Source organism: Prosthecomicrobium sp. N25 (assembly GCF_037203705.1).
Taxonomy (GTDB): domain Bacteria; phylum Pseudomonadota; class Alphaproteobacteria; order Rhizobiales; family Ancalomicrobiaceae; genus Prosthecodimorpha.
Window position 1 is genome coordinate 2,375,391 of the sequence record NZ_JBBCAT010000001.1, and the last position, 54,260, is coordinate 2,429,650.

The 54,260-nt window shown below is 70.5% G+C and carries 55 protein-coding genes (2 of these 55 cut by a window edge); 29 read left to right on the forward strand and 26 right to left on the reverse strand.

Annotation, left to right across the window (positions count from 1 at the left end; genetic code table 11):
- Positions 1-320, reverse strand: the 5' portion of a protein-coding gene (panC, locus tag WBG79_RS10785) for a pantoate--beta-alanine ligase (protein ID WP_337357107.1). It extends 547 nt beyond the left edge of the window; 320 of the gene's 867 nt are visible here — the first part of the coding sequence; the start codon lies at positions 318-320; its stop codon lies beyond the left edge, outside the window.
- A gap of 162 nt (positions 321-482) precedes the next feature.
- Between panC and WBG79_RS10790 the strand changes: the two genes are divergently transcribed.
- Both WBG79_RS10790 and WBG79_RS10795 read left to right on the forward strand, forming a co-directional pair.
- Positions 483-1,241, forward strand: a complete 759-nt coding sequence (locus tag WBG79_RS10790; RefSeq protein ID WP_337357108.1) for a VWA domain-containing protein — start codon at positions 483-485, stop codon at positions 1,239-1,241.
- Positions 1,238-1,969, forward strand: coding sequence for a DnaJ domain-containing protein (locus WBG79_RS10795; protein ID WP_337357109.1), 732 nt, complete (start codon positions 1,238-1,240; stop codon positions 1,967-1,969). The genes WBG79_RS10790 and WBG79_RS10795 overlap by 4 nt, the downstream gene beginning before the upstream one ends.
- On the opposite strand, the gene WBG79_RS10800 is transcribed toward WBG79_RS10795, so the two are convergent.
- Positions 1,963-3,471, reverse strand: a complete 1,509-nt coding sequence (locus WBG79_RS10800; RefSeq protein WP_337357110.1) for an SPOR domain-containing protein — start codon at positions 3,469-3,471, stop codon at positions 1,963-1,965. The two genes, WBG79_RS10795 and WBG79_RS10800, sit on opposite strands and share 7 nt — an antisense overlap.
- 537 nt (positions 3,472-4,008) lie before the next feature.
- Between WBG79_RS10800 and WBG79_RS10805 the strand changes: the two genes are divergently transcribed.
- The 3 genes from WBG79_RS10805 to clpA all read left to right on the forward strand — a co-directional run bounded on the left by WBG79_RS10805 (position 4,009) and on the right by clpA (position 7,441).
- Positions 4,009-4,332, forward strand: a complete 324-nt coding sequence (locus WBG79_RS10805) for a phasin family protein (RefSeq protein WP_337357111.1) — start codon at positions 4,009-4,011, stop codon at positions 4,330-4,332.
- A 351-nt stretch (positions 4,333-4,683) separates the two neighbouring features.
- Positions 4,684-5,013: an ATP-dependent Clp protease adapter ClpS gene (gene clpS, locus WBG79_RS10810; RefSeq protein WP_337357112.1), complete on the forward strand. Its 330-nt coding sequence runs from the start codon at positions 4,684-4,686 to the stop codon at positions 5,011-5,013.
- 10 nt (positions 5,014-5,023) lie between these two features.
- The gene (gene clpA, locus WBG79_RS10815; RefSeq protein WP_337357113.1) at positions 5,024-7,441 is read left to right on the forward strand and encodes an ATP-dependent Clp protease ATP-binding subunit ClpA; all 2,418 of its coding nucleotides are present in this window, start codon (positions 5,024-5,026) and stop codon (positions 7,439-7,441) included.
- Positions 7,442-7,660: 219 nt separating this feature from the next.
- Here the strand turns inward: clpA and WBG79_RS10820 are convergent, their stop codons facing one another.
- The 3 genes from WBG79_RS10820 to WBG79_RS10830 form a co-directional block, all read right to left on the reverse strand.
- Positions 7,661-10,351 carry a hypothetical protein gene (locus tag WBG79_RS10820; RefSeq protein WP_337357114.1) on the reverse strand — a complete coding sequence of 897 codons (2,691 nt, stop codon included), beginning with the start codon at positions 10,349-10,351 and terminating at the stop codon, positions 7,661-7,663.
- Positions 10,352-10,426: 75 nt separating this feature from the next.
- A complete protein-coding gene (locus WBG79_RS10825) occupies positions 10,427-11,335 on the reverse strand; it encodes a hypothetical protein (protein WP_337357115.1) in 909 nt (302 codons plus the stop codon).
- Positions 11,336-11,421: 86 nt separating this feature from the next.
- Complete coding sequence (locus tag WBG79_RS10830) at positions 11,422-12,681, reverse strand: MFS transporter (RefSeq protein WP_337357116.1); 1,260 nt, start codon at positions 12,679-12,681, stop codon at positions 11,422-11,424.
- Positions 12,682-12,886: 205 nt separating this feature from the next.
- On the opposite strand from WBG79_RS10830, the gene WBG79_RS10835 reads away from it, so the two are divergent.
- Complete coding sequence (locus WBG79_RS10835; protein ID WP_337357117.1) at positions 12,887-13,297, forward strand: VOC family protein; 411 nt, start codon at positions 12,887-12,889, stop codon at positions 13,295-13,297.
- Here the strand turns inward: WBG79_RS10835 and WBG79_RS10840 are convergent.
- Positions 13,287-13,889, reverse strand: coding sequence for a hypothetical protein (locus tag WBG79_RS10840; RefSeq protein ID WP_337357118.1), 603 nt, complete (start codon positions 13,887-13,889; stop codon positions 13,287-13,289). The two genes, WBG79_RS10835 and WBG79_RS10840, sit on opposite strands and share 11 nt — an antisense overlap.
- Before the next feature lie 187 nt (positions 13,890-14,076).
- Between WBG79_RS10840 and WBG79_RS10845 the strand changes: the two genes are divergently transcribed.
- From WBG79_RS10845 to WBG79_RS10860, 4 genes are read left to right on the forward strand one after another with little or no spacing between them, the layout of a single operon-like run.
- Positions 14,077-14,841 (forward strand): AzlC family ABC transporter permease, encoded by a 765-nt coding sequence (locus WBG79_RS10845; protein WP_337357119.1) that lies wholly within the window; start codon positions 14,077-14,079, stop codon positions 14,839-14,841.
- Complete coding sequence (locus WBG79_RS10850; protein ID WP_337357120.1) at positions 14,838-15,236, forward strand: AzlD domain-containing protein; 399 nt, start codon at positions 14,838-14,840, stop codon at positions 15,234-15,236. The genes WBG79_RS10845 and WBG79_RS10850 overlap by 4 nt, the downstream gene beginning before the upstream one ends.
- Before the next feature lie 51 nt (positions 15,237-15,287).
- Complete coding sequence (locus WBG79_RS10855) at positions 15,288-16,091, forward strand: AzlC family ABC transporter permease (protein ID WP_337357121.1); 804 nt, start codon at positions 15,288-15,290, stop codon at positions 16,089-16,091.
- Complete coding sequence (locus tag WBG79_RS10860; protein ID WP_337357122.1) at positions 16,088-16,438, forward strand: AzlD domain-containing protein; 351 nt, start codon at positions 16,088-16,090, stop codon at positions 16,436-16,438. Before WBG79_RS10855 ends, WBG79_RS10860 begins: the two co-directional genes overlap by 4 nt.
- Positions 16,439-16,441: 3 nt before the next feature.
- Here the strand turns inward: WBG79_RS10860 and WBG79_RS10865 are convergent, their stop codons facing one another.
- From WBG79_RS10865 to WBG79_RS10885, 5 genes are all read right to left on the reverse strand, one after another.
- Positions 16,442-16,864, reverse strand: coding sequence for an HIT family protein (locus WBG79_RS10865; RefSeq protein ID WP_337357123.1), 423 nt, complete (start codon positions 16,862-16,864; stop codon positions 16,442-16,444).
- An 86-nt stretch (positions 16,865-16,950) separates the two neighbouring features.
- Positions 16,951-18,177: a GNAT family N-acetyltransferase gene (locus WBG79_RS10870; protein ID WP_337357124.1), complete on the reverse strand. Its 1,227-nt coding sequence runs from the start codon at positions 18,175-18,177 to the stop codon at positions 16,951-16,953.
- Between the two features lie 186 nt (positions 18,178-18,363).
- The gene (locus WBG79_RS10875; protein ID WP_337357125.1) at positions 18,364-18,678 is read right to left on the reverse strand and encodes a hypothetical protein; all 315 of its coding nucleotides are present in this window, start codon (positions 18,676-18,678) and stop codon (positions 18,364-18,366) included.
- Positions 18,679-18,858: 180 nt separating this feature from the next.
- Positions 18,859-19,623, reverse strand: coding sequence for a glycerophosphodiester phosphodiesterase family protein (locus WBG79_RS10880; protein WP_337357126.1), 765 nt, complete (start codon positions 19,621-19,623; stop codon positions 18,859-18,861).
- A gap of 12 nt (positions 19,624-19,635) precedes the next feature.
- Entirely contained in the window at positions 19,636-20,097 is a 462-nt protein-coding gene (locus WBG79_RS10885; RefSeq protein ID WP_337357127.1) for a RidA family protein, read from the reverse strand.
- A 223-nt stretch (positions 20,098-20,320) separates the two neighbouring features.
- Between WBG79_RS10885 and WBG79_RS10890 the strand changes: the two genes are divergently transcribed.
- Positions 20,321-21,175 carry a cell envelope integrity EipB family protein gene (locus WBG79_RS10890; protein WP_337357128.1) on the forward strand — a complete coding sequence of 285 codons (855 nt, stop codon included), beginning with the start codon at positions 20,321-20,323 and terminating at the stop codon, positions 21,173-21,175.
- A 15-nt stretch (positions 21,176-21,190) separates the two neighbouring features.
- On the opposite strand, the gene WBG79_RS10895 is transcribed toward WBG79_RS10890, so the two are convergent.
- The 3 genes from WBG79_RS10895 to WBG79_RS10905 all read right to left on the reverse strand — a co-directional run bounded on the left by WBG79_RS10895 (position 21,191) and on the right by WBG79_RS10905 (position 23,500).
- The gene (locus tag WBG79_RS10895) at positions 21,191-22,489 is read right to left on the reverse strand and encodes a DNA polymerase IV (RefSeq protein WP_337357129.1); all 1,299 of its coding nucleotides are present in this window, start codon (positions 22,487-22,489) and stop codon (positions 21,191-21,193) included.
- A 70-nt stretch (positions 22,490-22,559) separates the two neighbouring features.
- On the reverse strand, positions 22,560-23,219 hold the full coding sequence (locus WBG79_RS10900; protein ID WP_337357130.1) for a hypothetical protein: 660 nt from the start codon (positions 23,217-23,219) through the stop codon (positions 22,560-22,562).
- The gene (locus tag WBG79_RS10905) at positions 23,216-23,500 is read right to left on the reverse strand and encodes a DUF3572 domain-containing protein (protein WP_337357131.1); all 285 of its coding nucleotides are present in this window, start codon (positions 23,498-23,500) and stop codon (positions 23,216-23,218) included. The genes WBG79_RS10900 and WBG79_RS10905 overlap by 4 nt, the downstream gene beginning before the upstream one ends.
- A gap of 115 nt (positions 23,501-23,615) precedes the next feature.
- Here WBG79_RS10905 and WBG79_RS10910 point away from each other — a divergent pair, with 115 nt between their 5' ends.
- The 3 genes from WBG79_RS10910 (at position 23,616) to WBG79_RS10920 (ending at position 26,945) form a co-directional block, all read left to right on the forward strand.
- The gene (locus tag WBG79_RS10910) at positions 23,616-23,987 is read left to right on the forward strand and encodes a response regulator (RefSeq protein WP_337357132.1); all 372 of its coding nucleotides are present in this window, start codon (positions 23,616-23,618) and stop codon (positions 23,985-23,987) included.
- Between the two features lie 57 nt (positions 23,988-24,044).
- On the forward strand, positions 24,045-25,418 hold the full coding sequence (locus tag WBG79_RS10915) for a PleD family two-component system response regulator (RefSeq protein WP_337357133.1): 1,374 nt from the start codon (positions 24,045-24,047) through the stop codon (positions 25,416-25,418).
- Between the two features lie 444 nt (positions 25,419-25,862).
- Entirely contained in the window at positions 25,863-26,945 is a 1,083-nt protein-coding gene (locus WBG79_RS10920) for an alkene reductase (protein WP_337357134.1), read from the forward strand.
- A gap of 263 nt (positions 26,946-27,208) precedes the next feature.
- On the opposite strand, the gene WBG79_RS10925 is transcribed toward WBG79_RS10920, so the two are convergent.
- Both WBG79_RS10925 and WBG79_RS10930 read right to left on the reverse strand, forming a co-directional pair.
- A complete protein-coding gene (locus tag WBG79_RS10925; RefSeq protein WP_337357135.1) occupies positions 27,209-27,406 on the reverse strand; it encodes a hypothetical protein in 198 nt (65 codons plus the stop codon).
- Positions 27,407-27,653: 247 nt separating this feature from the next.
- On the reverse strand, positions 27,654-27,929 hold the full coding sequence (locus tag WBG79_RS10930) for a hypothetical protein (RefSeq protein WP_337357136.1): 276 nt from the start codon (positions 27,927-27,929) through the stop codon (positions 27,654-27,656).
- A gap of 185 nt (positions 27,930-28,114) precedes the next feature.
- Between WBG79_RS10930 and WBG79_RS10935 the strand changes: the two genes are divergently transcribed.
- Positions 28,115-28,813, forward strand: coding sequence for a hypothetical protein (locus tag WBG79_RS10935; protein ID WP_337357137.1), 699 nt, complete (start codon positions 28,115-28,117; stop codon positions 28,811-28,813).
- A gap of 142 nt (positions 28,814-28,955) precedes the next feature.
- Complete coding sequence (locus WBG79_RS10940) at positions 28,956-29,165, forward strand: hypothetical protein (RefSeq protein WP_337357138.1); 210 nt, start codon at positions 28,956-28,958, stop codon at positions 29,163-29,165.
- Between the two features lie 131 nt (positions 29,166-29,296).
- Here the strand turns inward: WBG79_RS10940 and rpmG are convergent, their stop codons facing one another.
- The 7 genes from rpmG to topA all read right to left on the reverse strand — a co-directional run bounded on the left by rpmG (position 29,297) and on the right by topA (position 38,464).
- Entirely contained in the window at positions 29,297-29,464 is a 168-nt protein-coding gene (gene rpmG / locus WBG79_RS10945; RefSeq protein ID WP_337357139.1) for a 50S ribosomal protein L33, read from the reverse strand.
- A gap of 121 nt (positions 29,465-29,585) precedes the next feature.
- Complete coding sequence (locus WBG79_RS10950) at positions 29,586-30,767, reverse strand: MFS transporter (RefSeq protein ID WP_337357140.1); 1,182 nt, start codon at positions 30,765-30,767, stop codon at positions 29,586-29,588.
- A gap of 73 nt (positions 30,768-30,840) precedes the next feature.
- Positions 30,841-31,614, reverse strand: coding sequence for an NUDIX hydrolase (locus WBG79_RS10955; RefSeq protein WP_337357141.1), 774 nt, complete (start codon positions 31,612-31,614; stop codon positions 30,841-30,843).
- Positions 31,611-32,081, reverse strand: coding sequence for a DUF983 domain-containing protein (locus WBG79_RS10960; RefSeq protein WP_337357142.1), 471 nt, complete (start codon positions 32,079-32,081; stop codon positions 31,611-31,613). The genes WBG79_RS10955 and WBG79_RS10960 overlap by 4 nt, the downstream gene beginning before the upstream one ends.
- A 74-nt stretch (positions 32,082-32,155) precedes the next feature.
- Positions 32,156-34,459 carry a ribonuclease R gene (rnr, locus tag WBG79_RS10965; RefSeq protein WP_337357143.1) on the reverse strand — a complete coding sequence of 768 codons (2,304 nt, stop codon included), beginning with the start codon at positions 34,457-34,459 and terminating at the stop codon, positions 32,156-32,158.
- A gap of 432 nt (positions 34,460-34,891) precedes the next feature.
- Entirely contained in the window at positions 34,892-35,494 is a 603-nt protein-coding gene (locus WBG79_RS10970; RefSeq protein ID WP_337357144.1) for a hypothetical protein, read from the reverse strand.
- 258 nt (positions 35,495-35,752) lie between these two features.
- A complete protein-coding gene (gene topA / locus WBG79_RS10975; RefSeq protein WP_337357145.1) occupies positions 35,753-38,464 on the reverse strand; it encodes a type I DNA topoisomerase in 2,712 nt (903 codons plus the stop codon).
- A 409-nt stretch (positions 38,465-38,873) separates the two neighbouring features.
- Between topA and WBG79_RS10980 the strand changes: the two genes are divergently transcribed.
- The 3 genes from WBG79_RS10980 to WBG79_RS10990 all read left to right on the forward strand — a co-directional run bounded on the left by WBG79_RS10980 (position 38,874) and on the right by WBG79_RS10990 (position 40,545).
- Complete coding sequence (locus WBG79_RS10980) at positions 38,874-39,047, forward strand: hypothetical protein (RefSeq protein WP_337357146.1); 174 nt, start codon at positions 38,874-38,876, stop codon at positions 39,045-39,047.
- Positions 39,048-39,199: 152 nt separating this feature from the next.
- Positions 39,200-39,529 carry a hypothetical protein gene (locus WBG79_RS10985; RefSeq protein WP_337357147.1) on the forward strand — a complete coding sequence of 110 codons (330 nt, stop codon included), beginning with the start codon at positions 39,200-39,202 and terminating at the stop codon, positions 39,527-39,529.
- Positions 39,530-39,588: 59 nt separating this feature from the next.
- Positions 39,589-40,545 carry an AEC family transporter gene (locus tag WBG79_RS10990; RefSeq protein ID WP_337357148.1) on the forward strand — a complete coding sequence of 319 codons (957 nt, stop codon included), beginning with the start codon at positions 39,589-39,591 and terminating at the stop codon, positions 40,543-40,545.
- Here WBG79_RS10990 and WBG79_RS10995 read toward each other — a convergent pair.
- Positions 40,530-42,179 carry an acyl-CoA dehydrogenase family protein gene (locus tag WBG79_RS10995; protein ID WP_337357149.1) on the reverse strand — a complete coding sequence of 550 codons (1,650 nt, stop codon included), beginning with the start codon at positions 42,177-42,179 and terminating at the stop codon, positions 40,530-40,532. The genes WBG79_RS10990 and WBG79_RS10995 overlap by 16 nt on opposite strands.
- Before the next feature lie 469 nt (positions 42,180-42,648).
- Between WBG79_RS10995 and WBG79_RS11000 the strand changes: the two genes are divergently transcribed.
- The 4 genes from WBG79_RS11000 (at position 42,649) to dprA (ending at position 46,867) form a co-directional block, all read left to right on the forward strand.
- On the forward strand, positions 42,649-43,599 hold the full coding sequence (locus WBG79_RS11000) for an aspartate carbamoyltransferase catalytic subunit (RefSeq protein ID WP_443147424.1): 951 nt from the start codon (positions 42,649-42,651) through the stop codon (positions 43,597-43,599).
- A 13-nt stretch (positions 43,600-43,612) separates the two neighbouring features.
- The gene (locus tag WBG79_RS11005; RefSeq protein WP_337357151.1) at positions 43,613-44,944 is read left to right on the forward strand and encodes a dihydroorotase; all 1,332 of its coding nucleotides are present in this window, start codon (positions 43,613-43,615) and stop codon (positions 44,942-44,944) included.
- A 54-nt stretch (positions 44,945-44,998) separates the two neighbouring features.
- On the forward strand, positions 44,999-45,595 hold the full coding sequence (plsY, locus tag WBG79_RS11010; protein WP_337357152.1) for a glycerol-3-phosphate 1-O-acyltransferase PlsY: 597 nt from the start codon (positions 44,999-45,001) through the stop codon (positions 45,593-45,595).
- A gap of 159 nt (positions 45,596-45,754) precedes the next feature.
- Positions 45,755-46,867, forward strand: a complete 1,113-nt coding sequence (gene dprA, locus WBG79_RS11015) for a DNA-processing protein DprA (protein ID WP_337357926.1) — start codon at positions 45,755-45,757, stop codon at positions 46,865-46,867.
- A gap of 16 nt (positions 46,868-46,883) precedes the next feature.
- On the opposite strand, the gene WBG79_RS11020 is transcribed toward dprA, so the two are convergent.
- Both WBG79_RS11020 and ruvX read right to left on the reverse strand, forming a co-directional pair.
- A complete protein-coding gene (locus WBG79_RS11020) occupies positions 46,884-47,486 on the reverse strand; it encodes a glutathione S-transferase family protein (RefSeq protein WP_337357153.1) in 603 nt (200 codons plus the stop codon).
- Positions 47,487-47,530: 44 nt separating this feature from the next.
- Positions 47,531-48,025: a Holliday junction resolvase RuvX gene (ruvX, locus tag WBG79_RS11025; protein ID WP_337357154.1), complete on the reverse strand. Its 495-nt coding sequence runs from the start codon at positions 48,023-48,025 to the stop codon at positions 47,531-47,533.
- Between the two features lie 150 nt (positions 48,026-48,175).
- On the opposite strand from ruvX, the gene WBG79_RS11030 reads away from it, so the two are divergent.
- The 6 genes from WBG79_RS11030 to gatB form a co-directional block, all read left to right on the forward strand.
- Entirely contained in the window at positions 48,176-48,895 is a 720-nt protein-coding gene (locus tag WBG79_RS11030) for a metal-dependent hydrolase (protein ID WP_337357155.1), read from the forward strand.
- A gap of 212 nt (positions 48,896-49,107) precedes the next feature.
- Positions 49,108-49,395, forward strand: a complete 288-nt coding sequence (gene gatC / locus WBG79_RS11035) for an Asp-tRNA(Asn)/Glu-tRNA(Gln) amidotransferase subunit GatC (RefSeq protein ID WP_337357156.1) — start codon at positions 49,108-49,110, stop codon at positions 49,393-49,395.
- Between the two features lie 46 nt (positions 49,396-49,441).
- Complete coding sequence (gene gatA, locus WBG79_RS11040) at positions 49,442-50,920, forward strand: Asp-tRNA(Asn)/Glu-tRNA(Gln) amidotransferase subunit GatA (RefSeq protein ID WP_337357157.1); 1,479 nt, start codon at positions 49,442-49,444, stop codon at positions 50,918-50,920.
- Positions 50,920-51,873, forward strand: a complete 954-nt coding sequence (locus tag WBG79_RS11045) for a hypothetical protein (protein WP_337357158.1) — start codon at positions 50,920-50,922, stop codon at positions 51,871-51,873. Before gatA ends, WBG79_RS11045 begins: the two co-directional genes overlap by 1 nt.
- A 160-nt stretch (positions 51,874-52,033) precedes the next feature.
- On the forward strand, positions 52,034-52,765 hold the full coding sequence (locus WBG79_RS11050; RefSeq protein WP_337357159.1) for a hypothetical protein: 732 nt from the start codon (positions 52,034-52,036) through the stop codon (positions 52,763-52,765).
- 145 nt (positions 52,766-52,910) lie between these two features.
- Positions 52,911-54,260, forward strand: partial view of an Asp-tRNA(Asn)/Glu-tRNA(Gln) amidotransferase subunit GatB gene (gatB, locus tag WBG79_RS11055; RefSeq protein WP_337357160.1) — the 5' portion only. 132 nt of this gene lie beyond the right edge of the window; the window shows 1,350 of its 1,482 coding nt (coding positions 1-1,350); its start codon is at positions 52,911-52,913; the stop codon falls past the right edge of the window.

Genomic DNA, 54,260 nt, shown 5'->3' on the forward strand with positions numbered 1-54,260 from the left:
ACGAGTGGTGCGAAGACGAGGTCCGTCCCGAGCAGTTCCAGGAGCTCCAGGTCGCGCGCCTCGGAGCGCGGGTAGGTCTTGAAGTCCTCGTTCGGCCCGAACTGGGTCGGGTTGACGAAGATCGAGACCACCACCCGGTCCGCGCGCTCGTAGCCGATCCGGACGAGCGAAAGGTGCCCGTCGTGCAGCGCGCCCATGGTCGGAACCATCGCGACCCGCTCACCCGACCGCCGCCAGTGCCCGACCCTCGCCCTGAGCTCGGCCACGGTGCGCACCACCTCGGGGCGCCCGTCCGCCGCCCCCGTTTCGATCGCAGACATTCCGCTTCCCCCCGGGCTTCGGTCCGCGGCGCGCGGCCAGCCTCCCCGGCGCGGCGCCCAACGTCGAGGGAAACGGGTGAGATCGGGCTTTTCCAAGGCGGGGCCCGGTGCCATGTATGGGGGCGGGTCCCGCGTCAGGCGGGGCAGGGAGAGGCCGCGAGGATGAAGGACGGATCCGCCCGGGGAGGCGAGGCAGGCGCGGTCACCGGGCGGGGCGACGCGGGCGTCGCGCCGCGCTCCGGGAATGGCGAGATCGAGGCCTTCCTGGACTCGGTCGCCCGGACGGTTCCCGCCGCCGGCGCCGGCCGCCTGATCTTCGCCCTCGATGCGACCATGAGCCGCCAGCCGACCTGGGACCTGGCCACCGAGCTCCAGGCCGAGATGTTCGACGAGGCCCTGAAGGCCGGCGGCCTCGCCGTCAGCCTCGTCTATTTCCGCGGTCTCGGCGAATGCCGGGCGAGCCGCTGGGTCTCCGATTCGGCTGCCCTCAAGTCCATGATGGCCCGGATCGACTGCCGCGCCGGCCACACCCAGATCGGCCGGGTGCTGACCCACGCGGTGGAGACCGCCCGCGAGAACCGGGTCGCAGCGCTCGTCTATGTCGGCGACGCCATGGAGGAGAACCCGGACGACCTCGCCGCGGCCGCCGGCGAACTGGCGCTCCTCGGCGTCCGCACCTTCCTGTTCCAGGAGGGGCACGATCCGGTCGCCGAGCGCACCTTCCGCGAGATCGCCCGGGTCACCGGCGGCGCGCATGTCCGCTTCGAGCCGGGGGCGGCGCGCAGGCTCGGCGAGCTGTTGCGCGCGGTCGCCGCCTACGCGGCCGGCGGCCTGAAGGCGCTGACGGCGCTCTCCGGCCGGGGCGGGGAGGGCGCGCGGCTGCTCATCGCCGCGATGCCGGGCGGGGGAGGGGCGCGGTGAACGCGGTCTTCCTCGGCGCCGCCGTGCTCATCGCGGTCCTCTTCGCCGCAAAGGGCTTCACGGCGGCCAACCCGGCCTCCCTGGCGAAGTCGCTGAGGACGGTCTTCGGCCTGTCCCTGATGATCTTCGCCGCCTTCATGGCGTTGACCGGGCGCTGGGCCGTCGCCATCCCGATCGCCATGTTCGCCCTGCCGATCTTGGCGCCGAACCTGTTGCGCGGCCGCGGCTTCCCGGGCCTCGGCACCGCCGGCCCGAACCGCGGGCGGAAGTCGACGGTGCGCTCCGCCGCCCTCGAGATGGAGCTCGACCACGACAGCGGGATCATGAGCGGACGCGTGCTGGCCGGCACCTTCGAGGGCCGCGACCTGGCGCGCATGTCGATCGCCGACCTGAAGCGGCTCTGGCGCGAGATCCGGGAGGATGCCGAGAGCCGCGCCCTGCTAGAGGCGTATATGGACCGCCGGGACGCCTTCTGGCGTGAAGACCTGGACGGCGACACGGCAGCGGGGCATGGCCGCCCGCCGGCTCCTGGCGCGATGACAGAGCAGGAGGCTTACCAGATTCTTGGCCTTCAGCCCGGGGCCGGGGAGGCGGAAATCCGGGACGCGCACCGGCGCCTCATGAAGGCGGTCCACCCCGACCGCGGGGGCTCCACCTTTCTTGCCGCGAAAATCAACGAAGCCAAGGACAGACTCATCGGGAAGCATAGAACGCGCTCCAATCACTGACGTACGGCAAGGCAGGAAAAGTCTTTGCGCTTCAGGGTCGCGCAGGCGGCGTTGGCGGTCGCCTGGTCGGAGAAGCCCGCAAACCGCGCGCGGTAGAGCGTCGTGCCGCCCTTCGAGACGGCCTCCGTCACCGGCTCCCGGCCGGACAGGACCCGACCGGCCTCGCCGCGAGCCTTGGAGAGGATCGCGCGAGCATCCGCCTCGCGGTCGACCGCCGCGATCTGGATCATCCAGCCCTTGTGGTCGTCCGTCCTGGCCGGCTCCGCCTCGCGCTCGACGGCTTTCTCGGTCTTGCGCTCGGCGGTCGACTGGGTGGTGACCGGATCCGCGAAGGCCGTGGTCCGTCCCCGGCCCGGAATGCCGGCCGGCGGCACGAGCACGCCCGCCGACACCGTCTTCTGCGGCAGCTCGAGCACCGGAACCGCGGGCGCCACGGGTGCGGGCGGCACCGGCATGGAGACCGTCTGCACCTTGCGGACCGCCGGCGCAGGCTCCGGCTCGATCGGGACCGGGGGCGCGAAGGCCGAGGCGGCGGCCACCCTGGCGACCGCGGGGGGAACGATGGAGAGCGGCTCGCCGGTCGCGCGGCCCTGGTCGGGCAGCAGGATGGCTTTCGCCATGGCGACAGCCGCTCCGCGCTCCACCGGCTTCTCGTCGGGACGCGGCAGCTCCGTGGCGACGGCGGCCGAGGCCGGCCGGCGCGCGGCCGACGGGGCCTCTTCCTTCGGGCCGTTGTCGAGCACCGCGTAGGTCTTCGCCCCGCGGCTCGCCTCGGGCAGGTAGGTCTCGATCAACTGGACCATGTGGGCGTCGCGGGCCCGGCCGGTCGGCCCGCCCATGACGGCCGCCACGATCGTGCGCCCGTCGCGCTTCACCGAGCTGACCAGGTTGAAGCCGGAGGCCGCGGTGTAGCCGGTCTTGATGCCGTCGACGCCCTCGACGCGGCCGAGAAGCTTGTTGTGATTGGCGTGCACCGACCCGCGCCACGCGAAGGCGCGGGTGGAAAAGAGCCGGTAATAGTCCGGGAAGCGGTCCTGCAGCGCCATGCCGAGCGTGACCATGTCGCGCGCGGTCGTCGTCTGCGCCGGATTGGGCAGGCCGTTCGGGTTGCGGAAGACCGAGTTCGTCATGCCGATCCGCTGGGCCGTCCGGGTCATGCGCGCCGCGAAGGCCTCGACGGACCCCGAGACGTTCTCGGCGATCACCACGGCGGCGTCGTTGGCGGACTTGGTCACCAGCGCCCGGATCGCGTCGCCGACCTCGATGGTCTCGCCGGGACGCAGCCCGAGCTTGGAGGGCGCCTGGGAGGCGGCCAGGGGCGAGACCTCGAGCGGCGTCGACATGGTCATCCGACCGCGCTCGAGTTCCTCGAACAGGACGTAGAGCGTCATCATCTTGGTGAGCGACGCCGGGAAGCGCTGCCCGTCGGGATTGCGGGCGAAGAGCACCTTGCCGGTCTTGGCGTCGACCACGATCGCGGCATAGCGCCCCGATTCCGACATGCTCGAGGACCGCTCGGCCGGCTCGGCCGACCTCGCCTTGCGGCGATACCGGGCCGCATCGGCCTCGAAGGACGTGAAGCAAACGACAACCGCCGCGAGAGCCGCCGCGACGACGCGGCCTCGCCCGAAGAGACTTTGACTCGACACAGCCCGAATGTCCCCGGTTCGCCGCGGCCTCGGATCGCTCCGCTGCCGCCCGCACCCCACCGACGGCGCCCCGCGGGCGCCCGACTTCCCATCCGGCTTCGCTTTTTCCGGCGGCCGACGGTGGATGCGAAGGTCTCGCGAGGCCACGTCCGGCGCGTCGGGCGGGCGTTGCCGGCCGTCCACGGTCCCTAGAATGCGGTCGACTGGGTTGAGGAAGCGTAAACTATCGGGCTGCGGCCACGCTCATGCTGCGATGCAGAATTCACTTGACGCAATGCGATGGCGTCGCTATTGTGCACCGCAACATGAACCTTGCGCCGAGAACGCGCGGTCATGAGCCGGATGGCCCCGCCGCGCACCGATGGCGGGCAGTTGAAGAAGGGATCTGAGATGCTCGAGGAAATGCAGAAGGCCACCAAGGAGAACATGGACAACGCCATGAAGTCGATCGGCGTCGTGTCCAAGGGCGTCCAGGCCATCGCGGTCGAGGTGGCGGACTACTCCAAGAAGTCCTTCGAGCAGAGCTCGGCCACCGTCGAGAAGCTCTTCGGCGCCAAGACCCTCGACAAGGCGATCGAGGTCCAGTCGGACTTCGTCAAGTCCGCCTACGAGGGCTATGTCGCGCAGATGACCAAGGTCGGCGAGATGTACGTCGATCTCGCGAAGGAAGTCTACAAGCCCTACGAGGGCGTGTTCGGCAAATTCGCGAAGTGACCCTTTCCAGCCTCCCAGGCTGACCTCCTGAAGCCCGGCTCCGGCCGGGCTTTTTTATTGCCCGCCGGCGGCCCTTCGCCGCGCCCCGGGCCGGGCGGGACCGGACCGCCAGCCCCGCGCCGCGGGCGGCAGCCGCGCGCCGGCTATTCCTCACCTTTGCGAGATGCCGCGTTGCCCTCGCCCGAAACTCACTTACAATGAAACCGACGCATGCCCATATGTGTTCGGGACAAGGGACCGGAGAACCGGGACCACCGGACACGGGCCCCAGCGGCAGTGCCGGTTCAATCGAGTGAGAATCCGGATCAGCCGGACGGGTGCGGACGATGAAGGACGCGAGTCGGGCCTGACATGAGCAAGGACAATCGGCGACCTGGAGAACAGGATCCCGGAACGGTCGTGGTCACCAAGACACGGCCGAAAACCAAACGCCCCAACATGTACCGCGTTCTTCTGCTGAACGACGACTACACGCCGATGGAGTTCGTCGTCCACGTCCTGGAACGCTTCTTCAACAAGGGCCGCGAAGAGGCGACCCGCATCATGCTTCACGTGCACCACCATGGCGTGGGCGAATGCGGTGTGTACACCTACGAGGTGGCGGAGACCAAGGTGACGCAGGTCATGGACTTCGCCCGCCAGCACCAGCATCCTCTGCAATGCGTCATGGAAAAGAAGTGAGGTCCTCCCAGTGCCATCCTTCTCCCGCAGCCTCGAGAAGGCGCTCCACCAGGCGCTGCACTATGCCAACGAGCGCCGGCAGGAATACGCCACGCTCGAGCATCTGCTGCTTGCGCTTCTCGACGACCAGGACGCCGCCGCCGTCATGCGCGCCTGCAACGTCGACCTGGAACTCCTGAGGCGCAATCTCGTCGAGTACATCGACACCGAACTCGACAATCTGGTCGGCGACGGGGAGGACGACTCCAAGCCCACCGCCGGCTTCCAACGCGTGATCCAGCGCGCCGTCATCCATGTCCAGTCCTCGGGCCGCGAGGAGGTGACGGGTGCGAACGTACTCGTCGCGATTTTCGCGGAACGGGAAAGCCATGCCGCGTATTTCCTGCAAGAGCAGGACATGACCCGCTACGACGCGGTCAACTACATCAGCCACGGTATCGCGAAGCGCGTGGGGCTCGCGGAGAGCCGCCCGGTGAGAGGAGCCGACGACGAAATGTCGGGAGGCGAGAACGGCGAAAGCCCGAAGAAGAAGACCGACGCGCTCGAGGCGTATTGCGTCAACCTCAACGACAAGGCGCGGAAGGGGAAGATCGATCCCCTGATCGGACGCGAGTCCGAGATCGCCAGGACCATCCAGGTCCTGTGCCGCCGCGCCAAGAACAACCCGCTCTACGTCGGTGACCCCGGCGTCGGCAAGACCGCCATCGCGGAGGGGCTCGCCCGCCGGATCGTGAACGGCGAGGTGCCCGACGTCCTGAAGGGCTCCACCGTCTTCGCCCTCGACATGGGCGCGCTCCTCGCCGGCACCCGCTACCGCGGCGACTTCGAGGAGCGGCTGAAGCAGGTCGTCAAGGAAATCGAGGAATACCCCAAGGCGATCATGTTCATCGACGAGATCCACACCGTCATCGGTGCCGGAGCCACGTCGGGCGGCGCCATGGACGCCTCGAACCTCCTCAAGCCGGCCCTCGCCGGCGGCACGATCCGCTGCATCGGCTCGACCACCTACAAGGAATACCGCCAGTTCTTCGAGAAGGACCGGGCCCTCGTCCGGCGCTTCCAGAAGATCGACGTGAACGAGCCGACGATCCCCGACGCGATCGAGATCCTGAAGGGGCTGAAGCCCTACTTCGAGGAGCATCACCGCGTCCGCTACACCAACGATGCCGTGAAGGCCGCGGTGGAACTCTCGGCCCGCTACATCAACGACCGCAAGCTGCCCGACAAGGCGATCGACGTGATCGACGAGTCCGGCGCCGCGCAGATGCTGGTGCCCGAATCGAAGCGCCGGAAGATCATCGGCGTGCGCGAGGTCGAGGAGACCATCGCCACCATGGCCCGCATCCCGCCGAAGTCCGTCTCCAAGGACGACGCGGAGGTCCTGCAGCATCTCGAGCAGAACCTGAAGCGAGTGGTCTACGGTCAGGACAAGGCGATCGACGCCCTCTCGGCGGCCATCAAGCTCGCCCGCGCCGGCCTGCGCGAGCCCGAGAAGCCGATCGGCTCCTACCTCTTCGCCGGCCCCACGGGCGTCGGCAAGACGGAGGTCGCCCGCCAGCTCGCCAAGCTGCTCGGCGTGGAGCTCCTGCGCTTCGACATGTCGGAGTACATGGAGCGCCACACGGTGAGCCGCCTGATCGGCGCGCCCCCCGGCTATGTCGGCTTCGACCAGGGCGGCCTCCTGACCGACGGCATCGACCAGCATCCGCACAGCGTGCTGCTGCTGGACGAGATCGAGAAGGCGCATCCGGACCTGTTCAACATCCTGTTGCAGGTCATGGACCACGGCAAGCTGACCGACCACAACGGCAAGCAGGTCGACTTCAGGAACGTCATCCTGATCATGACCACCAATGCCGGTGCGGCCGACCTCGCCAAGGCGCCGATCGGCTTCAACCGCACCAAGCGGGAGGGCGACGACACGGAAGCCATAAACCGGCTCTTCACGCCGGAGTTCAGGAACCGCCTCGACGCGATCGTGAGCTTCCAGCACCTACCGATGGATGTCGTCCATCAGGTCGTGTCGAAGTTCGTGATGCAGCTCGAGGGCCAGCTCGCGGACCGCAACGTGACCTTCGAGCTCGACGACGCGGCCGTGAAGTGGCTCGCCGAGAAGGGCTACGACAACCAGATGGGCGCGCGCCCGCTCGGCCGCATCATCCAGGAGCACATCAAGAAGCCGCTGGCCGACGAGGTGCTCTTCGGCAAGCTGCGCAAGGGTGGCGTCGTCAAGGTGAGCGTGACGCAGAAGGACGGGGTTGCCGAGCTGAAGCTCGAGTCGATCCCGGCCGAGGCCGCCGCCCCCGCCGAGCCGAAGCCCGAGCCCGAGGTCAAGGCCAAGAAGCCGCCGCGCGCCAAGGCCAGGAAGCCCTCCGTGCCGGCCCCGGCCCGTTCCAAGAGCCTGGTGCCGAAGGTGCCGTTGGGCTGAGGTTGGGCCGCGGGAATGACATGAGAAACGGCCGCCGAGCTTTGGCTCGGCGGCCGTTTCTCATTGCGGTTGATGGACGGCGGTCGGCTCTGCCCCCGTGAACCGGATCGTCGGTCGCGCCCGCCGACCGCTCGCGCGTTCAGGAGCTGCTCTGGTCGTCCCGGAGACCACGGAGAATGGCTTCGGTCCGCCCGTGCCGACGCCGCCCTCCTTACCGGCCTATTGCATGAACTGGGGTTCGCGCATTTGGAGTTCGTGACTGGCGTTCGCCCCGGTCAGTGTGCAGGCGGTGCCGCTCGCCCTGTCCGGTGCGCGTTTGGACTCGATCTTCCCGAGCACGCGTGCGATCGCCGTGTTGGGTGCGACGGTCGAAGACCCGTCGCAGGGCGTGTCTTCGGCCCCTCCCGACCCGTCGGCCACGGGCCAGCCCTCCGCGCAGAGCTGAAGGTCGATGTAGCCCTGCACGAGCGAGGACAGCCACCACGACATGGAGAGTTCCTCCACCCGGTATCTCCCCTTCTCGAGGGGACACCGGACCATGGACGGTCCCAGCTTAGGAGCCGTCCTTACCCGTTCGGCGACACCGGCGAAGACGAAGCGGTCTTGCCCGATCGACGCCATGACGGCCTGCTTGGCAGCCTCCACGTGGCCTGAGCGGCTGCTGTCGAGCGTGAGCAGCGAAGAAGCGACGGCACTGTACGGGCTCCAGAAACTCGGAACGAAAGGTTGGAGGATTCCGGTGCGCCCAGGGAGCCGAAACCATGCGTCGCTGCCCATGGAACGAGGCGGCAACGCGATCGGGGCGTTACCGATATGGAGGACGACGGGCTCGACCCCCTCCTTCTGAAGAGCCAGAATGATGGGCAGTAGTGAAGTCAGCCCGCTATTGTCGAAATACCCGCCGTCCACGAACTTCTCGACGATCTTTTCCGTTTTCACGGAGCGGATCACCCCCTCGGCGGAGAGGACCGGGAACCTTGCGCTCGCCACGATGGCGGTCGAGATGCGAATGTCCGGTACCTTGTCCTTGTTGTTCGCATCATCGAGCGTGCCGTCCCTCGGGAAGCCGGACGACATGGGCTCCAGGTTGTAGGCGGCCCTGAGTTCGAAGAAGTCCAGCGCGGTCGGAAAGGCCTCGTCGAACGGTGAGGGGGACCCGGCGGTGGCGACTGGCCGAGTCAGTTGGAGATCGGAGAACAGGATCGGCCGCCCGCTCCCCACAGCCGTCGCGTTGAGCGTCAGAAGGGGAGTCCAGAGGGGCCGTCCGTCTCCCTCGGGCGGGCGTGCCGACGTCGGCCGTCCGGCATACCCGAATGGCCGATCGAGGCCGCATGGCGCGTTCGTGTCCGGTTTGCACGCGACCTTCGCGAAGTGCCTCTCCATCGCCGTCTCCAGCAGCGCGGATCGGTCTTCGAGTCTTACGCCCACATTCGCTAAGCCGCCCAGCCACCAGTCGCGCATCGCGAGTCCGGTGACGGCCGGGGTCAGATAGTCGCCGGATACGAGCTTCTGGAGGCATTCCCGCCAGGAGCTTCGCTCGGCGCTCTTCGATCCTTGCTTGTACCACGGTGCGCGCGGTGTGTTTGTTTCGACACCGCAGGGTGGCGTCATGTCCGTAGGCGCGGCCGTCAGGGCGGCCCGTAACGTCGCCACCCCGAACGCCCCCCCTGACACGCCCGACATGAGGAACAGGCGCCTAAGGACCTCGGGATGCCGCGATCCCTGATCCACCGCACTCTCGTCGATGAGGGCTCCCATCACCGTGGCGACCTGGAAGGCCGCCCGCGACGCTCCGCCGTCCGCCGCGACCAGCAGGGCTTTGCAGTGCGCATGGTACCGACCCGGCCCCGGAGCAGGGCCCTTGGGGCACCCGTTGGCGTCCTTCCACGTGGCGATGGCGTCCGCAACCGTGATTTGCCGCTCGGCGCGACTCGATTTGCCGTCCAGGGACCTGGCGTCGTGAAATCTCGTGTCGGCGACCGCCCAGGACCACAGCAAAAAGCCGAGCAGGATGGTGATCCCGGCACGCAAAGGCAGTCCGTAGCTCTTGCCGGAAACCGATCCGCGCAGGATCCACCTGGCACCCTCGCCGGACCTCGGCAGCTCGGGTCTTCCGGACGCCAGCCATCGGATGGCCTCGTAGGGGGCAACCCACGCTCCGCAAAGGATCGGCAGCAGGGAAAGGCGGCTGAAGCTCTCGGCGAAGGCGAACGGCCAGAAAGCAGCAAAAATGATCAGGACGACGCTTGCGAACCAATACAGATTGAGGATCGCGCGGAGGGTCCAAGTGCTCGAGACTTTATTCACCAGGGGCCGGCGACTTGTGACATAGATCACGTATGCGACCAAGACTGCGGATGTGCAGGCCACGAACGCACAGAGCTGCCTTCTGGCGTCGAGGAGGACCTCAGTCGTGGCCGGTGGTATCCAGTATTTGGCCGGGAAGGTCCCGAGCGTCCGGCACTCCACCCAGCCGGCGAAGACAAGGATCAGAATCGTGAGGAGCCCGAGGTCTCGTGCGATCCAAAGCCGTAGCGCCGTGACGTCGTAGAGCGGCTGGGGATCGCCGAGGATGCCGCGCGGAGGCCGGTTCACCGCCGTCACCGCATCCATCCGCAGGCGCGCACTCAGATGCACCGGTGCCGCCCAGAAGAGCGCGGTCAATACTCCGAAGGCGACCCAGTCGGTCCAGGCCAGATCTCCGTCGTAGATGAGGTCTCGCCCCTGTGCCAGGTTCACGATGGCGAGTCCGATCCCGACTGAGACGATGCTCGGCAGGCAATGACCCAGGTGCACCCTCAGGATCTCGGCCGCCAGGATTGGGTGGCAACTCGTGAAGACCAGTCCGCGCCAGTGCGCGCGCAAGAGCGTAATGAGCCCGCTGCCAGCCCACAGAAGAAAATTCTTCATGGAAACCGTCGATGAACAAAATGAAGAAGCACAACCGAAGATTACGATCGGCTCTGCGCCTCTGTCAACGACGGCTCACTCCGTCACCCAATCCCGGTTGAACCGCCTGAGCGCCAGCGCGAAGCCCAGGGCCGTTAGGCCTCCGACGAGGACGCTGAGGGGGTTCGCGCCGAGCTTTTCGAACCACTGGGTGTAGAAGTGGATGGCGCCGAACACCGCGACGAGGTTCACCACCCAGCGGCGGTGGTTGAGGTAGCCCCAGGCGCCCAGCCCGAGCAGGCCGAGCGCCCAGGCGATCGCGAAGCCGGCCGCCGGGATGCGCCCCGCGACCCCGAGGCCGTCGCCCCACAGCGATCCGATCCAGAAGCCGAAGTTGACCATGAACAACGCCGTACGCGCCGCGATCAGGCCGAGCCGCTCGTAGGCGGCCGGAACGGCCCGTGAGGCGAGATAGCTCCCGAGAGCCACCACCGAGAAGAGCACGATCGTGACGGTCGGCTCCTCGATGCCCAGGAAGTAGGTCGCATGCTCGTAGCCGGTCCGCGCGCCGAAGGCGGAGGAGAGGGCGAGCACCGCGAGCGCCACCAGGAGCCCGCTCCGGGCCAGCACGCCGAGCACCGCGAACGCCACCGTGATGCCGAGGAAGGCGGACGGGGCCGCCTCGGTCAGGATCACGACCCCGCCGCCGAGCACGAGCGCGCCGACGAGCGTGCACATGCCGGCCAGCACCCCCCAGGCCTTCGCGCCGGAAAGCGTCACCCCGAGACCGAGAGCCAGGAGGGCACCGCCGACCACGACCCCCGTGGTCGCGTCCGGCACCAGCGCGATGATGCCGGCCGCCACGGCGATGACCCCGAAGCCGACCAGGATGTTGAAGACGAGCGAGCCGGTCGCCACCGTGCCGAGCGCGGCGAGGCGGTCATGCTCCTCGCGGCTGATCTTGCCGTCGGCGAGGAGACGCGTGAGGTCCAGCGTGACGATCATGGATGCACGGAATCCGGTTTTTCGGGTCCCCGGATCAATGCGCCGCTTCCGTTTCCGCAGGATTGCGTGCCGTCGGGGCGCCGGCGTCACGCCGCCGGTTTCGGCTCCGGCGCGACCGGATGGGCCCCCGGCCCGTAGCCGATGAGATTGAGGTTGACGAGCAGCGGCATCCGCCACGCGACCGCCCCGACGACCAGGATGGTGAGGACGCCGCCTGCCCACACCGCCCGCGCCGGCCCCAGCAGGCTCGCCGCCAGGCCGCTCTCCACCGCCCCGAGCTCGTTCGACGAGCCGACGAAAACCATGCGCACTGCCGCGATCCGGCTCCTCAGGTGTTCGGGCGAGGCGAGCCGCAGGATCGCCTGCCGGATCACCATGCTCATGCCGTCGCACACGCCCGCCGCGAAGAGGGCGGCGAGCGACAGGACGAAGCTGGTCGACAGCCCGAACACGATCATGCTGACGCCGAACCCGGCGACCACGCCGTGCAGCGCCAGGCCGGCCCGCTCCTTCGGCATCGCACGGGTCGCGAAGAGCGCCGCCGCCAGCGCTCCCGCGGCGGTCGCCGCGCGCAGGAAGCCGAGGCCCGCCGGGCCGACCTGCAGGATGTCGGTCGCGAAGACCGGCAGCAGCGCCGCCGCCCCGCCGAAGAAGACGGCGAAGAGGTCGAGCGCCATCGAACCGACGAGCACCTGGTTGCGGAACACGTAGGTGATGCCCTCCCGGATGCGCGCGAAGGGGCTCGACCCGTCGCCGCGCGCATAGACCGGCTTCTCGCCGATGCCGAATACGAAGGCGCAGAAGCTGGTTGCGAACAGCGCCGCCAGGATCCCGTAGGTGACGACCGGCCCGGCCGCGGCCCAGACGAAGCCCATCACCACGGGCCCCATCATGTCGGCGACGCGAACCGATAGGGCGAGGGCGGGAACCCCCCGGAACACCTGGTCGGCCGGCAGCACCTGCGCCTCGAGGCCGACGGCGGCCGGATGCTGGAAGGCCCGGAACGAGGCGGACAGCAAGGCCGAGGCGAGCAGCACGGCCATCAATCCCTTGTCGCCGGCCGACGCCGCGGCCAGCAGTGCCGCGAGCGCGGCGAGGAGGAGAGTGGTCACCTTGAGGATGCCGCGCCGGCTGACCCGGTCGGCGATGTCGCCGGCGAAGAGCAGCAGCGTCAGCGCCGGAACCACCTCGACGGCGCCGAGCAGCGCCAGGTCGAGCGGCTCGCCGCGCAGCGTGTAGACCTGGAACCCGAGCAGCACCGTCATCGCCGACGCGGAGAAGCGGTCGACCGACTGGCCGATGGCGAAGGCGATGAACTCGCGGTTGGTCCAGAGACTGGCGGTCATGAAGATCCTCGGGGCCGCCCGGCCTCGGGTTGCAGGGGCTCCACCAAGTGCCCCGCCGCTCGCCCGCCGTCCAGCCCCTCCGGCGCGCAACCGCCCTGCGGGGATCGGGAACCCGCCCGCCTCCGCGTCCCGCCTCGGCGGTTCCGGATGGAGGGTCGGGTCGGAATGATCCATGATGGTGCAGATTCTGAACCCGAGGTGCCCCATGCTCGACCATGTCGGCTTTCCCGTCTCCGACTTCGCCCGCTCGCGCGCCTTCTACGAGGCGGTCCTGAAGCCGCTCGGCTTCGGGGTCGTCATGGAGGTGACCGCCGCGGAGACGGGCGGGGAGGAGCATTGCGGGTTCGGGCGGGACTTCAAGCCGTCCTTCTGGATCGGAACCGGAACTCCCCTGTCCGGCCGCCTGCACGTCGCCTTCCAGGCGGCCGACCATGCGGCCGTCGACGCCTTCTACCAGGCCGCCATGTCGCTGCTCGCGCCCGACAACGGACCGCCGGGCTACCGTCCGCACTATCACCCCAACTACTACGCCGCCTTCGTGCTCGATCCCGACGGCCACAACATCGAGGCGGTCTGCCACGCCCCGGTCGGCGCCGCGCCCGGCCTCACGGCCTGAACAGCGTCGTCCAGTCGCCGAGGTCGTCCGGGGCGAGCGACAGGATGGTGCGGGAGCCGGCCGTGGCCCCGCACAGGGCGTCGATGGCGAAGGGCAGGAAGCGGTCCTTGCCCGATTTCGTCTCCTCCGCCTCGACGGCCTGCTCCTTCTCCGGCGTGCTCACGTCGAGTGCGACGGTCGCGATCCGCTCGATGGCCGCGCGCTTGCCCTCGGCGGTCTCGCACTCGACGAAGGCTTCCGCCACCCCGCGCAGGAGCGCCTCGCCGGCCTCCGGCGTGCAGCCCTCCCGCGGCACGGACGGACGTCCGAGCTCGATCATGATGACGTCCCGCCCCGCCTCGTCCAGGTAGAGGTTCAGCGCGTAGCAGGCCTCGGCGGCATGGCAGCTCTCCGCCACGGCCCCGGCTTCGACCTTCTCGTTGGCGAAGCAGGTGAGCTCCGGCCGGTGGCCGGGAAAAACCGAATCGGCGAACGCCAGGACGGCGATCGGCGGCGGCGCGAGCTTCGGCTCCTCGGCCTGGGCCGGAGAGGCGAGCAGGGCGCCGGCCGCCGCGATGGCGGGCAGGCGGGTCCGGCGCGGCACTGCTGGCATGGTGGTCCTCCCCCGTCGCGCCGCCGGGGTCGGGGCGGCGCGGCTGCCCGTTCCGGGAGGATGGCGGCAGGCCGCCGCGCCGGCAAGGGTCCATTGCGGGCGAGGGCGTTGCCTCGCGCGAGGCTTGTGGCCTAAACCGGGCGGCACGGCCGGCATCCGCGGCCGGACAGCGGGAGCCGCCGGGTCGATGGACGGACGGGAAGACCAGGACGACGTCCCGGGGCACCGCTGGTTCTTCCGCGGCATGCGCCAGATCGTCTCGATCCCGGCGACGATCCTGATGGCCGCCTTCGTGGGCTTCGCCGGCCTCGCCCGCGAGAGCGGCGTCGGGCTCTGGGAGGCGATCCTGCTCGCGGGCGGCATCTGGGCGCTGCCCTCCGCGGTGGTGCTGGTCGGCGCGGTGCAGACCAACGCCTCCCTGGCTGCCACCTTCATCGCCGTCAGCCTCTCCTCCTTCCGCCTCATGCCCATGACGGTCGCGCTCGTGCCCGTGATGCGCAACGAGCGGACCGGGCGGCTCACCCTCCTGTTCCTCTCCCATTTCGTCGCCGTCACCGCCTGGGTGTTCGGCATGACGCGCCTGCCGGACCTGCCGCGCTCCGCCCGGACCGCCTATTTCGCCGGCTTCGCCATCACGCTCGCCTGCGCCGCGATGGCGACCACGGCCGTTTCCCACGTCGCCGCCGCCCGGCTGCCGGTCGTCCTCGCCGCCGCCCTGACGCTGCTCACGCCGCTCTATTTCCTGGTCTCGCTCTGGGGCGCCGCGCGGGTGTCGACCGACCGGCTGGCCCTGCTGACGGGCGTAGCGGTCTGGCCGGTCTTCCACTGGCTCGAACCGGAGTTCGAGCTGATCTGGACGGGGCTCGCCGGAGGCACCCTGGCCTATGGGGCCGGCCGGTTGGCCGCCGCCCGACAGGCGCGCCGGCGCACCGCGGAGGAGGCCTCCGCATGAGCCTGCCCGACAATCCGCTGACCTGGACCTACCACTCCCTCGACACCTGGTGGTGGCCGACGGTCTTCATCCTTCTCGCCGGCTTCGTGCCGAACGACCTCTGGCGTGCCCTCGGCGTCGTCTTCGCCGGCCGCCTGCGCGAAGATTCGGAGATATTCGCCTACGTGAAGGCGGTGGCGACCGCCATCGTCGCCGGCGTCGTCGCCCAGCTCGTCTTCTTTCCCTCCGGCAGCCTCGCGCTCTCGCCGCTCTGGCTGCGCCTCCTCGCCGTCGCGTCGGGCTTCGCGGCCTTCAAGCTCGCGCGCAACCGGGTGCTTGTCGGCGTGCTGGCCGGCGAGGCGGTTCTGATCCTCCTGTGGGTCCTCGTCGTCGGCGTGCCCGACCGTCCAGTTTGACGGGGGCGTGCGTCGGGCTAGTGTCGGGGTCCGAGCGGAGCGGAGAAGGACATGATCTGGCGCCGCCGCGACCCCACGCCACCGGTCTTCCCCGACGAGGAGCCGACCGTCGTCGTCCGCCCGCCCGCCCCGCCGCCGACGGCCCTCGCCTGGCTCACCCGCGGGGCGCTCGCCGCGGTCGACGCGAGCACGGTCGTGCCGGTGCTGAACTATCTCGCCTTCGGCACGCTCGCCCGGGAGGTGGGCCTCGGCCTGCCTGAGACCGTCCTCGTCGCCGCCGGGGTATGGTGGGTCTCGGGCCAGGTGGTCCTGGCGACCGCCATCCAGCACAACATGATGCTCGCGCCCACGGCGCTCTCGGTCTTCCTCGCCGGCATCCCGCTGATGCCGATGGTCCTCTCGGTTCTGCCGCTATTCGGCGGCCGGGCGCGGCGGCTCTGGCTGTCGATCCCGCTCGCCCAGACGGTCGCGAGCGTGCCATGGGCCACGGCCCAGCGGCGATTGCCGGCGCTGCCCGAGGCTGCCCGGCCGGTCTATTTCGCGGGCTACGCGGCCGCCTTCATGGGTGCCTGCGTGGCCGCCGCGATCCTCGCCCACCTGCTCGCCGCCGGCCTGCCGGGACCGGTGCGCGCGCTGCTCGTCTTCGTGCTGCCCATGCACCTGCTCTTCGCCGCGCTCGGCTCCGCGCGCGACGCGACGGCCTGGATCGCCATCGTCCTGGGCCTGGTGCTCGGGCCGGCGCTCCGCCCGTGGCTTGCGGACTTCACGCTGATGGGGGTCGGCCTCGGCGCGGGCACGCTCGCCTTCTTCGCCGTCCGCCTGTGGCGCCGACTCTTCCCGCGGGTGGTGCCGTGACGGCGGTCCTGGGCGACGCGGCCGAGGTCGGCCCCTTGCTGTTCGTGCTCGTCGCCGGCATCGGGGCGACCCTGACATGGCGGCTCGCCGCCGTGCTGGTCGGCGCGCGCCTGGACGCGGCCCACCCGGTCTTCGAGTGGGCCCGGGCGGTGGCGGGCGCCATCGTCGCCGCGCAGGCCGCGATCCTCGTCGTCGACCCCATGGGGGCGGTCGCCGGCCTCACCCTGACTCTGCGGCTGTCGGCCGTTACGGCCGGCTTCCTCGCCTATCACTTCACCGGCCGGAACGTCCTGCTCGGCGTCGCGGTCGGCGATGCCGTCGTGCTGCTGGCGCTCGTGGCGGGCTGAGTCTCAGAGCCGGGCGCGGATCATCTCCGCATGCGCGGCGAGGATCTCCTTGTCGGCGTAGGGGCGGGGAAGGGGTCGGACGCGCTCGCCCATCTGCCGCGGCATGACGTGGAAATGCAGGTGGAACACCTCCTGTCCCCCCGCCGCCTCGTTGAACTGCTGGATCGTCACCCCGTCCGCCTTGAAGGCCTCCCGGGCGGCGCGCGCGAGCCGCTGGACGGTCAGGATCACCGCCGCGAGGTCTTCCGCCGGACAGTCCAGCACGTTGCGCACCCGCGCCTTCGGGATGACCAGGGCGTGGCCGTCCACCGCCGGCATGATGTCCATGAAGGCGAAGGTCCGCTCGTCCTCGTAGAGCTTGTGGCAGGGGATCTCGCCCCTCAGGATCCGGGCGAAAACATTGGCATCGTCATAGGCTTCGGACATGGGCCGCTCCGCGTCGTGGCTCGATCGTGGAGTAGACGCCGATGCGGCCCCGGGTCAAGCCGCCCGCGCGGATCGGTGCCGGGCCGTTAGAAGCCCGCCTCCTCGTCCGGCGCGTCCGCGCCATGCCGATAGGGGGCGTGGGCCGCCAGCGCGTCGTGGATCATGGCGACCTCCCGCCGCTCCTGCGCGAGATAGCGCTCGACCGCCGTGCGGAAGCCGGGATCGACGATGTAGTGGGCGGAGTGCGTGGTAGTCGGCACGTAGCCGCGGGCAAGCTTGTGCTCGCCCTGGGCGCCCGCCTCGACCCGCTTCAGGCCGCTCCGGATGGCGAAGTCGATGGCCTGGTAGTAGCAGACCTCGAAGTGCAGGAAGGGTTGCTCCTCCAGCGCGCCCCAGTAGCGCCCATAGAGCGCGTCCGAGCCGATGAAGTTGAGGGCCCCGGCGATCGGCCGCCCGTGCCGCTTGGCGAACACGAGCAGGATCCGTTCCGGCATCCGGCTGCCCACCAGCGAGAAGAACGGCCGGGTCAGGTATGGCCGCCCCCACTTGCGGCCGCCCGTGTCCATGTAGAAGGCGAAAAAGGCGTCCCAGTCCGCCTCGCGGATGTCCGCGCCCGTGCGCCACTCGACCTCCACGCCGTCCAGGAGCGCGTCCCGCCGCTCGCGGCGGACCTGCTTGCGCTTGCGGCTCTGGAACGTGTCGAGGAAATCGTCGAAGTCGCGGTAGCCCCGGTTCGGCCAATGGAACTGCTGGTCGGTGCGCGCAAGCCAGTTCCGGTCCGCGAAGGCGGTCACGTCCGGTGCGGTCAGGAAGGTCGCATGGACGGAGGAATGACGCCCTTCGCGCGCCAGTGCCGCCAGGCCGTCCGCCAGGATCGCGCGGGTCGCCGGCGCGTCCGGGCCCGGCGCCACCAGAAGCCGGCGGCCCGTCGCGGGCGTGAAGGGGACGGAGACCTGCAGCTTCGGATAGTAGCGCCCGCCCGCCCGCTCGTAGGCATGGGCCCATCCGTGGTCGAAGACGTATTCGCCCTGCGAGTGGGTCTTGGCGTAGCAGGGAACGAGGCCCCGCGGCTGCCCGTCGGGCCCGTCGAGCACGAGATGCCGCGCCGCCCACCCGGTCTTGGCCGTGGCCGAGCCGGACTCCTCCAGGGACCACAGAAAGTCGTGGCTCACGAAGGGGTTGTAGGCGGTTTCCTCGTCTTCCGTCTCAACCGCGCTGGGGGCCGGGTTGGCGATCCGGTCCCAGGCCTCCCGCTCGATGTCCGAGAGGGAGGAGAGAACGCGCAACACGGCGGAGGAAGAGCGGGGGGGCATCGGTCGGTCCGGTGGAATGCCACCAAGATAGGCCTGCCGCGCGCCGCGGCAATCCCGCTCCTCGCGGGGCGGCGCTGCGTCGCGCCCGCGCGGCCCGACGCAAACGAAGCCGGGCCCGGCTTGTGACCGGGCCCGGCATTCCGAGAGGGGGTTCGGGGGGCGATAGAACCCGCCTCACAGCGGAATTCAGTAGCAGACGCGCTCCTTGTAGTAGGCGCCGTGGTGACGGACCCAGACCTTCCGGCAGCCCGGGCCGTAATAGGCCGGCGCGTAGTAGCCGTAGGGCCGGTAGTAGTAGGGGTGATAGTAGGCTCCGGCCGCGACCGCGGTTCCCACGATGGCGCCGCCCACGAGGCCGGCCACAAAGGCGCCTCCGCGGGCTTCGGCCTGGGTCGTGGTGGCGACCGAGGCGGTGGCGAGGGTGGCGGCCGTCACGGCGGCGGCGAGGAACTTGGATGCGATCGTCATGGCTCTGTCCTTGGCGGTGGCGAGGAGGCTCATTTCCCCGTCCTTCGATGAAGCCACACTAGCCTCCGTCCGATTGACCGGACCCGAATGCCCCGTTCAGAAACCGTTCATGTCCCGGCCCGCCGATCACGAGCCCGTGATCGCACGCACGCGGCGAAGCCGGCCAGCGGCCCCGCACCGCCGGCCGTCCGTCGACCTGCCGCGAGCGCCCGGTCAGGCCGGTACGTCGGCGTCGAAGCCCTCGAAGGTGATCTGGTCGGTCTCCCGCGCCGCCTTGGCACGCTGCTCCGCCGTGCGCACCGTCCAGCAGATGAGCGGCCGGCCGAACACCTTGCGCAGCAGGGTCGGCCCGGGCGCCGGCAGATGGCGGATGGCGTAGGAGACGAAGTGGGGCCGCGTGCGCGGCGCATGGAGGATGTGGCGGAGGGCGAAGCGCTCGAGCGCCCCGAGGTCGCCGTAGTGGTCCGGATCCGTGGCGTCGTCGGCGACGATGCCGCGCACGAAGCCCGGCGCGAGCCGCCCGAGCGCGGCGACCATCTCCGGGTCGAACGACATGCACGCGAAGGGGCCGGCATAGCCCTTCAGGACCTCGACGGCGCGGGCGACCAGCCTGAGGTCGGCCGGCCGCCGGAACTCGCTCTTGATCTCGATGACGAGCGGCACGCGGCCCGCCACGAGGTCCAGCATCTGCCGGAGCGTCGGGATGCGTTCATCCGGCGCCGCCTTGAAGGCGACCGCCTGGACGGCCGCGAGCGGCAGGGCGTCGACCCGCCCGGAGCCGGTCGTCAGCCGGTCGAGCGTGAAGTCGTGGAACACCACTGCCTCGCCGTCGGCGGTGAGCTGCAGGTCGCACTCGATGGCGAAGTCGCGGTCGATCGCGGCCCGGAAGGCCGACAGGGTGTTCTCCACCCGTCCGGCTCCGATGTCGTGGTAGCCGCGATGGGCGATCGGCCGGCGCGTCAGGAACGCGAGGTCCATCGCGGCCTCCTCTCAGGCGATCTCGAAGATGGCTTCGACCTCGACCGCCGCGCCGAAGGGCAGGGCGGAGACGCCGACGGCGGAGCGCGAATGCCGGCCCTTGTCGCCGAGCACCTCGACGATGAAGTCCGACGCTCCGTTGACCACCTTGGGCTGGTCGCCGAAGCCCGGCGCCGAGCTGACGAAGCCGGTCAGCTTCACGCAGCGGACGATGCGGTCGAGGTCGCCGGTGTGCGCGCGCACCTGGGCGAGGATGTTGATGGCGCAGAGCCGCGCGGCCGCCTGGCCGGCTTCGATCTCGGTTCCCGCACCGAGCTGTCCGGTGTGCTCCAGGCCGTTCGCCCCCATCGGGAGCTGGCCGGAGATGAAGAGCAGGTTGCCCGTCTGCACGGCCGGGACATAGTTGGCGGCGGGCTTGGCCGGGTTCGGCAGGCTCACGCCGAGATCGGCGAGACGCTTCTCGATCGCGCTCATGGGGGGTCTCCTCCGGGACGGGTCGTCATGGGTTCCTTGGCCGAAAACCGCGGGCTTGGCAACGGGTGCCTTCGCGTCGCCGAAGGAGTCGCCAGATCGCGCGAAACCGGGTAGGCATTCCGCTCGGCCATCCGATGCGTCGCGGCCCCGGACGCGGCGTCGTGCCTTCGCCGGAATTCGGGCCTAGGGATTCGAGCCCAGAAGACGAGAACGAGGAAACCGCATGCGCCGTGTCATCGCATCCGCCGCCGTCGGCCTGGCCGCCCTGGCGCTCGCGACCGGATCCCGGGCCGCCGAGGCGCCGTCGGCGACGGTCGCCGGCCTGAAACCGCACCGGGCCGTCTACGAGCTGACGCTCGCCTCGCGGACGGACAAGTCCGAGATCGGCAACGTGACCGGCCGCCTCGTCTATGAATTCGTCGGCTCCGCCTGCGACGGCTTCACCACCCAGTTCCGGCTGGTCACCCGGCTGGAGAACACCGACGGACGGGCGAGGATCTCCGACATGCGCACCTCCTCCTTCGAGGACGCGGCCGGCAAGACCTTCGACTTCCTGAGCCAGAATTTCCTCGAGCAGCAGATGACGGACGAATCGAAGGGCACCGCCCAGCGCTCGGACGCCGGCATCGTCGCCAAGGTCACGCGGCCGGTCGACCGAACCGTCAACCTGCCGCCCGACGCGAATTTCCCCACCCAGCACATGACGCGCCTTATCGACGCCGCCAAGGAGGGCCGCAGCGTCGCCCAGGTGAAGCTCTACGACGGCTCGGAGGGGGGCGAGCGGCTCTACGACACCACCGCCATCATCGGCAAGGTGGTCGAGGGCGCTGACGACGTCGGCGACGAGAAGGCGGCCGACAAGCCCGGGCTCGCGGCTGCGCGCCGGTGGCCCATGACGGTCTCCTACTTCGACCCGGCCAAGCGCGAGCGCGGCGAGGACACGCCGGAGTATCAGCTCTCCTTCCTGCTCTACGAGAACGGCATCAGCCGCCGCCTGAAGCTCGACTACGGCGACTTCGCGCTGAGCGGCAAGATGAGCGAACTGGACCTGATCGACCAGCCGTCCTCCTGCCATTGACCGTCCCCGGGCGGCCTAGCGCCGCCGGTCCGCCCCGAACACCAGCCCGAGCTTGACGGCGTCGCGGCCGAACTTCTCGCGCACACGGTCCATCGCCTTCTCGGCCTCCGCGCGCCGTGCCGCGCCCGGATCGACCAGGTCCCCGGGGTCGCAGCGTTCCGCGGCGACCAGGTCCGACACGCCGATGCCGATCAGCCTGAAGCGCCGCCCGTCGCACTCCCGCGCCAGCAGCGCCTGCCCGGCCCGGAAGATGCGGTCGGCGAGCTGGGTCGGGTCCGGCAGCTTCCGGTTCCGCGTGATCGTCCGGAAGTCCTGGGTCTTCATCTTGAGGACGACCGTCGTGCCGCCGATGCCGGCCGCCTTCAGCCTGCGCGAGACCTTCTCGGCCAGCACCCGCAGGATCGGCTCCAGCGCTTCCCGCTCGGCGATGTCGGTATCGAAGGTCGTCTCCGCCGAGACGCTCTTCGCCTCGCGGTCGGGGCTGACCGCCCGGTCGTCCTCGCCGCGCGACAGGCGCGCCAGGCGCTGCCCCATCGAGCCGTAGCGCCGCATCAGGTCGATCTCCGCTATGCCCTGGAGCTGGCCGATGCTGCGGATGCCGTCCTTCTCCAGGGTCGCGGCGAGGGCCTGGCCCACCCCCCAGATCGCGGTGACCGGCCGCGCCGCCAGGAAGGCGAGCGTCTCCCTCCGCCCGATCACCGAGAAGCCGCGGGGCTTCTCCAGGTCGGAGGCCATCTTGGCCAGGAACTTGTTGGGCGCGAGCCCGACCGAGACCGAGATCCCCACCTCCCGCTCCACGCGGCGGGCGAAGCGGGCGAGCGTCAGCGCCGGCGAGGCGTGGTGGAGCCGCTCCGTGCCCGAGAGGTCCAGGAACGCCTCGTCGATCGACAGCGGCTCCACGAGCGGCGTGAGCTCCAGCATCATCTGCCGCACCTCTCGGCCGACCCGGGCATATTTCTCCATGTTCGGCTTGACCACGACGGCCCCGGGGCAGGCCTTCAGCGCCTTGAACATCGGCATGGCCGACTTCACGCCGTGGATGCGCGCGAGGTAGCAGGCCGTCGACACCACCCCGCGCTTGCCCCCGCCGATGATGACCGGCACGTCCCGGAGCGACGGGTCGTCCCGCTTTTCGATCGCCGCGTAGAAGGCGTCGCAGTCCACATGCGCGATGGAGAGGTCGGCGAGTTCCGGGTGGTCGAGGATCCGCGGGCTGCCGCAGGCCGCACAGCGGAAAGCCCCCGGCCGCACGGGCGCGAGGCAGTCCCGGCAGAAGCCGGTCGCCGCCGGGGTGAGGTCGCCGCCGCCCGCCATGCCGTCTGTTCGCGTTTCGTGCCTGGGGCGCGAGCCTAGCCGCGGCGCCCGGCCTTGGCAACGGCTTCGCCTACCCGATGGTCCGGCGGACGTAGTCCTCCACCTCGGTCCAGCGGTTCGTCCGGAGGTTCATGCCCGGCACCTCCCGGGCGAGAGCGAAGAAGCGCGGGTCGGCGACGAACTGAATGACGTGCGCCTCCGGCAGGGCCTCGCGCACGGAGGTGAGGTTGGTCGGCGAATCGTCGAGGAAGAAGACCGGCCCCGAGGCCCGCGCGGCGAGGCTCCGCATGGCCGGCCCCTTCGGCCCGTCATTCGTCAGCACAGGGTAGGGCAGGCCGCGGGCGGCCAGCGAGACGCGCCGGGTCTCCCGGTGACGGTGCGGCGCGTTCGTCAGCAGCACCACGTCCGCGATCACGCCGAGCCGGCCGAGCACCTCGACGGCGTCCTCGACCACCTCCTGGTGGGCGATTTCCTCCTCGAAGAATCCGAGAAGCAGCCGTCGCACGTCGTCCTGCGCCGCCGCGAGGCTCGTGCCCGCGTGCTTGATGTTGCCCGTCAGCCCGTACGAATGGGCGTCGAGCCGGTAGCCGGAGCGCTCCAGGTAGCGCTCGAGATGCCGGACGAAGTAGACCGCGACCTCGTCCACGTCCGAGACGACCAGCGGCCGCCCGCCGATCGGCAGGGCCTCGATGGCCTCCAGGATATCGATCGCGTGCGGGTCGAGCGTCATTCGCCCCGCTCCCCAGCCAACCGATGGTGCGCGATGGCGACGAGCGTCGGCCGCAGCCGGAGCGCCTCGGTGAATTCCAGGAGGACGGCCTCGTCGCCCATCAGGAAGGCGAGCACGGCGGCCAGGAACCGGGGATCGGACGCCGCGGCCCGGATCGTCTCCGGCCCGAGCCCGGTCTCCGCCAGGAATCGTCCCAGATGCTCAGGCCGCCCGGCCAGGAAGCCGAGCGCTGAAACCGCGATCTTTTCGGCGTCGTCGGCGGACAGGGATTCGCGGGCCATGCGCTCTTCCATTATTTGCGAGATGGAAACGAGTTAGCATTACAATGCCGGCCAGCGTCGTGGGAGATCCTTTCCCGTGAGCCGGACCGATCCGGGTAGCGAAGAGGCAGTCCGCATGGGGAAGACCGTCCTGATCGTCGAGGACAACGAGCTCAACATGAAGCTCTTCAACGACCTCCTCGAGGCGCACGGCTACAAGACGCTCCAGACCCGCAACGGTCTCGACGCCATGGAGATCGCGCGCGCCCACAAGCCCGACCTCATCCTGATGGACATTCAGCTGCCCGAGGTCTCGGGCCTGGAGGTCACCAAATGGCTGAAGGAGGACGACGAGCTCCGGTCCATCCCGGTCATCGCCGTCACCGCCTTCGCGATGAAGGGCGACGAGGAGCGGATCCGGCAGGGCGGCTGCGAGGCCTACATCTCGAAGCCGATCTCCGTCGCCAAGTTTTTGGAAACCGTTCGGTCGTATCTTGGCGATGCGTAACGTCCCGTACCGGCACCCCGGCCGCCCGACGCGCGCATCCCTCTCCCGGAGCCTCCAATGACCGCCCGCGTCCTGGTCGTCGACGACATCCTCGCCAACGTGAAACTGTTGGAGGCGAGGCTGACGGCGGAGTATTTCGAGGTCATGTCGGCCATGAGCGGCCTGGAGGCCCTCACGATCTGCGAGCAGGCCCAGCCCGACATCGTGCTCCTCGACGTGATGATGCCGGGGATGGACGGCTTCGAGGTCTGCCGGCGCCTGCGGGCCAATCCGACCACCGCCCACATTCCCGTCATCATGGTCACAGCGCTCGACCAGGTCGCCGACCGGGTCAAGGGGCTGGAGGCCGGCGCCGACGACTTCCTGACCAAGCCGGTCTCCGACATCGCGCTCGTCACGCGCGTGAAGAGCCTCACCCGGCTCAAGATGCTGACCGATGAACTGCGCATGCGTTCGGCGACCGGCCGCGAGCTCGGCTTCGAGAACGAGGTCGACATCGACCAGATCGTCGGGACCCGGAAGGGCCGCATCCTGATCGTCGACGACCGCCGCTCCACCTACGAGCGCCTGCAGTCGATGCTGGCGACCGCTCACGAGGTCCTCGTCGAGACCGACCCGCAGGAGGCGCTGATCAAGGCGGCGGAGGGCAACTTCGAGCTGATCATGATCAGCCTCGGCATGGCCGGCTACGACCCGCTGCGGCTCTGTTCCCAGCTCCGCTCCCTCGACCGCACCCGCATGATGCCGATCCTCCTCGTGGTCGATCCGGAGGACCAGGCCCGGCTGATGCGCGCCCTCGACATCGGCGTGAACGACTACCTCGTCCGTCCCGTGGACCGGCAGGAGATGTTCGCCCGCGTCCGCACCCAGATCCGCCGCAAGCGCTTCACCGACCATCTGCGCGACAACGTCCAGCAGACGATCGAGATGGCGGTCACCGACGCCCTGACCGGCCTCCACAACCGGCGCTACATGATGAGCCACCTGTCGACCCTGGTCGACCAGTCGCACGACCGCTCCAAGCCGCTCTCCCTGCTCATCCTCGACATCGATTTCTTCAAGTCGATCAACGATACGCACGGCCACGACGCGGGTGACGAGGTGCTCCGCGAATTCGCCGACCGCATCCGTGCGAACGTGCGCGGCATCGATCTCTGCTGCCGCTACGGCGGCGAGGAGTTCGTCATCGTCATGCCGGATACCGACATGGCGCTCGCCTTCGTGGTCGCCGAGCGCCTGCGCCAGCGCGTCGCCGGGGAGCCCTTCGCCATCTCGGGCGGCCGCTCGAGCCTGGACGTGACCATCTCGATCGGCATCGGCTCCCTCGAGAGCCGCGACGACAACCCCGACACCCTCCTGAAGCGCGCCGACCTGGCGCTCTACCGGGCCAAGAAGTCGGGCCGCAACCGCGTCGTGGCCGACGCCGCTTGACAAGATTGCGATATCCTTCAGGACGTTAACTTTAACGATTTACTTACCAACTCGATCGCAATCGAGAGAGCCCGGTATCTCGTTGATTCTGCGCCCGGGGAATGCAAGAAACACAATCAGTTGGTTCGGCGGGAACGGAAAGAAGAGCCCCGATCTTCTGACCGGAAGCGCCTTACAAACCCTGTGGACCGGGCCGCCGCAACATCCTTGGTCTACAGGCGGCCGGCCGTTGTGCGATCGAGTGGCCTCCTCGTAAGGATCGTGCAACGGTCGGCCAAACCTTCTTCCCTTTCTGATCCTTCGCATGCCTGCCACGCGCTCGAGGCCTAGCTGGGCCCTTGCCGTGGCTTTCGGCGCTGCCCACGTCTCCGAGGCCGGCGCGGCCCGAGCGGCCCGCCCGTCGATCCTCTCGACCCCATCCCCGACAGACGGAAAACAACACCCATGGCCGCCGAAGCGCTCTTTACGCCCGCAAAGTTCGGAAGTATCGAACTAAAGAACCGGATAGTCCTCGCTCCGCTCACCCGCAACCGGGCCCGTCCGGGCACGCTGCCCTCCGCCTGGGCTGCCGAGTACTACGCCCAGCGCGCCGGGGGCGGCCTCGTGATCACCGAGGCGACCCAGGTCTCCGACGACGCGCAGGGCTATCCGGACACGCCCGGCATCCACACCGACGAGCAGGTCGCCGCCTGGCGGGCCGTCACCGACGCGGTCCACGCAGCCGGCGGCCGCATCGTCGTCCAGCTCTGGCATGTGGGACGCATCTCCCACTCCCTGTTCCGGCCCGACGGCCTGCCCCCGCTCGCTCCCTCGGCTGTCGCCCCGAAGGGCAGCGTCTATGCCCCCGGCTGGCAGAAGCGCGACTACGAGACGCCGCGCGCCCTCGAGGCGGCCGAGATCGTCCGCATCATCGGCGATTTCCGCAAGGCAGCCGCCAATGCACGGCGCGCCGGCTTCGACGGCGTCGAGGTGCATGCCGCCAATGGCTACCTGATCGACCAGTTCCTGCGCGACGGCTCCAACAAGCGCACGGACGCGTACGGCGGTCCCATCGCCAACCGCCTGCGCTTCATGAAGGAGGCCGTCGAGGCGGCGATCGCCGGCTGGGGTTCGGCCGACGGCGTCGGGGTCCGACTGTCGCCCCACAACCCCTACAACGACATGGCCGACTCGGATCCGGCGGCGCTCTTCGTCGCGGCCGCCGCGGCGCTGCGCCCCTACGGCCTCGCCTATCTGCATGTGATCGAGCCGGTCGGGACCGAGCCCGCGCTCGCCCCGGCCATGAAGGCCGCCTCCGGCCTGCCGGTGATCCTGAACGGCGGCTTCGACGCGTCGAGCGGCGCGGCGGCCGTGGCGGGCGGTGTCGCCGACGCCATCGCGTACGGCAAGCTCTTCCTTGCCAACCCCGACCTGCCGGAGCGCTTCCGGCGCGGCGCCCCGCTGAACGAGCCCGACCCGGCGACCTTCTACGGCGGCACCGAGAAGGGCTACGTGGATTACCCGGCGCTGGAGGCCTCGCCGGCCTGACCCTGGCCTTCGGTGCGATACCGGACAGGAACGGTCCCCGGGACGGGACGTTTTCTGATCTGCCGACCTTATTTCAGTTTCGATTGAGACCCCCCTCCCCAAAGCGGCCCGAGACCCGCCTGCCCGCGGACTCTCGGGCCGCTTCACGTTCGCGGGTCAGCCGGCTCATGGGGGCCGCGGCTCGCAGGCCGATACCGGACAGAATTCGGGGCGCCCTTGGGGCGCCCCATCCTGGATCTCTTGGTGGGAAGGTAGGGGCGCGCCTAGCGCTGCCCGCCCTGCTGGCCGCCGCCGCTGCCGCCGCGCTGCCCGCCTTGGCCGCCCTGACCCATGTCCTTGTCGCCCTTGCGCGACGGCTCCTGGGTCTGCTGGCCCGGGCGGCCGCCCTGCTGCCCGCCTTGTTGTCCGCCCTGCTGCCCGCCCTGGTTCATCTGGTTCTGGTCACGACGATCGTTGTTCATGGTCGTTGCCTCCTGTCCCAGCCCGCCGACCGAACCCACCCCCGCTGGTTTGGTTCCGTACGAAGGGAGGCCGGTGACACGGCCGGCGAGACCCTCCGCGCTTCGCCCCACGGCCCCGGACGAGGCCACTGCGATCGCGACGACGATACCGTCCGCCCCCTTCGCGGGTACCTCTCGGATCCGACGGGGAAGGGGATGGAGAGGGGGCGCCGTGCGGTCCGGACGGAGCACGGCGCCCGGTTTCGGGTTACTTGTTGTCGGTGCAGGTGGTGGTGCCGGAGGCGGTCGTCACGCAGGTCTGGGTCTTGCCGGACCCCGTGGCGCTCGAACCGGCCGCCGCACCGGCGCCGGCCCCGACCGCGCCGCCGACCGCAGCCCCGACCGGTCCGCCCACGATGGCGCCGCCGACCGCGCCGGCTGCACCGCCCGCGACGGCGCCGCCCACGGCGTTGCCGTCCTGCGCGAGCGCGGGGAGGGTGACGAAGGCGGCCGCGGCCGCGAAGGCGATGGTGATGCTGCGCATGGGAGATGCTCCTTGGTTGTGGTGCCTCTCCAGCAACCGCCGGCCACGCCTCCGGTTCCCGCTCTCCGATCACCGCCGTTCACGAGCCGCTCCGTCCGCGCAACGCCGTCGTGATCCGAGTTTATTGGCCCGATCCGGCGAGCGGGCGCATGATTCCGGAAGGTTGGACTGCCCTGGGTGCTGCCATGAATCGTCTCGCTCTCGCGATCCTGGTCTCGCTGTTCCCGATGCCCGCCCTCGCGCAGACGGCGGCCACGCTGATCTGCGCCAATCCGGCCTCCGCCCTCGAGAAGGCCGTCTGTGCCTCGCCGTCCCTCTACACGGCCTATCGGGGCATGGAGGAGGCGTTCCGCGGCGCCCAGCGCCGCTTGCGCGGCCCCGGCTCGGATGCGCTCGCCCGCGACCAGGCCGCCTTCCTCGATTCGATCCGGCAGGGATACCGGGCCGCCGCCCAGGCGACCGACCCCGAAGCGGGGCTCGGGCCGGACGACGAGCTGGCGCGGCGCCTGAGGGAACGGTCGGACGCCCTCGCCACCCTGTCCCCCGCGCGGGAAGGGCTCGGCGGGGCCTGGATGAACTTCAAGGTCAAGCTCTCGCTGCGCCCGATCCGCCACGACCTCTGGGAGGCGAACCTCGTGATGGATCGCTACGCCATCAACGCCACGTCCTGCACCGTCCGGCTGAGCTTCCGCAAGAATGCGGACCGGTCTGCGGCGTCGGAAACCGACCCGGCCACACCCGGGGCCGCCGGTGGCTTCGCCTTGCAGCTCGACGGCGAGACCCTGAGCCTCCACCGACCCGAGGACGTGCAGCGTTCCTGCGGCCAGTTCTTCGACCGCCACGCCACACTGTTCCGCACCGCCCAGTGGAGCGCGCGGGACTGAGGCCGGGCTCGTCCGGGTCGGCCTCGAGGAAGCCGAGGCTTTGCCGGGCCTCTGCCGCGGGCCGGGCCGCGGATTCAAATTGACAGGAAAATGAATATGACAACGATGACCACACCTAACAGTCCGGTCAGCGAAGTCACCCGTGAACCAGCCGCTCCCTGATTTCGGCCTCGAACTGGTGGTCGCCGGCCTGATGGTCCTCGTGATCCTGGCCCTCCTCCTGTTGCGCTTCGAGGCGAGGCTGCTCGGTCGGACCCGTCGCACGCGGTCCCCGCACGGACACGCCCCGCGAGACGGCCGCTCGCCCGGGGCCCGCCTGACCCGGACAATGGGCTCGAAGCCCGAGCGCTGAGGGCGGGCCACCCGCCGAATGTCCAGGCCGCGAACGCTCCCCCTGTCGGCACTCGCAAAAGCCAGAAACGAAAAAGCCGCCCCGGATGGAGCGGCTTCGTGGCATGCCTGCGGGCCGGTCGGCCCGGCCGGTCACTTGATCTTGGATTCGCGGAACTCGACGTGCTTCTTCGCGACCGGGTCGTACTTCTTGAACGACAGCTTTTCGGTCTTGGTGCGCGAGTTCTTCTTGGTGACGTAAAAATAGCCGGTGTCGGCGGAGGACACGAGCTTGATCTTGATCGTGGTGGCCTTGGCCATCGGATGAACCTTCCCGGTGCGGAGGGCCTCCGTGTCGGGGCGGCCCTATGACGAAGGCCCGCGTGCGGCACGCGGGCCCCTTGTTCTGTGGGCGGATAACTGACCCATGCGGGCCGGCTTGTCAAGGTTTCCGCCGCGGTCCGATGAAGGCCACCGCGCCCACATAGGCGGCGAACAGGAGCGCGATCACATAGGCCGCGCCGTGCGGCGGGTGGGCATCGAGGCCGATGCCGATGGAAGGCGGCCCGGCCATCATGCCGACCGCGTACATCATCACGAAGGTGGCGTTCGCGGCCGCGAGATCGGCCCCGGAATACCGGTTGCCGAGATGCGTGATGCCCACCGTGTAGAGCCCCGCCGTGACCCCGCCCCAGACGAACAGAACCGCCAGCAAGGCCTCGAAGCGGACCGACGCCGCCGGCAGCGCGAGCGCCCCGGCGACGCCGACGAGCGCGCAGGTGACCAGCAGCCGCGGCCGGTCGACCCGGTCGGCGAGGAGGCCGAGCGGCACCTGCAGGGCGACGTTGCCCAGCGCCGCGGCCGTCACCATCAGCGCCGCGTCGGCCTCGCTGTGCCCGAGCCTCAGGCCGTAGACCGGCAGGATCGCCATGGCGCCGGATTCCACCGCCCCGAACGCGAGCACAGCCAGCATCGCGGCCGGCACCGCCCGGACGAAGCCGAGGACGGAGCGCCGGCCGTCGCTGCCGTGCAAGGGCGGCGGCTCGCCGCGCGCCATGAGGGCGGGACCGATCGCCGAGGCCATCACGGCGGCCCCGATGGCGAAGGGCGCGAATCCCTGGCTGCCTACCGACGCGAGCAGGAGCGGCCCGACCGCGAAGCCGAGCGACAGCACGGTCGCGTAGATCCCCATCACCAGCCCGCGCCGCTCCGGCGGGGCGAGCGAGGAGATCCAGAACTCGGACATCACAAACGCGACCCCGATCGCACCGTGGAACAGGAACCGCAGCGGGAACCAGACCCAGAACTCCCGGGCGGCATGAAAGCCGAGGAAGCTCACCGCCATGGTCAGCAGCGCCGCCACGAGGAGACGGAGCGTCCCGATCCGGATCGCCAGGGGAGTCACCAGCGGCGTCACCGCCAGGGCGGCGATGCCGGCGACCGCGGTGTTGATACCGATCCAGCTCCCCGAGATGCCGCGCGACTCCAGCACCAGCGCGAGCAGCGGCAGGCCGAGGCTGAGGCCGGTTCCCACCGCCCCGGCCGAGGCGATCATGGCGGCGAGGGCGGCCATGCGCGTCCGGGTCATCGAGGCGGAGGCGGACGGCGAGGCGGGCGAGGTCATGCGGCTCCGGGTGCTTTTGCGAGGCGCCTTACATAGGGCGCCCCGTACGAAGCAGCCATGACGGGGGCGCGTCTCAGATCAGCACGCGCCGGAAGCCCTTGCCGAGCCAGTAGTAGAAGGGCACGGCTCCGGTGGGATCGAGCCCGGGGTCGGACTCCAGGCGATGCGCGATCTCGTCCAGGATCGTGACGGTGATCGGCGGGATCTCGGTCTTCTTGGCCTCCTCGAAGGTCAGCCAGGCGACGTCCTCGAGCTCCCCGGACGGGCCTAGCCCGTCCGCCGTCCGGTCCGCCACGTCTCCCGCGAAACAGGCGAGGAATCGCGTGTCGAACCGGCGCGGCCGGCGCGGCGGCGTGATCGCCCGGGCCACGAACCGCAGCGCCCCGAGCCCCGGCAGGAGTCCGCGCTCCGAGAAGGCGGCGAGCTCGCCCTTGAGCGCCGGCACGCCGCCCTCCGGCCTGCGCCCGATCAGGAAGCCGGCCTCCTCGTAGGTCTCCCGGATCGCCGCGACCCCGAAGGCGCGCACCCGAGCCGCCGTCTTCGGCCCCTTCAGCGCCGCGGCGAGCTTGTCCCGCGTGAGCGGGTCGAAGTCGTCTGCGAGCGGCGTGCGGCTGTCCATCGGGTCGACGCGCCCGCCCGGGAACACGTAGGCGCCGGGGAAGAACTTGTGCCGCATGTGCCGCCGGCCCATCAGCACGCGCACCGGCCCGCCGGCGGCCCGGTCGAGGATCAGCAGCGTCGCCGCATCCTTCGGACGAAGGTTGTTGGCGACGAACACCCGGTCGGCGGTGTTGAGCCTCTGGACGGCCTCCGACAGCCGCCCGGTCTCCTGGGTCTTCTCGGTCATAGACGTCCTTCGATGCGGACCTCCGCGGGACGCGGTTCCGGCAGAGCCTCGTCGTCCCCCGCGGGGTTGAAGCCGTGCATGCGCAAGGCCCATTGCAGTCCCACGATAGCGCCCTTGATCGGCCGGAGCAGCGCGATCGAAAGGACGAGCGTCAGCGGCAGCCACAGCGCCGCATGGATCCACAGGTCCGGCCGCCAGGTCTTCTCCACGAAATACATGGCGGGGATCACCACATGGCCGACGATGAAGATCGTCGCATAGGGCGGGAAGTCGTCCGCCCGGTGGTGGTGCAGCGCCTCGCCGCAGACCTCGCAATGGTCGACGACCTTCGTGTAGCCGTTGAAGAGATGGCCCTCGCCGCAGCTCGGGCAGCGTCCGATCGCGCCGCGCTTCATGGCGGTCCCGACCGACCGCTCCGGCAGGGCTGCGGCCAGGGCCGCGGTCTCGTCGCCGTATTTCACCGACATCGCCGTCCGTCCTCGTGCGATGGGCAGCCGCGTCGCGCGCGGATCGCCCTGGGTTCGCGGCCTCCTCGGCCGCGTCATCGGGGCCGGGATCGCCCGGTCCTGGTACTCGTCCGCGCCCGCACCGAGCGGGGCGGCCCGCCGGGCCCGTTCCGTCCGCGCGGGATCCGCCCGGGCGGCTTCTGGTAGCTGCCCTCGGTCAGGAGTTCGAACCGCAGGGCACCCGCGAAGGGCTGGGCCTCGACGAGCCGAACCTCCACGGTGTCGCCGAGCCGGTGCGTCTCGCCCGTGCGGCTGCCGATCATGGCCCGGCTCTTCTCGTCGTAGATATAGTAATCGTCACCGATGGTTGAAGCCGGGATGAAGCCGTCCGCCCCGGTTTCGTCGAGGCGGACGAACAGGCCGGACTTGGTCACCCCCGAGATCTTGGCCCGGAACGTGGCGCCGATCCGGTCCATGAGCCAGCGCGCGACCAGCCGGTCGATGGTGTCCCGCTCGGCCGCCATGGCGCGCCGTTCCGCCGCCGAGATCTCGGTCCCGATCGCCTCCAGCTTGTCGTCGATCGTCTCCGGCAGCCCGTCGCGCCCGAGCCGCAGCGCGCGCACCAGCGCCCGGTGCACGATGAGGTCGGCGTAGCGGCGGATCGGGCTCGTGAAATGCGCATAGCGCCGGAGATGCAGCCCGAAATGCCCGATGTTCAGCGGCGCGTACTCGGCCTGCGCCTGCGAGCGCAGCACCACCTCGTTGACGAGCCCCGATTCCGGCTTGTCGGAGAAGCGGGCCAGGATGGCGTTGAAGTTGGCGGGCTTGATCCCGCCCTTCATGCCGATCTTGATCCCGAGCGTGCCGAGGAAATCCTTCAGCCCCTCGAGCTTCTCCGGCGAGGGCGCGTCGTGGATCCGGTAGAGCAGGGGAGTGCGGTGCTTCTCCAGCGTCTCCGCCGCCGCCACGTTCGCCTGGATCATGAACTCCTCGATCAGCTTGTGCGCGTCGAGGCGTTCCGGGACGACGACGCGGTCGACGGTGCCGTCCGGCTTCAGGAGGATCTTGCGCTCCGGCAGGTCGAGGTCGAGCGGCTCGCGCGCCTCGCGCCCGCGCTTCAGCACCGCGTAGCCGGCCCAGAGCGGCTTCAGGATGCGGTCGAGCAGCGTATCGGTCTTGTCGTCCGTCCGTCCGTCGATGGCGGCCTGCGCCTGCTGGTAGGAGAGCTTGGCGGCCGAGCGCATCATCACCCGGTGGAACGTGTGGCTCTGCTTGCGCCCGTCCGCGCCGAAGATCATCCGGACCGCGAGTGCCGGCCGTTCTTCCGTCTCGCGCAGGGAACAGAGGTCGTTGGAGATCCGCTCCGGCAGCATCGGCACGACCCGGTCCGGGAAATAGACCGAATTGCCCCGGTGCAGGGCCTCCCGGTCCATCGCCGTGCCCGGCCGCACATAGGCCGCCACGTCCGCGATTGCCACCGTGATCACGAACCCGCCCGGATTGGCCGGGTCCGCATCCGGTTCGGCATGGACCGCGTCGTCGTGGTCCTTGGCGTCGGGCGGATCGATGGTGACGAGCGGCAGCCTGCGCCAGTCCTCGCGGCCGTCGAGCCCGACCGGCGCGGCCTCCTCGGCCTCGCGCAGCACGCCGGCGGGGAAGACATGCGGGATGTTGTGCGCATAGAGAGCGATCTGGCTGACCGCCTTCTCGGACGCCATCGACCCGATCACCTCGCGCACCTTGGCGCGCGGCAGGCCGAGGCGGCTCGAGCGGATCACGTCGAGCGCCACGAGGTCCCCGTCCCGGGCGCCGCCGAGGTTCTCCACCGCCACCGCGTATTCCTTCGACTTCTTGTCGATCGGCACGACCCGCGCCCCGCCGGGAGCGACCCGCAGGATGCCGAGGGCGGCGGCCGGCTTGCGGTCGAGCACGCGCATGACGCGCCCGTTCGCCCCGACCCCCTCGGGGAGCCGGTCCGAGGGCTCCGAGATGCGCATCAGGATGCGGTCGCCGACCCCGGGTTGCGGTCCGGCGCGCCGGCCGCGGTCGGGGATGACGAGGATCTTCGGTGCCGGCCCGTGCTCGTCCTCGTCCCACTCGTCGGGAACGGCGAGGAGTTCGCCGTCCGCGTCCCGGCCGACGATGTCGGCGACCAGCACCTCCGGCAGGGCCCCCGCGCGCACCAGCTTCTTGCGCCGCTTGGTGACGGTGCCCTCCTGCTCCAACTCGGCGAGGAGCCGCTTCAAGGCGATCTTGGCCCCGCCCTTGATCCCGAAGGCGCGCGCGATCTCGCGCTTGCCCGCCTGGCCGGGATGCTCGGCCAGGAAGGCGAGGATCTCGTCGCGGGAAGGCAGTTGGCCGGTACGGGCGGCGGGGGTCGACGTCGGGTTGCGCGGCACAGGTGCTCTCGTCCGTTCGGGCGGGCTCGCGGCGGGGACATTAGACGGAAGCGTGGCCGCTGTCCCCTGTCACGGCGCGCGTCTGCTCTGAAGCGCAATGAGGGAGGTCCGCAATGGTTCCGGGCTCGCGGCCCGGGCGTGGCCTGGTCAGCCGTAGCCAGGCGCCGCGCCGGTGCGATACCGGGAAGGCCTCACCACGAGTGTCACCCCGGCCATCGCGCCGGGGCCCATTGGCCGCCCCACGCGGCACGACCGAACGATGCAGCACCCTATGCAGACAGGCTGAGCCAATAGATCCCGGCTCGATGGCCGGGATGACACCCGTGGGAAAGTCGGGCGGCGAAGCAGCGCTTCCTCTGCGGGACCCCCGGCGATGCGAGTGAGCGGCCCCAGGCGCTCACGGCGCGCCGAGACCCGGGGCAGGGGAGGAAGTCATCCCCGGACGGACTGGCCGCGCCGGCGCCGCCAGGCCAGATAGCCCGCCGCCGCGGCGACCAGCGGCAGTCCCGCGCCGGCGACCGGCCCCGGGACCTCGGAGACCGACAGGTTGCCGAAGCCGAGCGTGCGGTCGGCCCCGGTGCCCTCGGCGGTGAACTTGGTGTCTCGCGCGTAGACGCCGATGGCGATGTACTGCGTCGCACCCGACGCCACGAAGGTCAGCGCGTGGCCGAAGACGGTCTGCGCGGCACTGACGAAGCCGCCCGGAGAGCCCGCGACCGGCGGGTTCGCCCGGTTGGCCGGGAGGTTGAGCGGGCTGGCGGGCGACAGCGTGAAGCCGACGAAGGCGCTGGTCGCGTTATCGGCGTTGCTGCCGGCATTGGTGAAGAAGGTGCCGAAGTCGAAGCTGTACTTGGCCCCGACGGTCAGCCCCGAGAAAAAGCCGGACGACCACACCCAGTTCTTGAGGCTGGTGACCGAGCCCACGTTCTGGCCCGAGGCGGTGCCGGCGAGGTTCGGCGCCGTCTGCGCGGAGGCGGGCGAGAGGCCCGTCGCAAAGCCGAGAGCGATCAGGACGGCAAGGGACCTGCGGAGCATGGCGGCCTCGAGACGAAGTGCGCGAAACGCGACGAGAGAACGGCAACGGCATCCCGCAGCGAAAGCCATACGAGGGCCCCCGCCATCCGTCAACGCCATCCTTTCCGAATGGTTAACGGCCGGGCGCCCGCAGCACGGAGGGGCTGGCCCCTTTCACCGCCCTCATCCCCGCAGTCCCGGACAAGGCGCGTGAGCGCCGCACATCCGGGAACCGGTGCGGGCAGCGGATGTGAGGCGTCGCCGTGCCGGACGCCTCTGTCAGGCCCCCGACGCCCGCTTGCGCGGCGCCGGCTTGGCGGCGGCCCCGGAGGACGCCGCGGTTGCCTTGTCGCCCTTGGCGGACGCCTTGGACTTGGCCGCCGGAACCGCCTTCGGCTTGGCCGCGGCGTCCGACTTGGGCTTGGCGGGGGCGGCCGCGGCCGGCTTCGCGGCCCGGCCACGCACCGGCTTGGCCGGCGTCTTGCCGGCCTTCTCGGCGAGGAGCGCGACGGCGACGTCCATGCCGACCGATTGCGGGTCCATGCCCTTCGGCAGCGTGGCGTTCACTTTTCCGTGGCTCACATAGGCGCCGTAGCGCCCGTCGCGCACCGTGACCGGCCCGCCGAGCGTCGGGTGCTCGCCGAGCTCCTTGAGGGCCGCCGGGGTCGACCGCCCGCTGCCGCGGCTCGCCTTCTCGGCGAGGACCGCCACCGCCCGGTTGATCCCGACGGTGAAGACCTCCTCCGCGCTCGGCAGGTTCGCGTACTTGCCGTCGTGCAGCACGAAGGGGCCGAACCGCCCGATGCCGGCCTGGATCGGCTTGCCGGTCTCAGGATGGGTGCCGACCTCGCGCGGCAGGTCGAGGAGCGCCAGGGCGCGCTCCAGGTCGATCGTCGCCGCGTCCCATCCCTTCGGCAGGCTGGCGCGCTTCGGCTTCTCCCCCTCGCCGACCTGCAGGTAGGGCCCGAACCGGCCCGGCCGCACCGTGACCGGCTGCCCCGTCGCGGGGTCCGTGCCGAGCACGCGGACGCCGTCGCCCGCCGAGCCGTCCGCGCCGTCGCCTTCGCCGTTCGAGGCCTGGAGCTGGCGGGTGAAGCGGCACTCCGGATAGTTGGAGCAGCCGATGAAGGCGCCGAACTTGCCGAGCTTCAGCGACAGCCGGCCGCCGCCGCAGGACGGGCAGGCCCGCGGGTCGGCCCCGTCGGCCTTGGCGGGGAAGATGTGCGGGGCGAGGAGCGTGTCGATCGCCTCCAGCACCTGCCCGACCCGCAGCTCGCGCGTCCCCTCGATGGCGGCGTGGAAGTCCTGCCAGAAGCGGCGCAGCACGTCCTTCCAGGACAGCTCGCCGGCCGAGATCTTGTCGAGGCTCTCCTCCAGGTCCGCCGTGAACCCGTATTCGACGTAGCGCTGGAAGAAGCTCTCCAGGAAGGCGATGACGAGCCGGCCCTTGTCCTGCGGGATGAGCCGGCGCTTGTCGAGGACCACGTACTCGCGGTCGCGCAGCACCTGCAGGGTCGCCGCGTAGGTCGACGGGCGGCCGATCCCGAGCTCCTCCATCTTCTTCACGAGAGTCGCCTCGGTGAAGCGCGGCGGCGGCTCGGTAAAGTGCTGGTCGGCCGTGATCTTCCGGCGCGCCAGCGCGTCCTTCTCCTTCATGGACGGGAGGCGGCGGCCCTCCTCGTCCTCCTCGTCGTCGCGCCCCTCGGAATAGAGCGCCAGGAAGCCGTCGAAGCGCACCACGCTGCCGGTGGCCCTCAGGTCGCAGCGCTCGCCGCCCCCCTCCGCGACGATGTCGACGGTGGTCCGTTCCAGGACCGCGGCCTCCATCTGGCTCGCCACCGCCCGCTTCCAGATCAGTTCGTAGAGCCGCGCCTGCTCCGTATCGAGGTAGCGCGCGACGTCGCGCGGCCGGCGGGAGAGGTCGGTCGGCCGGATCGCCTCGTGGGCCTCCTGGGCGTTCTTCGCCTTGGTCTCGTAGAGCCGCGGCCGTTCCGGCAGGTACTTGTCGCCGAAGTCCTGGCCGATCACCTTCCTGATGCCCGCGATCCCTTCGGGCGCGATCTGCACACCGTCGGTCCGCATGTAGGTGATGAGGCCGACCGTCTCGCCGCCGATGTCGACGCCCTCGTAGAGCCGCTGGGCGGTCTGCATGGTACGCGAGGCGGAGAGGCCGAGCGCGTAGTTCGCCGCCTGCTGCAGGGTCGAGGTGGTGAAGGGCGGGAACGGGTTGCGGCGCACCGGCTTCGATTCGACGCCGGCCACGCGGAAGCTCGCCCGCTCCAGCATCTCCTTGATCCGGGTCGCCTCGCCGCCGGTCTTGACGTCGAGACGGCCGAGCTTCTGCCCCGAGAAGCCGACCACCCGCGCGTCGAACTCCTCGGCGGCCGGCGTGGCGAGGCGCGCCACGATCGACCAGTACTCCTGCGCCACGAAGGTCTCGATCTCAAGCTCGCGGTCGCAGATCAGCCGCAGCGCCACGGACTGCACTCGGCCGGCCGAGCGCGCGCCGGGAAGCTTGCGCCAGAGGACCGGCGACAGGGTGAAGCCGACGAGATAGTCGAGGGCGCGCCGCGCCAGGTAGGCGTCCACCAGGTCGGCGTCGATGATGCGCGGGTTGCGCATGGCATCGAGGACGGCCTGCTTGGTGACCGCGTTGAACACCACCCGTTCGACAGGCTGCGACTTGAGCGCGCGCTTCTCCTTGAGCACCTGGAGCACGTGCCAGGAGATGGCCTCGCCCTCGCGGTCCGGGTCGGTCGCCAGGATCAACTTGTCGGACCCCTTGACCGCCTGGGCGATGTCGGAGAGCCGCTTGGCCGCCTTGCCGTCGACCTCCCAGTCCATGGCGAAGTCCTCGTCCGGCCGGACCGAACCGTCCTTGGCGGGCAGGTCGCGGACGTGGCCGTAGGACGCCAGCACGGTGTAGTCCGAGCCGAGATACTTGTTGATGGTCTTCGCCTTGGCGGGCGATTCCACAATGACGACGTTCATGGGCTGTCGGCTCGGAAAATTGACGGGTGTCTATGTCTGGCTGACGATGAATCCGGCCGAGAATCGGCGACAGGACCGCCACCCCGGAGTGAATTCGACGCTGGCTTGGCCCGACGCGACAGACCGGGGCCGTGATGGCCGCCGCCGGCTCGTCGGTGCGCCCCATCAATTGGACGCCGCGGTGGTCCGGGTCAAGCCCGCCTCCCGGCCCCTGCTGCCTCGATACACGTCCGATGCTACCTCTGATAGATAGACGTTAGGTCATCTACTGCTACGATGAGTTGCAGGAAGGCGGCCGGACCGTTCTCGCTGAACGGGGCCGCAAGGGGCGTCGGGCCGGTCGGCGTATGCCGCCGGTCGCCCTTCGGATCGAATCGGGACAAACATGATGACGTCGAACGAGAGGCCGATGTCGCCGGCCGATACGGCGGCCTACGTGGAGCAGGTCGCGGCGGGGCTGCAGGCGCTGGCGGCGCGCAGCCAGCTCGGATTCCTGGCCTATCTCATCGACATGGTGCGCGAGGAGGCCGCCGCCGAAGCCTTGCGGAGCGCGCCGCCGCGCAAGTTCGAGCGCGCTCGGTAGGAGCCCGCGGCCGGGGGCCTGTGGCCGATCCGCAACGTCGCTCGGCAACCGCCGGGCGGGGCGCGCGCGGGCCGCGATCCGCCGCAGCCGCGCCCCGTTCAGGTCATGATCGGGATCTATCCCCGCTTCGTCTTTGCAGGGGATCGTCAGTCATGATCACGGACGCGAGAACGCGCCGCCTGGGCGCGATCGCGGTGGCGGTCGTCACAGCCGTCGCCGGCGCCTGGATCTCCGCCTCGAGCGGCGAACTCCAGCCCGTGGCGCTGCCCGTCGTGTTCGGCGTGGCGCTCGCGACCGCCATCGACCCGCGCCTCTGGCTCCTCAATCTCGCGATCACCGGCGCCGGCCTCGTGCTGGTCGACCTGGTGCCGGCGTTCGGCGGCGGACCGGGGCAGGTCGATACGCGCCTTCTCGCCTCCGCGCTGGTCCCCGCCTTCATCGGGGCGGCCATGGTGCGCCTCGCCTGCCGCTCGGCCCTCTAGGCGTTCTTGACAAGCGGCCTGCGGCGCCGTCCCGTGTGGCGCCCCCGCCGGATGTGCCGATGCTCGCCGCCATCGAGAACCTCGTTCCCGTCTTCCTGCTCCTCGTCATCGGCTTCGCCATGCTGCGCACGGGCCTGGTGCCGGCCGAAGGCTGGGTCGGCCTGGAGCGGCTCCTCTACTACGTGGCCTTCCCGGCCCTGATCGTCGCCTCGCTCGCCAAGGCGAGCTTCTCGGGCGCCAGCGCCGGTGGACTGGTCCTCGCCATGCTGGGCGCCCAGGCGGTCGTCGCGGGTGTCGCCATCGCGGCCCGGCCGCTGCTCCTCGGACGCTTCGGCGGCAGCCGGCCGGGCTTCACCTCGGTGATGCAGGGGGTGGTGCGCTGGAACACCCTGGTCGCGCTCGCGGTGATCGGCAGCCTCTTCGGGGCGGAGGCGGTCTCACTCGCCGCCTTCGGCCTCGCAGTGATGATTCCGGTCGCCAATGTCGTCTCGGTCGCCACGCTGGCCGTCGACGGCGCCCCCGAGGCCGGCCGCACGGACGAGCCGCTCGCCCGGCTGGTCGCCCGCCAGCTCGCCACCAATCCGCTCGTGATCGCCGTCGCGGTGGGACTCCTGATCTCGCTCACCGGACTGGCCCTGCCGAAGATCCTGCGGACGACGCTCGACCTGCTCGGCCAGGCCTCCATCGCCACTGGCGTCCTCGTCGTCGGCGCCGGGCTGGATCCGCGCCAGATCCGGCCGGACGGGACCGTGATGCTCGCCACCTTGCTGAAGCTGGTGGTCACCCCGGCCCTCATGATCGGCTTCGGCGTCCTCGCCGGCGTCGAGGGGCTCGCCCTCTCGGTGCTCGCGGTCTGCGGCGCGGTGCCGACCGCCTCGGCCTCCTACGTGCTCGCCCGCCGCATGGGCGGCGATGCGCCCCTGATGGCCCGCATCGTGGCGACCCAGACCGCGATCGCCATCCTCACCATGCCGGCCGCCCTCTGGCTGGCAACCCGCCTTCAGACGCCCGGATAGGCGTAGTCGACGATCCCCGAGGCGTCGTAGCGGCCGTCGAGCATGCCGTAGCTCGCCCGCCACGCGCCGGAGAGCCGCGTGTCCAGGAAGGCGTCCGCGATCGCCCGCGGGGCGAACCGGTGCAGCGCCGCGGCCGCGCCGGTCAGCGCCAACTGCTCGATCAGGATCCGGGCCGAACCCTGGTCCTCAGCGCAAGCCGCCGCCGCCCCGCGGATCACGTCGAGCGATGTACCCGCCTCCCGCCCGAGGTCCTTCTCGAACTCGGTGAGGGCCGCGTCGAGCACGGCCGGCGCCGAATCGAGGAGCGCGATCAGCTCCAGCGCGATCTGGTTCCCCGCGCCGCCCCACCACGCGAAGGCCGGGGCGTCCCGCAACGCCCGCCCCGCCTCGCTCTCCTCCACATAGCCGTTCCCGCCGACGCACTCGGCGCACTCCGCCGCCACGGACGGGGCGATCTTGCCGATCCAGTAGCGCGCGGCCAGCGTCATGAGCTTCCAGTAGGCGTCCTCGATCGGGTCGATGTCCGACCGGTCGCGCGCCAGCCCGATCCGGATCGTCAGCGCGGTGGCCCCCGCCACGTCGAGGGCGGCGTCGGCCAGGACGCGGGCCATGAGAGGCTGGTCGAGGAGCCGCTGGCCGGAGACCGTCCGGTGCCGGACGTGATGCGCCGCCTGGGCCACCGCTCCGCGCATGAGCCCGGCCGCGATGGTGGCGGCATCGTGCTGGAGGCACTGCAGTGCCTCCGTGAAGAGCCGCGTCCCGTCGCCCTCCGCGCCGATCAGGAGGCCTTCCGCCTCCGCATACTCGACCTCCGCGACGCCCAGCGCCCTGAGGCCGAGCGTCGGCTTGAGGCGCTGGATCCGGACGGCGTTGAGCGTGGCATCCTCCCGGAAGCGCGGCACCAGGAAGGCCGAGGGACCGTCGGGCGCCGCCGCCAGCACCATGGCGGCGTCCGCCATCGGCGCCGCGACGAACCACTTGTGGCCGGTCAGCCGGTAGCGCCGGCCCTCCTGCCGCGCCGCGACCGTCGTCGTGTCGACGGCCGCGATCCCGCCCTGCTTCTCGGTGTAGGCGATCGAGACCGTCAGCCCCGCCTTCCCGGCGGCCGGGACGGCCCGGTGGTCGTAGCGGCGCGCGGCGGTCCCGTCGAACCAGGGCGCCGCGAGCTCCGGCGTGCCGGCGAGCGACGGGCCCGCCGCGGCGGTGGCCGACCAGGCGAGCAGGTGCGACGCCTCCGACTGCGCCGCCAGGAAGATGCGGGCGGCGCGGAGCGTGAAAGCCCGGCCGACCTCGTCGGCAAGCGCGCGGTCCGGCACCCCCGCGCCGAGTCCGGCTTCCGCGCTGCGGCGCATGAGCGCATGCCAGGCCGGATGGTACTCGACCAGATCCGTCCGCCGGCCCTGGGCGTCGTGGGTCCTGAGCCGGGGCGGGTTCTGGTCGGCGAGCCGCGCGAGCTCGCGGGCTTCCAGGCTTCCCCAGAAGGCGCCGTGCCGCGTCAGCAGGTCCTCGGCGACGTCGTCGAGCGTCGGCTCGAGGGCGCCGTACAGGATCGGGTCGGTCTCGAAGGCGTTCCTGGGCGGCGGCGGGGGAGGCTGGTTGTAGACCTCGTGGGTCTCGTAGGGCGTTGACGGCATGCTCCCCTGGGCCTCGCGACTCGCCACCTTGCCCGCAAGCCTACCACGGCTTCCGCTACGTGCGCCCGGACCTCGGCCCGCCCGCCAGGCCGCAAGTGCGGTTGCAGCAGCCCCGAAAGAAGTCAGAAGACCTGACCTATTCGGCGGCGCCCGGAAACTTGGAATGTTCGATGTCGATGGGTCCGCCGTCGGAGCCGATATTGACAAAATGCGAAGCAACGGTTATGAGTACTGTCCAGACCCGTACTGCTTACGCACCGGGTATTGAACCTCCTGCGCCGCGCGCGGGGGCTGGTCCGGCTCTTGTGCCTCATGGCCCGCCGGATCTTCGGCTGAAAGGGGCACGACCATCCGCGAGGAGGTCGTGCCTTTTTCCTTGGCCGATGCGCTGCCCGAAAATTGACCGTGGACGGGCGGCGCCGCCGCTTGCCCGGGGCGGGCCGAGAGCCTATAGGCTCGGGCTTCGATGATGAGCGCCAGCGGCCCACGCGGGATCTTCCCCCACAAGCACCTCCTCGGCATCGAAGACCTGAGGCCGGAGGAGATCGTCATGCTCCTCGACCGGGCCGAGGAACAGGTCGCCGTCTCCCGCCGGGTCGAGAAGAAGCGGCACGTCCTTTCCGGGCGCACACAGATCAACCTCTTCTTCGAGGCCTCGACCCGCACCCAGTCCTCCTTCGAGATCGCCGGCAAGCGGCTCGGCGCCGACGTCATGAACATGGCGGTCGCCACCTCGTCGGTGAAGAAGGGCGAGACCCTGATCGACACGGCGACGACCCTCAACGCCATGCGGCCGGACATCCTGGTCGTGCGCCACCACGCCGCCGGCGCCGTCCACCTGCTCGCCCGCAAGGTCAGTTGCTCGGTCGTCAACGCCGGCGACGGCGCCCACGAGCACCCCACCCAGGCCCTGCTCGACGCCCTGACGATCCGCCGCCACAAGGGCGCCATCCGCGGCCTCGTGGTCGCCATCTGCGGCGACGTCGCCCACTCCCGCGTCGCCCGCTCCAACATCATCGCCCTCAATGCGCTCGGCGCGCGCGTCCGGGTCGTCGGCCCCTCGACGCTGATGCCGAAGGGCATCGAGCGGATGGGCGTCGAGGTCTTCACCCGCATGCGCGAGGGCCTGAAGGACGCCGACATCGTCATGATGCTGCGCCTCCAGCGCGAGCGCATGAACGGCTCCTTCGTGCCCTCGGTCCGCGAGTACTTCCACCACTGGGGCCTCGACCAGGAGAAGCTCGACTACGCCAAGCCCGACGCGCTGGTCATGCATCCGGGGCCCATGAACCGCGGCGTCGAGATCGATCCGGAGGTGGCGGACGGCCCGCAGAGCCTCATCGCCGCTCAGGTCGAGATGGGCGTCGCGGTCCGCATGGCGGTGCTGGAATCCCTCGCCGAACAGCTGCCGAACGATTGAGGACGCGCCGCGGATGATCCCGACCCCGCTCACCCGCCGCGCCACCGACCAGCCCCCGGTCGTCTTCCGGAATGCCCGCATCGTCGATCCCTCGCGCGATCTCGACGCGGTCGGGACCGTGGTCGTCGCCGGCGGCCGGATCCTCGCCGCCGGACCCGAGGCCCTGAACCAGGGCACGCCCGAGGGCGCCGAGGTCGTCGAGGCCGAGGGCCTGGTCGTCGCGCCCGGCCTGGTCGACGCCCGGGTCTTCATCGGCGAGCCCGGCCACGAGCACCGCGAATCGCTCGCCACCGCCAGCCGCGCCGCGGCCGCCGGCGGCGTCACCACCCTCGTCACCATGCCGGACACCGACCCGGTGATCGACGACCCGGCGCTGGTCGACTTCATCCTGCGCCGCGCCCGCGACGACGCCCGCGTGCGGGTCCACCCGATGGCGGCGCTCACCAAGGGTTGCCTCGGCCAGGAGATGAGCGAGATCGGCCTGCTCGGTGAAGCCGGCGCCATCGCCTTCACGGACGGCCGCCGGTCGATCGCCAACGCCAACGTCATGCGCCGCTGCCTGACCTACGCCCGCGACTTCGGCGCCCTCATCGTCCACCACGTCGAGGAGCCCACGCTCGCCGGCTCAGGCGTCGTCAATGCCGGCGAGTTCGCGACGCGCCTCGGCCTGCCCGGCATCCCCCGCGAGGCCGAGACGATCATGCTCGAGCGCGACATGCGCATCGTCGGGCTGACCGGGGGCCGGTACCACGCCGCGCAGATCTCGACGTCCGATTCGGTCGAGATCGTGCGCCGCGCCAAGGACCGCGGGCTCGACGTCACCTGCGGGGTCTCGGTCAACCATCTCTGTCTCAACGAGATGGATATCGGCACCTACCGTTCGTTCCTGAAGCTCTCGCCCCCGCTCCGGGCCGAGGACGACCGCATCGCCGTGGTCGACGCGCTGGCGGACGGCACGATCGATTTCGTCGTCTCCAGCCACGACCCGCAGGACGTCGAGACCAAGCGGCACCCGTTCGCCGAGAGCGCGGACGGGGCGGTCGGCCTGGAGACGCTGCTGCCCGCGGCCCTGCGCCTCGTCGCCGACGGCCGCATCGGCTGGCCGGCCCTCGTCGCCGCGCTGTCGACCCGCCCCGCCCGCCGTCTCGGCCTGGACGGCGGCAGCCTGAAGCCGGGCGCGACCGCGGACCTGATCCTCGTCGACCCGGCGGTCTCCTGGGTGCTCGACCGCGCCGCGCTCCTCTCCCGCTCGAAGAACACGCCCTTCGAGGACGCCCGCTTCGAGGGCCGGGTCCTGCGCACCCTCGTTGCCGGCGAGACGGTGCACCGCTACCGTGACGCCTGATCCCCGCCGCATCACCGCCGCCGCCCGGCCCCGGCGCGGCGTCGAGGCCCGCCCATGATCCCCATCCTCGTCGCGCTCGCCTTCGGATACCTGATGGGCTCGGTGCCCTACGGCCTCGTCCTGACCCGCGCGGCCGGCCTCGGCGACATCCGCGCCATCGGCTCCGGCAACATCGGCGCCACCAACGTCCTGCGCACCGGCAACAAGAAGCTCGCCGCCGCCACCCTGCTGGCCGACGCGCTCAAGGGGACCGCCGCGGTCCTGATCGCCGGCGCCTGGAGCCGCGACGCCGCCATCGCGGCCGGCCTCGGCGCCTTCCTGGGCCATCTCTTCCCGGTCTGGCTCGGCTTCAAGGGCGGCAAGGGCGTGGCGACCTACATCGGCATCCTCCTGGGACTGCACTGGCCCGCCGTGCTGGTCTTCGCCGCCGTCTGGCTTCTCTGCGCCTGGACGACCCGCTACTCCTCCCTCTCGGCGCTGACCGCCGCCGTCGTGGTACCGCTCGCGACCTGGCTCCTCCCGGGCGTCGCCGCCGAGCCGCGCCTCGCGCTGGTCCTCGCCGCCATGACGGTCCTGGTCTTCGTCCGCCACAAGGCCAACATCGAGCGCCTCCTCGCCGGGACGGAATCGAGGATCGGCAAGAAGGGGTAGGGGCCTATACAACTAGAAGAATAGGAATGTGATTTTCCGGTTGTGCTCGGCCCGCCCCGATTCGACAATGCTCCGGTCCCGCCCGGAGCTCCTCCCGTGCCGCTCTTCCGTTCGACCCAGCGTTCGCCGGTTCCCGCCGAGGTTCGCCGCCCGCCCGGCGTGTTCCACATCCGCCTCTCCGCGGACCAGCACTTCGCCTGGCTGAAGCTCATCCGCACCGAGAATGTCGGGCCGGCGACCTTCATCGAGCTGATCAACCGCTACGGCTCCGCCGCCGCCGCCCTGGAGGCCCTGCCGGAGTTGGCACGCCGGGGCGGGCGCGACCGCATCAGGATTCCGCCCGACGACGAGATCCGCCGCGAGATCGAGGCCGGGGCACGGGCCGGCGCGCGGATGGTGGCGCTGGGCGAGGCCGGCTATCCGGCCTATCTGCGCGCCGTCGAGGGGCCGCCCCCGGTGGTCTGGGTCCGGGGCTCCCTGGACCTCCTGGCGAAGCCGCTCGTGGCCGTCGTCGGGTCGCGCAACGCCTCCCTCTCCGGACGCAAGCTCGCCGCCATGCTCTCCCGCGGGCTCGGGGCCGAGGGGCTGGGCGTCGTCTCCGGCCTCGCCCGCGGCATCGATGCGGCCGCCCACGAGGCGGCCTTGCCGACCGGCACGGTCGCGGTGCTGGCCGGCGGTCTCGACCGGGTCTATCCGCCCGAGAACGAGCCGCTCCTCGCGCGCATCGTCGGGGAGGGCGGCGCGGCCTTCTCGGAGATGCCTTTCGGCTGGGAGCCGCGCGCCCGCGACTTCCCCCGCCGCAACCGCCTCATCTCGGGCATGAGCCTGGCGGTCGTCGTGGTCGAGGCTGCGCGACGGTCCGGCTCCCTGCACACCGCCCGCTTCGCCGCCGAGCAGGGCCGGGACGTCTTCGCCGTCCCGGGCTCGCCGCTCGACCCGCGCGCCGAAGGCTGCAACGACCTGATCCGGAACGGGGCGACCCTCGTCGCCAATGCCGCCGACATCGTCGAAGGCCTCGCCCCGCAGATCGGCCGCGACCCGCCGGAGCCGAGCGCCTGGGAGCCCGAGGTCGACCCGCCGGACGACGCCGGCCCGCCCGAGGACCTGCGCGCCCGGATCCTGGAGGCGCTCGGGCCGACCCCCGTCGCCGTCGACGAACTGATCCGCGACGTCGGTGCCCGCCCGGGCCTGGTCCAGACGGTGCTCCTCGAACTTGCGCTCGCGGGCCGGCTGGCGCGCCATTCGGGCAACCGGGTCAGCCTGCTCCTGTGAGCCCGGCCGGGGCCCGTCAGGCCCCCGCGACGTTGATCGCCTGCGCCCGCTGGAAGGCCGGCCGGGCCCGGCAGCGCTCCAGATACGCCACCATGGCGGGCCGCTCGGGCAGGATCTTGAACTGCGCCATGCCGAAGTTGAGGTCCGACCCGATCGCGACGTCGGCGGCCGAGAAGTCCGCGCCGAGGAGCCAGGGCCGGGCCTGCGACGTTGCCTGCTCGAGCACGTCCACGACCCGGTCGAAGCTGCCCCATCCGGCCGTCGACGCGGGCATCTGGATGCCGGTGAACTTCTCGGTGATGGCCGCCTCGATGCAGCCGGCGGCGAAGAAGAGCCAGCGCAGGTAGTCGCCCCGGCGCGGGTCGCCGACCGGCGGCGCCAGCCGGGCCTCGGGGCAGCGCTCGGCCACATAGGCGTAGATGGCGCCCGATTCGGCCACCTTCACGTCCCCGTCGACCAGGGCCGGCACCTTCATCATGGGGTTGATGGCGCGGAACTCCTGCGTCGCCTGCTCGCCGTTGCGGATATCGACGAGGACGCGCTCGTAGGGCACGCCGGCCTCCTCGAGCAGCCAGAGTGCGCGCAGCGAGCGCGATTGCGGGGCCCAGTAGAGCTTCATCGGTCCGTCTCCGGTTAGGGGCTCATGGTGCCGCGGCGAATGCGTCAATCCCGGGGCCCTTGCAGCGGCCCGCGCTGCATGCGGTCGAGCGCGCCCTGCAGGATGAAGGCGGCCGCCATCTTGTCGACGAGCTCCGCCCGCCGGGCCCGGCTCGCATCGGCATCGAGCAGCGTGCGGGTGACCGCCGCAGTGGAGAGCCGCTCGTCCCAGTAGGCGACGGGGAGGGCGGTCCGGCCCGCGAGGTTGCGCACGAAGGCGCGTGTCGCCTGAGCCCGCGGGCCTTCCGATCCGTCCATGTTGAGCGGCAGCCCCATGACGATGCCGAGAACCTGGTGCTTCTCCGCGAGCTTGAGCAGCGCGTCCGCGTCCGCGCCGAACTTCGTCCGCCGGATCGTCTCCAGCGGCGACGCAATCCGGCGCCCGAGGTCGGACAGCGCCAGCCCGATCGTCTTCGTCCCGAGGTCGAGGCCCATGACGCGCCCGGACGGCGGCAGGGCGGCAAAGAGGGTGTCGAGGGGGAGGGCGGGGTCGCTGGCCATGGCCCCTCTTAGCCGAAGCCCGCAGGACGCGCCATCGCGGGCGGCCCGAGACGACGGCGCGCGGGACGATCCGGGGGCGTCGACGCCGGCCCGGCATCCGCTATAGTCCGCCGCGATGACGGCCTGAGGCCCGGCTCGGAGGACGGCGCGATGAAGATCACCTGGTACGGCCATTCCTGCTTCCGCATCGAGATCCCGGCGGAGAACGACAAGGGCCGGGTCGAGATCGTGCTCGACCCCTTCGTCAACGGCAATCCGATGGCGCCCGTCGGCCTCGACGAGATCGCCGAGGGGCTCGACCACATCCTGGTCAGCCACGGCCACGACGACCACATCGGCGACCTCCTGCCGCTCGCCCGCGCCTCCGGGGCGACCGTGACGGCCAACTGGGAGATCGCCATGTGGGCGAACTCCCACGGGGTGGAGGCGATCAACCCGATGAACTCCGGCGGCACGGTCGACCTCGGCGCCTTCAAGGTGACGCTCACCCCGGCGCATCACTCCTCCGCCAAGTCGAACGGCGACGGCACCTTCGCCTACCTGGGCAACCCGCACGGGATCGTCGTCACCCCGAAGGCCGGCCCCGCCCTCTACTACGCCGGCGACACCGACATCTTCGCCGACATGGGCCTCATCGGCGAGCTCTACGAGCCCAAGATCGGCATCCTGCCCATCGGCGACCGCTTCACCATGGGCGCCCGCACTGCCGCGCTGGCGGCCCGCCGCTACTTCAAGTTCACGGACGTGATCCCCTGCCATTACAAGACCTTCGGCCTGTTGGATCAGACGCCGGATCAATTCGTGAAGGCGATGGAAGGGTCGGGTGTGAAGGTGCACACGCCGGATCCGGGCGGCGTGGTCGAGGTCTGACGCGGCCGCCTTTCCGATTCGAGCGGATCGGCAGATCCTCATCCGCACGCCCCTGCCACGTCCCGGGTGGAGCGCATCTGGTTCGGCTGAGGCAGCCCTTGCGATATCCGCGTTGCGCCGGCTTCCAGGCCGGTGCTAGAAGGCGGGCCGAGCGTGGGCTTCGGCCCGCCTTGCCTTCTTCTGTGCCGTTCCGCCGAACCGGGATCCCGCCCATGTCCGTCGACATCGCGACCGTCCGCCGCGTCGCCCATCTCGCGCGCATCGCCGTGGAGGAGGCCGAGCTGGCGAAGCTCCAGGGCGAGTTGAATTCGATCCTCGGCTTCGTCGAGCAACTGAACGAGGTGGACGTGACGGACGTCGAGCCGATGACTTCGGTCACCCCGATGACGATGAAGATGCGGCAGGACGTCGTGAGCGACGGCGGCTATCCCGAGAAGATCGTCGCCAACGCGCCCATGGCCGAGGACCACTTCTTCGTCGTCCCCAAAGTGGTCGAGTGACCCACCCCGCCGCCCGCCGCGCCTGCCAGAACCCGGACCGCCGCCCGTGACCGATCTGACCCGCCTGTCCATCGCCGAGGCCCGTGACGGCCTCAAGGCGAAGTCCTTCACCGCGGTCGAGCTGACCGAGGCCTACCTCTCGGCCATCGAGAGGGCCCGCAGTCTCAACGCCTATGTGCTCGAAACCCCCGACCGGGCCCGCGCCATGGCGGCCCGCTCCGACGCGCGGCTCGCGACGGGAGAGTCCGGCCCCCTGGAGGGCATCCCTATCGGGGTGAAGGACCTTTTCTGCACCGAGGGCGTCCGCACGACCGCCTGCTCGCGGATTCTCGGCACCTTCGTGCCGCCCTACGAATCGACCGTCACCGCCAACCTGTGGGCCGACGGCGCCGTCATGCTCGGCAAGCTCAATAACGACGAGTTCGCCATGGGCTCGTCCAACGAGACCTCCGCCTTCGGCCCCGTCACCAATCCGTGGCGGCGCAACGGCGACGACCGCGCCCTCGTGCCGGGCGGCTCCTCGGGCGGCTCGGCCGCGGCGGTCGCCGCCTGGCTCTGCGCGGGCGCCACCGGCACCGACACCGGCGGCTCGATCCGCCAGCCCGCCGCCTTCACGGGCATCGTCGGCATCAAGCCGACCTACGGCCGCTGCTCGCGCTGGGGCATCGTCGCCTTCGCCTCCTCACTCGACCAGGCCGGCCCCTTCGCCCGCACCGTGCGCGACGCCGCCATTCTCCTGAAGAGCTTCGCCTCGGTCGACCCGAAGGACACCACCTCGGTGGACCGCCCCGTGCCGGACTACGAGGCGGCGGTCGGCCGGTCCGTCAAGGGCATGGTGATCGGCATCCCCAAGGAGTACCGGGTCGACGGCATGCCGGCCGAGATCGAGGCGCTCTGGCAGCAGGGCATCGCCTGGCTGAAGGGCGCCGGCGCCGAGATCCGCGAGATCTCCCTCCCGCACACGAAATACGCCCTGCCGGCCTACTACATCGTGGCACCCGCAGAGGCCTCGTCGAACCTCGCCCGCTACGACGGCATCCGCTACGGCCTGCGCGTGCCCGGCAACGACATCGTCGACACCTACGAGAAGACCCGCGCCGCCGGCTTCGGCGCGGAGGTCCGCCGCCGCATCATGATCGGCACCTACGTGCTCTCCGCCGGCTACTACGACGCCTACTACGTCCGCGCCCAGAAGGTCCGCACCCTCATCAAGCGCGACTTCGAGCTGGCCTTCCAGGCGGGCGTCGACGCGGTGCTCACCCCCGCGACCCCGTCCTCGGCCTTCGGCATCGGCGAGAAGTCCGGCGGCGATCCGGTCGAGATGTACCTGAACGACATCTTCACCGTGACGGTGAACATGGCGGGCCTGCCCGGCATCGCGGTCCCCGCCGGCCTCGACGGCCAGGGCCTGCCGATGGGCCTGCAGCTGATCGGCCGGCCCTTCGACGAGGAGACCCTGTTCCAGGTCGCCCAGGTGATCGAGGACGCGGCCGGAACCTTCTCGCCCGAACCCTGGTGGGGTTGATGGCCGGTCCCGGCCGCCGCGCGAAAGGCGGCGCCCTGCTCGCCGCCGCGTGCCTTGCGGCCTTGCCCGCGGCGGCTCAGGGCGTCAAGACCTTCTCGGCCCAGGACCTCATGAAGGGCACGACCGCCACCCGCGAGCAGTGCGCGGCCCTTCCCCGGTCGGTCTTCGTCGAGGCCCTCGGGGAGCGGATCTGCATCCGCTACTACATGTCCGGCCCCGCGCAGGGCCGCTCGGCGACGGTCTTCTTCCCCGGCGACAGCTTCGGCGCCGACCCCAAGGGCCGCCTCGTCCCGGACCCTGGCTACCTGACGCAGGCCCCGGAATATCTCGACGCGGCGGTCCGCGTGTGGTCCCAGCGGCTCGGCTCCCCCGTCATCTTCTTCGGCCGCATGGGCCTGCACGGCTCCTCGGGCTGGCACGGCAACCGCCGCACCCGCCTGGAAGTGGCCGTCACCCGCGCCGCCCTCGACGCCATCAAGGTCCGCGAAGGCGTGACCGGCTTCGCGGTCGTCGGCCAGTCGGGCGGGGGCCTTCTGGCCGCGGCGGCGCTGGCGGCCCGCGACGACGTCTCCTGCGCGGCGATCGCGTCGGCGCCGCTCGACTTCAACGCCTTCGCGCGCCGCTTCGGCATCACGGTCCGGCTCGACGGCAAGCGGGCCCACTACGACGGGCTGGCCGATGTCCCGGCCGCGGCCGCCCGCACCGGCTCGCGGGTGATCGTCCTGACCGACCCGGACGACAAGGACGTGCCGGCCTCCACGCAAACCCCTTATGTCGAGGCCCTGCGGGCCGCCGGGGCGCGTCCCCTGCACCTCTTCACCGCCGGCCGCCTGAACCATGCCCTGACCGAAAAGGCCATGTTCGCCACGGCGCTCTGCCTCTCCGGCAAGCCGGACCAGGAGATCGAGAAGCGCTACGGCCGCACCGCCGCGGACGACCTGCCCCCGCCGTGAGGCGAGAGACGAGCCGTTTCGGCATGCCGGGTCCATGGCGGACGGCTCGCCTCACCAGAGGCTGACAGCCGGCCACCTCTCATGTCAGCCTGCGATCAGGGTTGCCGGGGTAAGCTGCAGCGAGGCAAACCCCATCCGTCGGCTGTTCCGAGGACCTCTCATGCGAAAATCCGTGTGCGTCGCCCTGCTCGCCCTGGCCATCCCGGCGGACGCTGATGCGGCCGGACGTCCGTCCTTCGACTGCATGACCGCCTCCACGGCGCGCGAGGTGGCGGTCTGCGCCGTCAACAGGCTCGCCGCCGCGGACCGCTCCATGGCGTCGGCCTTCCGGGCCGCCCGGCGGCGCTTCGAGGGGGCCGGCCTGCAGGCTCTGGTCGAGGATCAGCAGGCCTTCCTGCGCGACATCGACTACGGCTTCGAGCGCGATGTCTGGAACAAGGACGAGGTGACGCGGATCCAGGAGACCGTCGATCGGCTCGTCCGCGAGAAGGACCGGAGCCTCGACGAACTCGCCACCCAGATCGAGGACCGGACCCGCTTCCTCAGCCGTGCGGGCTCCGCATCGGGCGGTTTCGGCGGGTTCTGGAGCAACCACGAGGCCACGCTCCTCCTGCGTCCGATCCGGTCCAACGTCTGGGAAGCCGAGTTCACCATCGACACCTACGGCTTCGCCAAGGACCATTGCTACTTCCGTGCGACGTTCCGCAAGCAGGGCGAGGTCCTCGTGACCGAAGAGGCGATCGGCCTGGACGAGCGCAGCGGCGGCGACGTGCGGCTGACCCTCACCCTTCAGGACGGGCTCCTGGCCATGTCCCAGGGCCCCGGCGAAGGCCGGGCCTGCAGCCGCTTCGGCGACCTGCAGCTCAAGCTGTTCAAGACCGCCACGCCCTGACCCTTCCGGCACCGCGTCTCCCGTCATCCCCGGCCGCGGCGCCCGTTCCCGCCGCCACCGGCGTCCGGCCGCGCGCGGGGCTTGATCGGCCTTGCGCGAGGGATTACCCACGGAGCCGAGATCCGCTCGAAAGGCCTCGTCACCCATGAACGCACCCGTCCGGTCCGCCAAGAAGTCCCAGCTCGTCAAGGGCGCCACCGGCGATTGGGAGATCGTCGTCGGGATGGAGGTGCACGCCCAGGTCAATTCCGAGGCCAAGCTCTTCTCCGGCGCCTCGACGACCTTCGGCAACGACCCGAACGCCAATGTCAGCCTTGTCGACGCGGCCATGCCGGGCATGCTGCCGGTGATCAACGAGGAATGCGTTCGCCAGGCCGTGCGCACGGGCCTGGGCCTCAAGGCCGTCATCAACCACCGTTCGATCTTCGACCGGAAGAACTACTTCTACCCGGACCTGCCGCAGGGCTATCAGATCTCCCAGTACAAGAACCCGATCGTCGGCGAGGGCAAGATCGTGCTCGACATGCCCGACGGCGAGGTCGTCGAGGTCGGCGTCGAGCGCCTGCACCTGGAACAGGACGCGGGCAAGTCGATCCACGACCAGTCGCCGGTCTACTCCTTCGTCGACCTGAACCGATCCGGCGTCGCCTTGATGGAGATCGTCTCCCGCCCGGACCTGCGCTCCTCGGAGGAGGCCAAGGCCTATCTCTCCAAGCTGCGCACCATCCTGCGCTATCTCGGCACCTGCGACGGCGACATGGAAAAGGGCAACATGCGCGCCGACGTGAACGTCTCGGTGCGCCGCCCCGGCGAACCCCTGGGTACCCGCTGCGAGATCAAGAACGTCAACTCGATCCGCTTCGTCGGGCAGGCGATCGAATACGAGGCGCGCCGCCAGATCGGCATCCTGGAGGACGGCGGCAGCATCGTGCAGGAGACGCGTCTCTTCGATCCCGGCAAGGGCGAGACCCGCTCCATGCGGTCCAAGGAGGAGGCGCACGACTACCGCTACTTCCCCGACCCGGATCTCCTGCCGCTCGAGTTCGACCAGGCCTTCGTGGACGACCTCGCCGCCCACCTGCCGGAGCTGCCCGACGAGAAGAAGGCCCGCTTCGTGCGCGACTACGGCGTCACCCCCTACGACGCCATGGTGCTGACGCTGGAGCGCGCCTCCGCCGACTACTTCGAGGCGGTCGCCAAGGGCCGCGACGCCAAGGCGGCGGCGAACTGGGTCATCAACGAGCTGTTCGGCCGCCTCAACAAGGAGGGCAGGGGCATCGAGGAGAGCCCCGTCTCCGCCGGCCAGCTCGGCGCCATCGTCGACCTCATCCAGGACGGCACCATCTCGGGCAAGATCGCCAAGGACCTCTTCGAGATCGTCTGGACGGAAGGCGGCGACCCGAAGCGCCTCGTCGAGGAGCGCGGCATGCGCCAGGTGACCGACACCGGCGCGATCGAGGCCGCCTGCGACGCCGTCATCGCGGCCAATCCCGAC

What these genes read in the sequence shown, in the direction of transcription:
- WBG79_RS10865 (WP_337357123.1), bottom strand. Translation starts at nt 16,864, where the DNA reads ATGTCCGAAGCCTATGACGATGCCAATGTTTTCGCCCGGATCCTGAGG.
- WBG79_RS10980 (WP_337357146.1), top strand. Translation starts at nt 38,874, where the DNA reads ATGTCGCCGGCCGATACGGCGGCCTACGTGGAGCAGGTCGCGGCGGGG.
- WBG79_RS10820 (WP_337357114.1), bottom strand. Translation starts at nt 10,351, where the DNA reads ATGAAGAATTTTCTTCTGTGGGCTGGCAGCGGGCTCATTACGCTCTTG.
- WBG79_RS10930 (WP_337357136.1), bottom strand. Translation starts at nt 27,929, where the DNA reads ATGCGCAGCATCACCATCGCCTTCGCGGCCGCGGCCGCCTTCGTCACC.
- ruvX (WP_337357154.1), bottom strand. Translation starts at nt 48,025, where the DNA reads ATGGCCAGCGACCCCGCCCTCCCCCTCGACACCCTCTTTGCCGCCCTG.
- topA (WP_337357145.1), bottom strand. Translation starts at nt 38,464, where the DNA reads ATGAACGTCGTCATTGTGGAATCGCCCGCCAAGGCGAAGACCATCAAC.
- WBG79_RS11005 (WP_337357151.1), top strand. Translation starts at nt 43,613, where the DNA reads ATGATCCCGACCCCGCTCACCCGCCGCGCCACCGACCAGCCCCCGGTC.
- WBG79_RS10890 (WP_337357128.1), top strand. Translation starts at nt 20,321, where the DNA reads ATGCGCCGTGTCATCGCATCCGCCGCCGTCGGCCTGGCCGCCCTGGCG.
- rpmG (WP_337357139.1), bottom strand. Translation starts at nt 29,464, where the DNA reads ATGGCCAAGGCCACCACGATCAAGATCAAGCTCGTGTCCTCCGCCGAC.
- WBG79_RS10830 (WP_337357116.1), bottom strand. Translation starts at nt 12,681, where the DNA reads ATGACCGCCAGTCTCTGGACCAACCGCGAGTTCATCGCCTTCGCCATC.
- WBG79_RS11050 (WP_337357159.1), top strand. Translation starts at nt 52,034, where the DNA reads ATGCGAAAATCCGTGTGCGTCGCCCTGCTCGCCCTGGCCATCCCGGCG.
- WBG79_RS10995 (WP_337357149.1), bottom strand. Translation starts at nt 42,179, where the DNA reads ATGCCGTCAACGCCCTACGAGACCCACGAGGTCTACAACCAGCCTCCC.
- WBG79_RS10855 (WP_337357121.1), top strand. Translation starts at nt 15,288, where the DNA reads ATGATCTGGCGCCGCCGCGACCCCACGCCACCGGTCTTCCCCGACGAG.
- WBG79_RS11020 (WP_337357153.1), bottom strand. Translation starts at nt 47,486, where the DNA reads ATGAAGCTCTACTGGGCCCCGCAATCGCGCTCGCTGCGCGCACTCTGG.
- WBG79_RS10840 (WP_337357118.1), bottom strand. Translation starts at nt 13,889, where the DNA reads ATGCCAGCAGTGCCGCGCCGGACCCGCCTGCCCGCCATCGCGGCGGCC.
- WBG79_RS10850 (WP_337357120.1), top strand. Translation starts at nt 14,838, where the DNA reads ATGAGCCTGCCCGACAATCCGCTGACCTGGACCTACCACTCCCTCGAC.
- WBG79_RS10905 (WP_337357131.1), bottom strand. Translation starts at nt 23,500, where the DNA reads ATGGCCCGCGAATCCCTGTCCGCCGACGACGCCGAAAAGATCGCGGTT.
- WBG79_RS10805 (WP_337357111.1), top strand. Translation starts at nt 4,009, where the DNA reads ATGCTCGAGGAAATGCAGAAGGCCACCAAGGAGAACATGGACAACGCC.
- WBG79_RS10985 (WP_337357147.1), top strand. Translation starts at nt 39,200, where the DNA reads ATGATCACGGACGCGAGAACGCGCCGCCTGGGCGCGATCGCGGTGGCG.
- WBG79_RS11030 (WP_337357155.1), top strand. Translation starts at nt 48,176, where the DNA reads ATGAAGATCACCTGGTACGGCCATTCCTGCTTCCGCATCGAGATCCCG.
- WBG79_RS10845 (WP_337357119.1), top strand. Translation starts at nt 14,077, where the DNA reads ATGGACGGACGGGAAGACCAGGACGACGTCCCGGGGCACCGCTGGTTC.
- WBG79_RS10875 (WP_337357125.1), bottom strand. Translation starts at nt 18,678, where the DNA reads ATGAGCCTCCTCGCCACCGCCAAGGACAGAGCCATGACGATCGCATCC.
- WBG79_RS10950 (WP_337357140.1), bottom strand. Translation starts at nt 30,767, where the DNA reads ATGACCTCGCCCGCCTCGCCGTCCGCCTCCGCCTCGATGACCCGGACG.
- WBG79_RS10935 (WP_337357137.1), top strand. Translation starts at nt 28,115, where the DNA reads ATGAATCGTCTCGCTCTCGCGATCCTGGTCTCGCTGTTCCCGATGCCC.
- gatC (WP_337357156.1), top strand. Translation starts at nt 49,108, where the DNA reads ATGTCCGTCGACATCGCGACCGTCCGCCGCGTCGCCCATCTCGCGCGC.
- WBG79_RS10870 (WP_337357124.1), bottom strand. Translation starts at nt 18,177, where the DNA reads ATGCCCCCCCGCTCTTCCTCCGCCGTGTTGCGCGTTCTCTCCTCCCTC.
- WBG79_RS10925 (WP_337357135.1), bottom strand. Translation starts at nt 27,406, where the DNA reads ATGAACAACGATCGTCGTGACCAGAACCAGATGAACCAGGGCGGGCAG.
- WBG79_RS10920 (WP_337357134.1), top strand. Translation starts at nt 25,863, where the DNA reads ATGGCCGCCGAAGCGCTCTTTACGCCCGCAAAGTTCGGAAGTATCGAA.
- WBG79_RS10825 (WP_337357115.1), bottom strand. Translation starts at nt 11,335, where the DNA reads ATGATCGTCACGCTGGACCTCACGCGTCTCCTCGCCGACGGCAAGATC.
- WBG79_RS10910 (WP_337357132.1), top strand. Translation starts at nt 23,616, where the DNA reads ATGGGGAAGACCGTCCTGATCGTCGAGGACAACGAGCTCAACATGAAG.
- plsY (WP_337357152.1), top strand. Translation starts at nt 44,999, where the DNA reads ATGATCCCCATCCTCGTCGCGCTCGCCTTCGGATACCTGATGGGCTCG.
- WBG79_RS10790 (WP_337357108.1), top strand. Translation starts at nt 483, where the DNA reads ATGAAGGACGGATCCGCCCGGGGAGGCGAGGCAGGCGCGGTCACCGGG.
- WBG79_RS11000 (WP_443147424.1), top strand. Translation starts at nt 42,649, where the DNA reads ATGAGCGCCAGCGGCCCACGCGGGATCTTCCCCCACAAGCACCTCCTC.
- WBG79_RS10880 (WP_337357126.1), bottom strand. Translation starts at nt 19,623, where the DNA reads ATGGACCTCGCGTTCCTGACGCGCCGGCCGATCGCCCATCGCGGCTAC.
- WBG79_RS10835 (WP_337357117.1), top strand. Translation starts at nt 12,887, where the DNA reads ATGCTCGACCATGTCGGCTTTCCCGTCTCCGACTTCGCCCGCTCGCGC.
- WBG79_RS10960 (WP_337357142.1), bottom strand. Translation starts at nt 32,081, where the DNA reads ATGTCGGTGAAATACGGCGACGAGACCGCGGCCCTGGCCGCAGCCCTG.
- clpS (WP_337357112.1), top strand. Translation starts at nt 4,684, where the DNA reads ATGAGCAAGGACAATCGGCGACCTGGAGAACAGGATCCCGGAACGGTC.
- WBG79_RS10885 (WP_337357127.1), bottom strand. Translation starts at nt 20,097, where the DNA reads ATGAGCGCGATCGAGAAGCGTCTCGCCGATCTCGGCGTGAGCCTGCCG.
- WBG79_RS10955 (WP_337357141.1), bottom strand. Translation starts at nt 31,614, where the DNA reads ATGACCGAGAAGACCCAGGAGACCGGGCGGCTGTCGGAGGCCGTCCAG.
- WBG79_RS10970 (WP_337357144.1), bottom strand. Translation starts at nt 35,494, where the DNA reads ATGCTCCGCAGGTCCCTTGCCGTCCTGATCGCTCTCGGCTTTGCGACG.
- WBG79_RS10900 (WP_337357130.1), bottom strand. Translation starts at nt 23,219, where the DNA reads ATGACGCTCGACCCGCACGCGATCGATATCCTGGAGGCCATCGAGGCC.
- WBG79_RS11045 (WP_337357158.1), top strand. Translation starts at nt 50,920, where the DNA reads ATGGCCGGTCCCGGCCGCCGCGCGAAAGGCGGCGCCCTGCTCGCCGCC.
- WBG79_RS10915 (WP_337357133.1), top strand. Translation starts at nt 24,045, where the DNA reads ATGACCGCCCGCGTCCTGGTCGTCGACGACATCCTCGCCAACGTGAAA.
- WBG79_RS10990 (WP_337357148.1), top strand. Translation starts at nt 39,589, where the DNA reads ATGCTCGCCGCCATCGAGAACCTCGTTCCCGTCTTCCTGCTCCTCGTC.
- WBG79_RS10800 (WP_337357110.1), bottom strand. Translation starts at nt 3,471, where the DNA reads ATGTCGGAATCGGGGCGCTATGCCGCGATCGTGGTCGACGCCAAGACC.
- WBG79_RS10895 (WP_337357129.1), bottom strand. Translation starts at nt 22,489, where the DNA reads ATGGCGGGCGGCGGCGACCTCACCCCGGCGGCGACCGGCTTCTGCCGG.